Origin of the sequence: Micromonospora sp. C51 (assembly GCF_018070435.1) — a bacterium.
Lineage (GTDB): Bacteria > Actinomycetota > Actinomycetes > Mycobacteriales > Micromonosporaceae > Micromonospora > Micromonospora sediminimaris.
On the sequence record NZ_JAGPXQ010000001.1, the window covers coordinates 513,085 to 570,755 of the forward strand.

Below are 57,671 nucleotides of genomic sequence, written 5' to 3' on the forward strand. Positions count from 1 at the left end.
TCGTGGCCCACTACTGCACCGGCAGCGGGCCCGCGATGTACTCGGGCACCCAGTACGCCCGCCTGGCCGACCAGTACGGCTTCATCGTCATCTACCCGTCGGTGACCCGCAGCAGCCAGTGCTTCGACGTCTACTCGCAGCAGGCGTTGCGTCGCGGCGGCGGCAGCGACCCGGTCGGCATCATGTCGATGGTGGAGCACGTCCGGAACCGCTACTCCGTGGATCCGGCCCGGATCGCCGCGACGGGCACCTCGTCCGGAGCGATGATGACGAACGTCCTGCTCGGGCTCTACCCCGACGTGTTCCGCGCCGGCGCGGCCTTCGCCGGGGTGCCCTTCGGCTGCTTCGCCACCACCGGCGGCTCGGAGTGGAACAGCGAGTGCGCCAACGGGCAGATCATCCGCACCCCGCAGCAGTGGGGAGACCTGGTCCGCAACGCCTATCCCGGGTACACCGGCCCACGGCCACGGATGCAGATCTGGCACGGCACCAACGACGAGATCCTGCGCTACCCGAACTTCGGCGAGCAGATCAAGCAGTGGACCAACCTGCACGGGCTGAGCCAGACCCCGACCTTCACCGACAGCCCGCAGTCCGGCTACACCAGGACCCGGTACGGCGGTTCCGGCGGTAACGCACCGGTCGAGGCGATCAGCATGCAGGGCGTGTCGCACAACCTGCCGGTCGACGCCGCGCAGGCGATCCGCTTCTTCGGGCTCGACGCCGGGCCCCCCACCCCGACGCCGACCAGCCCCACGCCCAGCCCCACGCCCACCCCCACCCCGACGCCGACGCCGACGCCGACGCCGACGGTGACTCCCACGCCGACGCCCACCACGCCGCCGCCGGGCACGGGCTGCCGGGTCGGCTACGCGGTGAACGCCTGGAACACCGGGCTGACCGCGTCGGCGACCATCACCAACACCGGTGCCACAGCGGTCAACGGATGGAACCTGGCGTTCACCCTGCCCGCCGGGCAGACCATCACGAACGGCTGGAACGCGACCTACTCGCCGACCTCCGGGGCGGTGACCGCCCGCAACGTCTCCTACAACGGCACCATCGCCCCCAACGGCTCGGTCACCATCGGATTCCAGGCCACCCACAGCGGCAACACCGCCAGCCCGTCCTCGTTCACCCTCAACGGCACTGCCTGCACGGTCAGCTGACCGTAGCCCTCGCCCGGATCGGCCCGGTGTCCGTACGGCTACCGCCGTACGGACACCGGCGTCGCCACTGCTCACTTGGTTTAGGCCAGACCGGAAGATATATTGCTGTCGATGCCAGGAAAGCGCTTGCTCTGCGTCGTTCACCACTCCGGCACGCGCTCCACCACCGCACTCGCACCCGGAGGAACCCGCATGCTGCTCAGGACAGGAAGACGAACGGCTCGGCGCTGGCTGGTCGCCGTCAGCACGTTGGCGCTGGTCGGCGCCGGCGTGACGGTGGCCTCGCCGAGCGCCCAGGCCGCGACGGTCGATCCCAACGCCACCTACGTGTTCGTCAACCGGCACAGCGGCAAGGCGATGGATGTGTGGAACTGGTCCACCGCCGACAATGCCCCGATCAACCAGTACGCCCGCAACGACGCCGCCGTGCAGCAGTGGCGGTTCGTCGACGTGGGAAGCGGCTACTACCAGGTCCGCTCCGTGCACAGCGGCAAGGTCCTCGAACTGCCGAACGCCAACGACGGTGTCCAACTCGTGCAGAACGCCGCGGCCAGCGGCAACACCCGCCAGCACTTCCGACTCGCCGACTCCGCCGGTGGGTACGTCCGGTTCGTCAACCGGCACTCCAACAAGGTTCTCGACGTGTGGGGCTGGTCCACCGCCGACGGCGGCATGATCTCGCAGTACCAGGACCACGACGGCGCCAACCAGCAGTGGCAGCTGGTCACCCTGGGAGGTGGCAACGGCAACGGCTGCGGCAGCGGCTCGTTCCAGGCCGAGGCGGTGCTCAACGGCGGCACCTGGACCGCCCGCAACGGCGGCAGCACGGTCTACACCGGCAGCGACATGCGGTCCGCCGTGCAGGCCGCGGTGAACAGCCTCAGCGCCGGCCGGACCAGCAAGCAACGGGTCGTGGTACGCGGTTCCGGCTCGATCAGCGCCGGCTCGCGCATCTCCCTGCCGAGCTACACGACGATCGACGTCTGCGGCACGATCAACGTGACCGGTTCCGGCTCCGGTGACCAGGCACCGATCTACTCGCGCGGCACCACTCAGGTCGAGGTGCAGAATCTCACCGTCACCGGCGCGCCCCTCTACGGCATCTTCATGCGCAACGTCACGAACGTGATCCTCGGCCAGATCGACCTGCGCCTGTCCAGCGGCCTGGGCGTACGCATCGACAACCGGGGCGACACCAGCCAGTGGACGCGCAACGTCCGCATCGACAACGTTTACGTCTCCGGCACCAGCACCCACGGCGTCGAGACGTACGGCGTGGACGGCCTCACCGTGGGCACGGTGACCGCCCGCAACGTCGGCGGTTCCGGCCTGCTGCTCAACGAGACCATCAACGCGACCGTGACCACCGTCGACGCGGAGAACGCCGGCACCGGCACCGGCTACGCGGCGTTCCGCACCGCCAACCGCGCCGGGCGGATCGGCTCCGGTTACCCGATCAACATTCGGGTCGACACCGTACGGGCACGCGGCGGCGGCCGGGGCGTCTTCTGCGTCTCCGAGTCCGGCGGCGTGGCGGTCAACCGGGTCGACATCGCCAACACCGGCAACAACGCGATCCTGATCGAGAACTGCTACGGCGTGGACATCGCGGCCGGCGGCGGCACCATCAGCGGGGGCGGGGAGGTTCGACTGGCGGCGCGGACGGAGTTCCCCGGCAACCGCGACATCACCCTGCGCAACTTCACCCTGGTCAACAGTCGGATCCTGGAGAGCCCCTGCACGACCAACCTGACCATCAGCAACATCACCCTCAACAATTCGAGCATCAACCGCTGCTGACCGTGCCCAGGTCGCCCGCACCCGTCCCGGCGGTCCGTCAACGGACCGCCGGGCTCGCGGGGCGCGTCGGGCAGGTAAGGCGACCGAACGGCCGCACGCTCGGAGTTGGTTGACAGATCATGGGGGTGATCCCAGACTGGCTCGCGTCGATGCCGTCGGCCACCGGTGAGGAGCCTGGATGAAGATCGCCGATGCCCGGGTCATCGTCACCTGTCCCGGCCGGAACTTCGTGACGTTGAAGCTCGTGACGGACGACGGGGTGACCGGGGTCGGCGATGCCACCCTCACCGGCCGGGAGATCGCGGTCGCGAGTTACCTGACCGAGCACGTCGTACCGCTGTTGATCGGTCGGGAGGCCGACCGGATCGAGGACACCTGGCAGTACCTGTACCGGGGCGCGTACTGGCGGCGCGGCCCGGTGACGATGAGCGCCATCGCGGCGGTGGACACCGCGCTGTGGGACATCAAGGGCAAGGTGGCCGGGCTGCCGGTGTACCAACTGCTGGGCGGTCGCAGCCGCGACGGGGTCACCGTCTACGGCCACGCGAACGCGCCCACGGTGGACGGCCTGCTCGCCGAGATGGCCCGCCACCTCGATCTCGGGTACCGCGCGATCCGGGTGCAGTGCGGCGTGCCCGGGCTGGCCGACACCTACGGCGTGGCCCAGGACGGCGCGGCCTATCAGCCGACGGGCGCGGCCGTCCCGGCCGAGACCGTGTGGAACAGCGAACGCTACCTCACCCATGTGCCGTCGGTCTTCGCCCAGGTACGCAGCGAGTTCGGGCCGGAGGTGAAGCTGCTGCACGACGTGCACCACCGGCTCACCCCGATCGAGGCCGCCCGGCTGGGCAAAGCCCTGGAGCCGTACGCGCTGACCTGGCTGGAGGACCCGGTGCCGGCGGAGTTGCAGGAGGGCTTCCGGCTGATCCGCCAGCACACCACCACGCCGATCGCCGTCGGCGAGGTCTTCAACAGCATCTGGGACTGCCAGCAGCTCATCACCGAGCAGCTCATCGACTACGTGCGGGCCACCGTCGTGCACGCGGGGGGCATCACCCATCTACGTCGGATCTTCGACCTCGCCCACCTGTACCACGTACGCAGCGGGTCGCACGGCACCACCACGCTGTCCCCGGTGTGCCTGGCCGCGGCTTTGCATCTCGACATCAGCATCCCCAACTTCGGTCTACAGGAGTATCTGCCGCACACCGAGGCGACCGACGCGGTCTTCCCGCACTCGTACCGCTTCGCCGACGGTTGCCTGCACCCGTCGGAGGAGCCGGGGCTCGGCGTCGACATCGACGAGGAGTTGGCGGCGCGGCACCCGTACCGCCCGGCTTCGCTGCCGGTGAACCGGTTGGAGGACGGCACCCTACACAACTGGTGACGTGGCGCTCGGCCTGAACCGCTGAGCCAGGTGGCACCTGGTGCGCCAAAGGCCCGGCGCGGACATGTCCGCGCCGGGCCCGATGTGGTGCTGACGGATCAGCTCCCGGAGCAGGCGAGGCTACCGGATGGCCCGGTACCGGTGCCCTGGAAGCCGAAGCTGGCGGTGCCGCCGGCGGCGACACTACCGTTGTAGCTGACGTTGCGGAACGTCACATTGCCACTGGTACCGCTGGGGTTGGCGTTCCACGTGTTGGTCAACGAGCTACCGCCCGGAAGCCCGATGGTCACCGCCCAGCCGTTCAAACTGCTGGAACCTGCGGTGACCCGGATCTGAGCGACGAAGCCACCGTTCCACTGGTCCAGCGACGCCACCGATGCGGTGCATCCGGATCCACCGGGCGGCGGGGTGCTCGGCGGCGGAGTCGTGGGCGGCGGGGTGCTCGGCGGCGGGCTCGTCGGCGGCGGGGTGGTGGGCGGCGGGGTGGTCCCGCCCGCGTTCAGGGCTTCAAGCGTCGCGTTGTACGCCTGCTTCTTGTTGCCGTTGTTGTCGAACAGCAGCGGGGTGCCGTACGAGCGCCACGAGTCGCTGTCCCGGATGCCCCACACAGTGATGCCGTTGCACCGCGGGACCGCGAGGCAGTCCTGGACCACCCGACGGTACGTGTCCGCCTGCTGGGTGCCGGAGCCTTCGATGTCCAGCTCGGTGATCTGCACGTCCACGCCGAGGGCGGCGAAGCTGGACAGCGTGGTGCGGTAGTTGCTGTTGTACGCCGACTGGGCGTTGAAGTGCGACTGGAACCCGACGCAGTCGATCGGCACGCCACGCTGCTTGAAGTCCTGCACCATCCGGTACACGGCCTGGGTCTTGGCCCAGGTCCAGTTGTCGGTGTTGTAGTCGTTGTAGCAGAGCTTGGCGCCCGGGTCGGCGGCCCGGGCGGCCCGGAACGCGGCCTCGATCCAGTCGTTGCCGGTGCGCTGCAGGTTCGAGTCCCGCCGCGCGCCGTTGTTGCCGTCGTCGAACGCCTCGTTCACCACGTCCCACGAGTCGATCTTGCCGCGGTAGTAGGTCGCGACCTGGGTGACGTGGTTGAGCATCGCGTTTCGCAACGCGGTGCCCGACATGTTCCGCATCCACTCGGGCTGCTGCGAGTGCCAGGCCAGGGTGTGACCCCGGACCTTCCAGCCCCGGGACAGGGCGTGGTTGACGATCCGGTCCGCGTTCGTGTAGGTGAACCGCCCCTGCTGCGGCTCGAGTGCGTCGATCTTCATCTCGTTCTCGGCCGTGACCGAGTTGAACTCACGGTTGAGGATGCCGACGTAGGTGGAGTCGGAGAGCTTGTTCGCCGCCACCGCGGCGCCGAAGTACCGGCCGGACTGGGCCGCGGCCGCACCGAGGGTGGACTCGGCAGCCTGGGCGCTGGAGGTCACCACCATGCTGGTGGCGACGAGGGCGAGACCGACTGCGGCCGAGACCAGCGCGGCGCGCGATCGCAGTCGGGTAGCCGGCCGCCCGCTGGCGCGGGCGTGGGCGTTGTTCATGGCATGAGCCTTTCGACGAAGCCGTGCTGATGAGAAGCCGGCCCCGACTACTGCCCAACACGATGGCCCTCCGTCGCCGACGCGGTCGCCCGGATGCCGCGTCGGCCGGTGCACTCAGCCGGCCATCATGAGTAGATCGAGGCTGTTGTATCGAAAACCTTATCGAAACAGGTCCGAAAGCTCAACGCGCCGCCGCACTCTTTGACCGTTCGTCCCCGTCCCGATCCGACTCCGCTGTCGTCGGCGCGCCACCGGGAATGTGGTCATGCCGGTGAGATCAGAGCCCTCGAAAGTTTCGGGCCGACCGACCGATCCGTGGTGTCCTCGCCGAGCACGTCAGCCAGCCAGCGCAGCTGGCGCCGCACCTGGGTGGCGTCGCCGTGTTCGTGGCCGTTGAACGGATAGACGTGCATCGTGCGCTCGGGTGGCGGACCACCGGCGGCGGCACCGTAGTGGTTGTAGGCGGCGAACCCGGTGCTCGGCGGGCACACCATGTCCCGCAGCCCGATGCCGAAGTGGACCGGCGCATTGGCCCGACGGGCGAAGCTGACCCCGTCGACGTATGACAGCGTGCGGCGTACGGCCGGCTCCGCGTCGCGGTTGACCGCGAGGTAGTTGACGATCTCGCCGTACACGCCGACCTCGGTGATTTCCAGGGCCCGCTGCGGGTGGCAGAGGAACGGCGCGGTGGTGAGCACGGCGGCGAGGTCACCGACCAGCCCGGCGACCGCGAGGGACAACCCACCGCCCTGGCTGTTGCCGGCTGCCACCACCCGGTGCGGGTCGACTCCCGGCAGAGCACGGGCCGCCTGGACCGCCCGCACCGCGTCGGTGATGAGCCGACGGTAGTAGTAGCCCTCCGGGGTCATGATGCCGCGGGTCACCGGCGAGGGCCCACCGGCCGCCTCACCGTGCGGGTCCGGCGTGTCCCCCGCGCCGTACTGGCCGGACTGTCCCCTGGCGTCCATCAGCAGGTGGGCGTAGCCGGCAACCGGCCAGGTCAAACGTTCGTGTGGCAGGCCCCGGCCACGGCCGTAGCCGACGTACTCCACGATCACCGGCAGCGCCTCGTCGACCCCGGCCGGGCGGTTGTACCAGGCCCGGACCGGGTCGCCGGCGAAGCCGGCGAAGGTGACGTCCCAGCTGTCCACCAGGCGCAGGTCGGTCGGTTCGGGCCGGAGGTCGAGCAGCACCGGCGACTGGGTCGACGCGTCCAGGGTGGACTGCCAGAACGTGTCGAAGTCGGCGGGCTCGGCCACGGGCGGCGTGTACTGGCGCAACTGGTCCAGCGGGAGGTCGAACAGGGGCATGGCTCCTCGCAGCGGGCTCGGTCATGAATGTGAGGGCGGCGCGGTGCTCTCCCGGATCACCAGCTCGGCGACCAGGTCTATCCGGCTGGTGGGCAGGGCGTTGCCGCGCGCGAGGTCGAGCAGCATCTGGGTGGCGGTGCCGGCCATGTCGCGCAGCGGCTGATTGACCGTGGTCAGGGCCGGACCGACCCAGGCCGAGAGTGGCAGGTTGTCGTAGCCGACCACCGACACGTCGCCGGGAACGTCGAGGCCGAGCTGCCGGGCCGCCCGCAACACCCCCAACGCCTGCAGGTCGGAGCCGGCGAAGATCGCCGACGGCCGGTCGGGCCGACTGAGCAGCTCGATGCCGTGGGTGTAGCCGGCGTCGAGGTGGAAGTTGCCATGGCGGACCAGCGTGGCATCGATCGGGACGCCGAGCTCCTCATGGGCACAACGGAAGCCGGCCGTGCGGGCCCGGGCACAGAGCACGTCCCGTGGGCCGGAGATGACCGCGATCCGGCGGTGCCCGAGATCCAACAGGTGCCGGGTGGCGATCAGCCCGCCGTTCCAGTTGTTCGAGCCGACGGTGGGCACGGAGGCCACGCTGGCGCTGTCGGTGTCGATGACGACCACGGGGATCGACTGGCGCTGCAACTGTTGCCGCTGCGGTTCGGTGAGGTTGCACATGACCAGCAACACCCCGAGGGGGCGCCGGGCGACCGCCGCGTCGACCCAGGACTGCGGTGGCCTACGAGCGGCACTGAGCTGCGACAGCATCACGTTCACCCCGGTGAGGGCGGCGACCGCCTCGACACCCCTGATGATCTCCAGGGCCCAGTCGGAACCGAACTCGTGGAACACCAGGTCGATCTGGCCCTCTCCGGGGGCCCGACGGGAGCGCCGACGGTAGCGGTGCCGTTGCAAGCTGGCCTCGACGCGCGCCCGGGTCACGGCGGCCACGTCCGACCGTCCGTTGAGGACCTTCGAGACGGTGGCCGAGGAGACGCCGACCTCCCGCGCGATGGTCGCGATGGTCGCGGAGCCGAGCGCTGCCGGAGAACGCTTCTCTGCCATCGGATCCTCTGCAACGATTCCGAAAATTTCGGAGACTGTAGCACGCATCGAACCGGCGGAAGGTGACCCAAGTCGATGCTGCCCACTCGCGGCGATGAATACGGGCAATCGCTTACCAGCACGGCAAGTAGGGCCTGAACAGTCTTTCCACGGCTCTTGACATGCCCTGTCGACGCGCTTAGGTTCCCCGACACAGGTGTCCGACTGGTTTCCGAAAATTTCGATAATCGCCGTGCTGCACGGCGGTCGGCGTGGCCTGCCGGGAGACCTCCCGGCCCCGGCCGGAGGGGTTCGCATGACAAGTCAGCTGCCCGTCGACGACCGATTGGCGTCCGAGCGCGCCGATCGTTGGCGTGATCCGAAGCTGCGACCCGACGAACGGGCCGATGCGCTCATCCCGCTGATGTCGCTGGAAGAGAAGCTCGCTCAGCTGGTCGGCCTCTGGGTCGGTGCGGACGCCTCCGGTGAGGGCGTCGCTCCCCATCAGACCGACATGGTCGAGCACACCCCGCCGTGGTCGGAGGCGATCCGGCACGGCCTGGGGCAGTTGACGCGGCCGTTCGGAACCGCGCCGGTCGATCCGGTCCTCGGCGTGCGTTCCCTGGCCGCGTCGCAGGCGCAGATCGTTGCGGCAAACCGGTTCGGCATCCCGGCGCAGGTGCACGAGGAGTGCCTCACCGGCTTCGCCGCCTGGCGGGCGACCGTCTACCCGACGCCGCTGAGCTGGGGCGCGGCCTTCGACCCGGAGCTGGTCGAGGAGATGGCCACGCTGATCGGCCGGTCGATGCGGGCCGCCGGTGTCCATCAGGGACTCGCACCGGTGCTGGACGTCACTCGCGACTACCGCTGGGGGCGCACCGAGGAGACGATCGCCGAGGATCCGTACCTGGTCGGCACGGTCGGCGCGGCGTACGTGCGCGGGTTGGAGCGGGCCGGCGTGGTGGCGACGTTGAAGCACTTCGCCGGCTACTCGGCGTCGCGCGGCGGCCGGAACCTGGCACCGACTGCGATGGGGCGCCGGGAACTGGCCGACGTGATCCTGCCGCCCTTCGAGATGGCCCTGCGCCTCGGTGGGGCGCGGTCGGTGATGAACTCGTACGCCGAAATCGACGGTGTGCCGGCGGCGGCCGACGAGGATCTGCTCACCCGGACGCTGCGGGAGCAGTGGGGCTTCGACGGGGTGCTGGTCGCCGACTACTTCGCCGTCCGGTTCCTGGAGACCCTGCACGGTGTCGCCGCCGACGCGGCGGCGGCGGCGCGGCTGGCGCTACGGGCCGGCATCGACGTCGAGCTGCCCACCGTGGATGCCTACGGCGCGCCCCTGGCGGCGGCGGTACGCTCCGGCGAGGTCAGCGAGGGCCTGGTCGACCGGGCGCTGCGGCGGGTGCTGATTCAGAAGATCGAGCTGGGGCTGCTCGACGAGGACTGGCAGGAGTTGCCGGCGGATGTCGAGGCGCTGCGCTTCGACGACGAGGCCAATCAGGCCGTCGCCCTGCGGCTGGCCCGCCAGTCCGTCGTTCTGCTCCGCAACCGGGACGGGCTGCTGCCCCTCGCCGATCACCAGCGGGTCGCCCTGGTCGGCCCGGTCGCGGACGACGCGATGGCGATGCTCGGCTGCTACACGTTCCCGCTGCACGTCGGGGTGCACCACCCCGAACACGGCATCGGGGTCGAGATCCCCTCCCTGCGCGAGGCGCTTGCACGGCGGCATCCGCAGCTGACCCACGTACCGGGTACCGACATCACCGGCGACGACACCTCGGGCATCGCGGCGGCGGTTCAGGCGGCCGCCGACGCTGACGTCTGCGTCCTGGCCGTCGGCGACCGGGCCGGCATGTTCGGCCGGGGCACGTCCGGCGAGGGCTGCGACGCGGTCGATCTTGAGCTGCCCGGAGTGCAGGCGGAACTGGTACGCGCGGTGCTGGCCACCGGGACGCCGGTCGTCCTGGTGGTCCTCTCCGGCCGCCCGTACGCCTTGGGCGACGCGGCGGACAGCGCGAGCGCCATCGTGCAGGCGTTCTTCCCCGGCCAGCTCGGCGGTCAGGCGTTGGCCGAGATCCTCACCGGCGCGGTCGATCCGTCGGGGAGGCTGCCGGTCAGCGTGCCCCGGCACGCCGGTGGGCTGCCCGGCACCTACCTCACCCCCATCCTGGGCCAGCGGTCGACGGTGTCCTCGGTGGACCCGACGCCGGCGTTCCCGTTCGGCCACGGTCTCAGCTACACCACCTTCGAGTGGAACGACGCCGAGGTCAGCGACGCGCCGGGTGGCGGCACCGGGGAGCCGACGGCCTGGCCGGTCGACGGGGAGGTGACCGTCGGCGTCACGGTCCGCAACACCGGCGCCCGGGCCGGCACCGAGGTGGTTCAGCTCTACCTGCACGATCCGGTGGCGCAGACCACGCGCCCGGTGGTGCGCCTGATCGGTTACGCGCGGGTCCCGGTGGAGCCCGGCGGAATGGCTCGGGTCAGCTTCACGGTCCCTGCCGACGTCACCTCGTTCACCGGGCTGCACGGCCGGCGGGTGGTCGAGCCCGGCGAGGTACAGCTGCGGCTCAGCCGCTCCAGCGGTGACGTGGTGGCGGGCCTGGCTCTGCGGCTGGAGGGCGGCGAGCGCGAGGTCGGTCACCACCGCGAACTACTGTCCCGGGTACGCGTCGAACCAGTCGCCGGGCCCGCGCCGGAGGGCCGGCCATGAGTAGCGTGACCACCCTGACCTCGTCGGCGTCCAGCCCCGACACGGCGACGCCGAGCCCACGGCCACGCGCCGCCCGGCAGCCCTGGCGGCGCGCGCTGCGGCGCGACTGGCAGCTGTACTCGCTGGCGGTCCTGCCGCTGCTGTTCTTCCTGATCTTCCGGTACCTGCCGATGCTGGGCAACATCATCGCCTTCCGCCGGTTTCAGCCCGGCGGCAACATCTTCGGCGAGTACTGGGTCGGGCTGCGGTACTTCAAGATGTTCCTCAACGATCCGACGTTCTGGAACGTCTTCACCAACACGCTGGTGCTGGGTGCGCTGACCCTGCTGTTCTGCTTCCCGCTGCCGATCGTGCTGGCACTGCTGCTCAACGAGGTACGGGCCCGCAAGCTCAAGCGCTTCGTGCAGTCGGTGTCCTACCTGCCGCACTTCCTGTCCATCGTGATCGTGGCAGCCATCGTCATGCAGCTGCTGCAGGTGGACGGCACGGTCAACCAGCTCGTCCGCGCCAGTGGCGGCGAGGCCATCCCGTTCCTGCAACGGCCGGAGTGGTTCCGCACCATCTACGTCTCCTCGGAGGTCTGGCAGACCGTCGGCTGGGGCACGATCCTCTACCTGGCAGCACTCACCACCATCGACGAGGACCTCTACGAGGCGGCCCGCATCGATGGCGCCAACCGTTGGCGGCAGACCTGGCACGTCACGCTGCCGGGCATCCGCCCCACGATGGTGACGTTGCTGATCCTCAACATCGGCGCCTTCATGGCGGTCGGCTTCGAGAAGATCCTGCTGCTGTACAACCCGCTGACCTATCCGACCGCGGACGTGATCTCCACCTACCTGTTCCGGATGGGCTTCCAGTCCAGCAACTTCAGCTACGCCGCCGCGATCGGGCTGTTCGAGGCGGTGATCGGGTTGATCCTGGTCGTCTCGGCGAACCTGATCGCCCGCCGCACGGTGGGGACGAGCCTGTGGTGACCGTCGACACCGCCGAGCGGCCCACCGAGTCCACGCCCCGCCCCCGTCGCCGGGGCATCAAGGAGACCCGGGGCTACCGGGTGTTCCAGGTGGTCAACGGGATCATCCTGACCCTCGTGGTGGTGGTGACGCTCTACCCGTTCGTCAACATCGTGGCTCGTTCGATGAGCGACGAGGCGTACATCATCGCCGGCCAGGTGAATCTCGTACCGCGTGGGTTCACCTTGGAGACGTACCAGCTGCTGATGTCCGACTCGCTGTTCTGGACGAACTATCGCAACACCGTGTTCTATACGGTCACCGCCACGGTCATCTCGATCGTGATGACCACCTGCTACGCGTACGTGCTGTCGAAGAAACAGCTCAAGGGACGCGGGGTGCTGATCGGCATCGCGGTCTTCACCATGTTCTTCACCGGCGGCCTCATTCCCAACTACGTCCTGGTCACCAGCCTGGGCCTGAAGAACAGCGTCTGGGCCATCGCGCTCCCCAACGCCATCAACGTGTTCAACCTGTTGGTCATGAAGGCGTTCTTCGAGAGCCTGCCGACGGAGCTGGAGGAGGCCGCCGCGGTCGACGGGCTCAACACGTACGGCATCCTGCTGCGGATCGTGCTGCCGCTGTCGAAGGCCATCGTCGCCACGATGGTGCTCTTCTACGCGGTGGCCTTCTGGAACTCCTGGTTCGCGGCCTTCCTCTACATGGACCGGCAGGAACTCTGGCCGGTCACCGTGTACCTGCGAAACCTGATCGCCGGTGCCACCGGCGCGGAGAACGTCGGGGCGATCACCGAGGCCAACGAGGTACAGGCCGAGGCGACGCTCAAGGCCGTGACCATCGTGCTCACCACTCTGCCGATCCTCCTGGTCTATCCCTTCGTCCAGCGGTATTTCGTCCGGGGCATCATGCTCGGCGCGGTCAAGGGCTGACCAGAAGAAACACCCCTCTCACCACCGAGTTGAAAGGATCCCGCCATGTTCCGCAGATCGTGGCGTCACGCGGCGGCGGCTGCTGCCGTGCTGCTAGCCCTCAGCAGCGTCACCGCCTGTGGCGACGACTCGTCCGACAGCGAGGACCTGTCGGAGAACCGGGTCGGCGCGATGGAGAACTACGCCGCCGGTACCCAGTTCAAGGCCACCGAGCCGCTCTCCTTCTCCGTCCTCTACAACAACCACCCGAACTATCCGCTCAACGAGGACTGGCTGTTCTGGACGGAGTTGAAGTCCCGGACGAACGTCAGCCTCGAAAAGGTAGCGGTCCCGCTGAGCGACTACAACCAGAAGCGCAGCCTGCTCATCGGTGCCGGCGACGCGCCGCTGCTGATCCCGAAGACCTATCCGCCGGACGTGCACGCGTACGTCTCCTCGGGGGCGATCCTGCCGGTCAGCGACTACCTCGATCTGATGCCGAACCTCAAGGACAAGATCGAGAAGTGGAACCTCAAGCCTGAGATCGACACCCTGCGCCAGCAGGACGGCAAGTTCTACCTGCTGCCGGGTCTGCACGAGAAGCCCTGGCACGACTACTCGCTGGCGGTCCGCACCGACATCCTCGAAGAGCTGAACCTCGAGGTCCCGAAGACCTGGGACGAGGTCTACACGATGCTCAAGGCGATGAAGGCGGCGTACCCGGACGTCTACCCGTTCTCGGACCGGTGGAGCCAGCCCAACCCGGCGGGCAACCTGCTCAACCTGCTGGCCGTGTCGTACGGCCTGGAAGGCGCCGGTTGGAACTTCCAGCACGTCAGCTGGAACGCCCAGGCGCAGCAGTTCGAGTACACCGGCGCCACCGAGCAGTACAAGCAGATGTTGCAGTACCTCAACAAGCTGGTGTCGGAGAAGCTGCTCGACCCGGAGAGCTTCACCCAGACCGATGACCTGGCTCGGCAGAAGCTCGCCAACAGCAAGTCCTTCGTGATCAGCGCCAACGCTCAGGCCGTGGTGAACGACTACCGGCCCGACCTGGCCGCCACCAACCCGAAGGCGAAGATCACCAAGATTCCGCTGCCGATCGGTCCGGCCGGCGAGATCAACCCGGCCAGCCGACTCGAGAACGGCATGATGATCTCTTCCAAGGCCCGCGACAGCGAGAACTTCGTGGCCATGATGCAGTTCGTCGACTGGCTGTGGTATTCGGACGCGGGCCAGGAGTTCGCCAAGTGGGGCGTCGAGGGCACCACCTTCGTCAAGGACGCCTCCGGCAAGCCCAAGCTCGCGCCGGAGGTCGACGTCGTCGGTCTGAACCCCGGTGCGCCCAAGCACCTGCAGAAGGACTTCGGCTTCTACAACGGCGTCTTCGCCTACGGCGGCAAGCCCGAGCTGGTGCAGGCGTTCTTCTCGCCCGAGGAGCAGGAGTTCCAGCAGGTGATGAACGCTCGGGCGCCGAAGTCGCCGCCGCCGCCGTACCCGCTCAACGACGAGGAACGCGAGCAGGTGTCGCTGTGGGAGACCCCGCTGAAGGACCACGTCTACCAGGCCACGCTCCAGTTCGTCCTCGGGCAGCGTGACTTCGCCGAATGGGACGCGTACGTGGCGGAGTTGAAGAGCAAGAACATGGACGCCTACCTGGAGATGGTCAACGGGGCGCACAAGCGCTTCCAGGAGAAGAACTAGAAGACCTGTCCGGTCCGGTCGTGTCGGCGCGACCGGACCGGGCACCTACCACCCGAGCACAGGGACGACGATGCGTATCACCGTTGCGGAGCAACCCGTCGGCCGACTGAGCGACGCGTGGCGCCTCGCCGTCGGCACCGGCCGGCTCGACCTGGCGCTGCGGCGCGACTACCAGGATTCACTGGCCCTGGTGCAACGCGAGATCGGCTTCCGGTACATCCGCGGACACGGCCTGCTCAGCGACGGCGTCGGGGTGCACCGACCGTACGACCACCAGGGCCGACGCCATGTCCGGCACGCCTTCGGCTACCTCGACCAGGTCGTCGACGCCTACCTTGAGCTGGGCATCCGGCCGTTCGTGGAGCTGGGTTTCATGCCCTCCGGGCTGGCCAGCGGCGACCAGACGGTCTTCTGGTGGCGCGGTAACGTCACCCCACCCCGGTCGCACACCGAGTGGGCAGACCTGGTTCGGGCCACCATCGGTCACCTCGTCGACCGGTACGGCCTGGACGAGGTGCGTGGCTGGCCGATCGAGGTGTGGAACGAGCCCGACCTGAAGGACTTCTGGCAGGACGCGGACGCCGACGCCTACCACCGCCTCTACGAGGTGACCGCACACGCGGTGAAGGACGTCGACGCCGCCCTTCAGGTCGGCGGCCCGGCGCTCTCCCCCGGTGCCGACGACGGGTGGCTGCCCCGGTTCGCCGAGTTCGTCACCGACCGTTCGGTGCCGATCGACTTCGTGAGCCGGCATGCCTACACCTCGGGCCCGGCCCAACACGTGCCCTTCGGCGTACACCAGACCCTGGCACCTCCGCAGCGGCTGCTGGAGCAGTTCGCCAGCCCCCGCCAGCTGCTCGCCGGCAGCGCGCTGGCCGACCTGCCGGTGCACATCACCGAGTTCAACAGCTCGTACCGGCCGGACAACCCCATCCACGACACCGCCTTCCACGCCGCCTACCTCGCCCCGGTGCTGGCCGGCGGTGGCGACCTGGTCGACTCCTTCGCGTACTGGACCTTCAGCGACGTGTTCGAGGAGGTGGGCATCCCGACCTCGCTGTTCCACGGCGGTTTCGGCCTGCTCACCCACCGTCAGATCCGCAAACCCACGTTCCACCTGTACGCCTTCATGAACCGGCTGGGTCCGCAGATCCTGGCTCGTGGCGCGGACCACCTGGTCACCCGCGACGACACCGGCCGCATCGCGGTGCTGGCCTGGGCGCCGATCGACGTCACCGGCGGTGAACCGCTGGACGGCCACACCGTACGGTTGTCGCTGCCGGTAGCCGGCCCGGCCGCCCGCACCGCATTTCTGCTGCGCTCCTCGGTCAGTGAGGAGTCCGGCAACGCCTGGCGGGCCTGGAGTGAACTGGGCCGGCCGCTCTCCCCCACCGCCCGCCAACTGGACGTCCTGCGGCAGGCCGCCGAGCCGGGCCGGCAGCACGGCTCGCTGCCGGTGGTGGGCGGTCGCGTCGAACTGGATCTGCACCTGGCCCGGCACGAGGTGACCCTGGCCGAGGTGAGCCCGGTGACCGACGAGACTCCGCCCTGGTGGGACGAGAGGCGACTGCTGGGCGGTGAGCCGTCGTGAGCACCGCCGCCCGTCGGGAGTTCGGTGCCGGACCGCTGTCCCGAGGGGCGGCGCTGATCTACACCCTGCTGGTGGTGGAGTTGCTGCTGCTGGTCTGCGCGGCACCCGGCCTGGTGGCGCTCTTCGCGTTGGAGCGGCACGTGAGCAACCTGCCGCTGGTCGCGGTCTGTGCGGTACCGCTCGGCCCGGCCTTCTCCGCCGCGCTGTACGCCCTGCACCGGCAGCGTCTCGACCTGACCGAGCTGCACCCGTGGCGGTTGTTCTGGCGCGGATACCGGGCCAACCTGACCGGCTCGCTGCTGGTCTGGGTGCCGACGCTGGTGTGGCTGACCGTCATCGCGGTCAATCTGGTCAACCTGCCGGCGGCGGGGGTGCCCGGCTGGTGGGCGGTGCCGCTGGCGCTGGTCGGTGCCGGGGTGTCGGTCGTGGGGGTCAACGCGCTGGTGATCACGTCGCTGTTCACGTTCCGGCTGCGCGACGTGTTCCGGCTGGCCGGGTACTTCGTGCTGCGTACCCCGGTGGTCGCTGTCGGCACGGCGTTGCTGCTGGTGGCGGCGACGGCGCTCACCATGGTCGCCTCGGAGGCGGCGCTCGCCGCCCTCGGCTCGGTGCTGGCGCTGGTGCTGGTCCGGGGCAGCACACCGATGACCGACATCATCACCGAGGAATTCGTCGAGTGAGTCGGCCCGCCACGCCCAAGGTGCCGTTCGGTGGCGACTACAACCCCGAGCAGTGGCCCGAGCCGGTATGGGACGACGACGACCGGCTGTTCACCCTGGCCGGGATCGACACCGTCACGCTCGGCGTCTTCGACTGGGCACTGACCCAGCCCGCCCCCGACAGGTACGACTTCAGCCTGCTGGACCGGATCGTGGACCGGGCCGCCAGAGGTGGCCGGATGATCTGCCTGGCCACCGGCACCGGCGCGCATCCGGCGTGGCTGGCCCGCGCCCACCCGGAGGTGACCCGCGTCGACTTCGACGGACGCCGACACCGGTTCGGCCAGCGGCACAACTCCTGCCCCAACTCGCCGGTGTTTCGTCGACTCTCGACGGAGTTGGCCCGCCGGGTGGCCCACCGGTACGCCGACAATCCGGCGGTGGTGGCCTGGCACGTCGGCAACGAGTACGGCGGTGCCTGCTACTGCGATCTCTGCACGGCCGGCTTCCGCCGGTGGCTACGGGAGCGCTACGGCACCCTGGACGCGCTGAACGCGGCCTGGTACACCACGTTCTGGTCGCACACCTTCACCGACTGGGACGAGATCGAGGCGCCGTCGGCACTGACCGAGCACTGGCGTGGGCCGGACCACACCGCCTTCCAGGGCATCACCCTGGACTACCGGCGCTTCATGTCGGAGGCGATGCTGGCCAACTTCCGCGACGAGAAGACCGCCATCCGCGAGTCCAGCGACCTGCCGGTGACCACCAACTTCATGGGCATGTACCGACCGATCGACTACCACCGCTGGGCCGCGGACCTGGACTTCGCCTCCTGGGACAACTACCCGCCGGAGGGCAGCTCGCCGGCCTGGATGGCACTCAGCCACGACCTGATCCGCGGCCTCAAGGATGGACAGCCGTTCTGGCTGATGGAACAGACACCCAGCATGACGGCCTGCCGCGACGTCAACCCGCTCAAGCCGCCCGGAGTGATGCGGCTGTGGAGCTGGCAGGCGGTGGCGCACGGCGCGGACGCGGTGCTCTTCTTCCAGCTACGCGCGTCACGCGGAGCGTGCGAGAAGTACCACGGCGCGGTCATCGGCCATGCCGGTCGCGCCGACACCCGGGTCTTCCGGGAGGTGGCCGAGCTGGGTGCCGAGTTGCGTCGGCTCGGCGACGCCACGCTCGGCGCGCGTACCCCGGCGCGGGTGGCGCTGCTGTTCGACTGGGACAGCTGGTGGGCGCTGGAGATGTCCGACGGACCATCCCGACTGGTCCGCTACCAGCAGGTGGTGCTCGCCTACTACCAGGCGTTGTGGGACGCCGGGGTGGACGTCGACGTGCTCGCGGTCACCGCCGACCTGTCCAGCTACACCGTGGTCGTCGCCCCGGCGCTGCACCTGGTCTCCGGTGACCTGGCCGAGCGGTTGGCGCAGGTGGCGCAACGGGGCGGCTCGGTGCTGACCACGTTCCTGTCCGGCCGGGTGGACGTCGACGGCAACGCGTTCCTGGCCGACGTGCCGGGCCCGCTGGTGCCACTGACGGGGGTACGGGTCGACGAGTGGGACGCCCGGGGCGCGGAGGTGGTCAACCCGGTCCGGCTGGGCACCGGGACCGAAGAACTGGAGGTCGACGCCCGGCTGGTGTTCGAGCTGATCATTCCCGAGGGCGCCGACGTGGTGGGCAGCTACCGCGCCGACTGGTACGCCGGCACCCCGGCGGTCACCCGCAACACCTACGGTGCCGGCCACGGTTGGTACGTCGGCACGGCGCTGGACCAGCGCGGCGTCTCCTGGGTGGTGCGGCAGGTGCTGGACCGGCACGGCCTGGCCGGCCCCTACCCGGACGTGCCGGGCCTGGAGACGGCGGCACGTGTGACCGGCGACGGCGCCCGGCTGCTGTTCCTGCTCAACCACGGCACCGATGCCGTCGAGGTGACCGCCACCGTGTCCGGCGTGGACCTGCTCACCGGCGCTCGGGTCGAGGTGGGTGACCCGCTGCGACTCGACCCCACCGCCGTTCTCGTGCTCCGTGACTCCGGCAGGGTCGGGACCTCGTCCTGACCGCGCTCCGGCCGGTCCGCGTGCGGCGGCAGGTCTCGTCTCCGCTCAGCGGGGTGCATCGCGGGGTGTCCGGTTGGTGCCGAGCCAGTCGACGGCGAAGTCGACGAGCTCGCGCTGGCGCATCAGCCGGCACTCGGCCGCGCCCACCCGCCCGATCCGTGCGCCCCCGGTGCTCTCGAAAGCGTCGCCGACCTGGTCGAAGTCACTCTCGTCGGTGTCGACATCCGGCCAGCGGGTCCAGGTCCGGCCGCCATTGCTGCGCACTGCCGACCCCTCCCACCTGCGCGGCGGGTTCGGCAATCGGTACTCGGCCAGGTGCAGCGAGGTGTTGCTGTCGTGTCCCGCGCCCAGCAGCAGGACGTCACCGTCCAGCCGGTAGACGGCACCCAGGGGCGAGCGCTCCCCCAGCATCTCGTCGAGCTGGTGCCCGGTCACCACCGTCTCGGCAGCCGGGCCCACGGCCGCGAACGACACCTGCGGGTGGTCGCTGCGTCGCGCGCAAGGCCAGGTGCGTACCGTCTCCGCGACCACGCCCATCCACCGGCTCGGCGTCAGCGCCGGGTCGAACCCGGGCATGTTCGCGCGGATCACCGGCCACCAAGACTCCGGCACGGGCGGGTGCCGCCAGCCGGCGGGGTCGGTGTTGTCCGGGGTGTGCGTCGGCACCACCAGCGTGCCGTCCGGGCCCAGCGCGTCGAGCAGCGCCTGGACCACCGCGACCGGGCCGCCGCAGACCCAGCCGAGCGCCTTGAACGACGAATGCACCAACAGCACCGACCCGCTCCGCACCCCGAGCGCCACCAGGTCCTCGGCGAGGGTGCTGCGCGTGTACGGCATATCGGCGTCGATCGAAAGATCCTACCTGGCGGCGTTCCGAGCGAACCTCGGTGCGCCGCCCATCGTGGGCATCCGGACGAGCGGTGCGCTCACTCGGTCTCCGCGGTGAGGGTGCGGAGGTTTCCGCGTACCTTTTCGAGCAGTTCGACGAACGCGGCTCGTTGGTCGGTCGCCATGCCGGCGGTGGCGGTCTCGGCGAGTGTGCGCCAGGCCGCCTCGATCTTCGGGATGACGGCGCGCCCCTTGGAGGTCAACTGGATGCGGGTGGCGCGCCGATCGCCCGGTACGGGCTCCCTGATGAACCAACCACCCTGATCGAGGCGGCTGAGGCTACGGGTCACCGTGGGCTGTTCCACGCCGAGCCGGGCGGCGATCTCAGAGATCGTCATACCGTCGGATTCCTGGCCGAGCAGCCACAGCAGGACATCCTGCCCCGGGTGCAGGGCGAGCGCGTCGAGTACGTCGGCCTGCGCGCTGCGGTACAGCTTCGCCACCTTGACCAGGGCTTTGTTGGTGGCCAGGACATCCGTCAGTTCCACCCGGGCAGTGTACGAGTTGACGGGCCGGCATCAACTGATCCATAGTCGGCTAACCTATAGCCGACTATGGAGTTGCCATGGAAACCGGTCTGTCGAACAAGGTCGCCCTCGTCACCGGGGCCTCCGGGGCCATCGGCCGCGCCACCGCCCTGCACCTGGCGGCCGAGGGCGCCTCCGTCGCCGCGTCCTGGTACACCAACCACGACGGTGCCCTCGACGTGGTCGATGCCATCACGCGAGCCGGCGGCCGGGCCTGCGCCATCCACCTGGATCACCACGGTCCCACCACCATGCCCGGCGTCATCGAGGAGATCACCGAACGACTCGGACCGGTCTCCGCCCTGATCGCCAACGCCGTGCAATGGCCCTCCTTCGACACCGACGAGATCGGTGGGCTCACCACGTCGCTGGCCGTCAACACCGTCGGTCCGCTGGCACTGATCGATGCGGCCCTGCCAGCCATGCGCGCCGCCGGCTGGGGACGCATCGTCGTCGTGTCGACCGACATCGTCGCGCAACCCATGGCGGGGCCACTCGCCTACGCCACCACGAAGGGCGCGCTGGAGACCGCCGCGCGGGTGCTCGCCGTCCGGGAAGCCCGCCACGGCATTCTGACAAACATCGTGCGCCCCGGCTTCACCCTCACCGACAAGGCACTGACCGCTCCGTTCCTGGGGCCGGAAGCGGTCGCCGCCGAGTCGGCGAAGACCCCCACCGGCCGCATCTGCACCCCCGAGGACGTCGCCACCGCCGTCACCTACCTGGCTTCGACGGCGAACGGTCATGTCAACGGCCAGACGGTGTCGCTGGCCGGTGGTCGGGAACTCGTCCGCGGGTGACGGCGGCACGAACCACCGATGTCCGAACGTGTCGATGATTTCCACTTCCCGCAACCCGCCGGTCGAATCGGCGGCAATCTCCGTGCCGAAGGGTCCGGCACATGACGCACACATTGAGCGCCGCGGTGACGGTAGGCGTCGTCGCCGCTGCGCTGCTCGCCCCGGTGCAGGTGACCGCTGCCGCCACCGCCCGGCCGCCGGTCGTGACCACCAACAACGAAACCCCCGTGTTGTACGACGACGAGGCGGGTGGGAACGCCTCCGGTGACGATCCGGCGATCTGGGTCCATCCGGCGGACTCGCGGAAATCCGTGGTGATCGTGACCGCCAAGGAGGGCGGCCTCCGCGTCTACGACATGGGCTCTCGTGAGCTCCAGTCGTTGCCCGCCACGAAGGCGCCACGGAGCGATGCTGTCCCGGGCCGCTACAACAACGTCGACATCGCCTACGGCCTCCGCCTGGCCGGTCGCCGGGTCGACGTCGCCGTCGTCTCGGACCGCTACAACGACCAACTCCGGTTCTTCGCCATCGACCCGGCGGGCGCGGCGGCACGTACCCCGCTGACGGAGGTCACCGCAGCGGACCAGAGCTTCCTGTTCAACCCCGACCGGGAGGCGGTCGAGCAGGAGCAGACCGCCTACGGCCTCGCCGTCTGGCAGCCGAGCTCCGGCGAGACGTACGCCGTCGTCACCCAGGAGGGCACGACGACCATCGCCACCGTCCGCATCGCGGCCATCGGTGGCAAGCTCGGTTACACGGACATCCGGCGACGTGCGATGCCGAGCCACTTCCGGCTGCCGGACGGCACGACCTGGGTGCCCTGCGAGGAGCCAGGCGTACTGCCACAGCTCGAAGGCGTCGCGGTGGACCAGGCATCGGGTGTGCTCTACGCCGCGCAGGAGGACGTCGGCCTGTGGCGGCTGCAACTGCCGCTCGGGCCACGGAGCCGACCCACGCTCATCGACCGGGTCACCGACTTCGGCGTCCACGATGTCTACGACAGCGAGACCGAGGAGTGCCAGCCGATCGACCCGGATGCGCAGGGCTTTGGCGGGAACCTACTCGCGGCGGATGCCGAAGGTGTCGACATCTACTACGGGCGTGGCTCCACCGGGTATGTCATCGTGTCCAGCCAGGGCGACGACTCATTCGCGGTCTACCAGCGCCGAGGCACGAACCGGGCGGTGGGAAGCTTCCGGGTCACCGGCGTCGGTGGCGCCGACGACATCAACGGCTCCGACGGCCTGGCCGTGACCAACCGCCCCGTCGGCACGTACCGGCAGGGTCTGCTCGTCACCCACGACGAGCCCGAGACCGGACCCGACGTGGACGACGAGCGCGACGCCACCAACTTCTCGTACGTCTCCTTCGGCGACGTCGCGCGGGCACTGTCGCTGACCGTGGACACCCGGGCCGGAAACGACCCTCGCCTGCGGTGACACCCCCGAAGCCGGCCCGACCCGCTCGCGGCAGCGTCGCGCCGGCGGGGACGGGCCGCAGAGATCGGACAACATGATCGGCTTCCGCAAGCTACGACGGCAGCCAGGCGAAGCGAATGTCCGGTGCCTTCTCCTCGTTACCCGACCCGTCGGTCGCCTCAACCGGAACGAAGCCGTGCCGACGGTAGAACCGCTGCGCGCCGACGTTGGCCGCGAACGTCCACAGCTGAAGGCCCTCCGGCCGACGGGACTTGGCAAGCTCGATCAGTTGAGAGCCCAACCCACGACCGGTCCAGGCGGGATCGACATAGAGCTGGTCGATCCAGTGGCCGTCCAGCACCAGCACGGCCAACGGCAGTTGGTGGCCATCCTCCGTCAGCCACACTTCCCGTTCAGCGACGACGACGCCCCTGACCCACTCCCGGATCTCCGCCTCCGAATGCACGGCCGTGGGAATCGCGCCGACCGCGGCACGGCGGGCAGCGATGAGCAGGTCGGCGACTGCCCGCGCATCCTCGGCACCAGCACGACGAGATGCTGCCGAGCCCAGCGACGGGGCATCAGACGGACCCATCGGCTGTTCGCCTCCCACATCGTCGTCGCCGTTCCAGCGGTGTCATGAGTAAACGCGGGTGCGGGCAGACCGGCAAGAGCAGTAGCGTCCCGGCGCATGACCTCGGACGCTTTCGTACCAGCCGGCTTCACCCCGCCGACATCGCTGATCACCGACCGGTTCCGCCTCGAACCGCTGGGCCCGCAGCACAACGTGGCGGACCACGCCGCCTGGATGTCGAGCATCGAGCACATCCGCACCACGCCTGGATACCCGGACGGCAACTGGCCACCTGTCAGCGGCATGTCGCTGGAGAAGAACCTCTCCGATCTGCGCCGTCACGCTGACGACTTCACCAGGGGCGCCGGGTTCACCTTCACCGTCCTCGACCCGCTCGACCGCGACGTCATCGGCTGTGTCTACCTCTACCCGTCAGCCTCCGAGGAGTACGACGTCACCGTCCAGTCCTGGGTGCGGGCCGACCGGGCAGACCTCGACGTGCCGCTCGCCACCGCCGTCGCCAACTGGATCGCCACCGACTGGCCCTGGAAGCGCCTGGACCGGTGCGGCCGCTGACCACGTGGCTGCCCGTCCAGGTGGGCGGTAGCGCCTCAGTCGTTGCTCGGGGTCACTCCCGTGACGCGTAGCAGGTCCAACTTGTCGGCGGCCGACGAACCGGCGGGCGCGGTGTACACCACGATGCGCAGGTCGGAACCGTGCGCGGTCAGCACGTCGCAGTCCAGGGTCACCGGGCCGACGACCGGGTGCGTGATCGTCTTGCGGTCACTCTCGTGCGCGGCGACCGCACCCGAGTCCCAGTGGGCGGCGAACTCTGGGCTGGTGGCGTACAACGAGGTGACCAGCGCCGCCAGCCGACGATCGTGCGGATGGGCGGCGACAGTGGTGCGCAGGTCGGCGACGAGGGCGGCCGGCAGGGTCGCGGGGACACCGGCGCTGGTGACGCGCGGCCACACGGACGGCGCGCCCGGCGTGAACAGGACACGCAGGAGGTTGCGCTCGTCCGGTGCCACGGCCGCCGGGTCGCCGAGCAGGGACGCCCACAGCGGCGTCCAGGTGAGCAGCGTCCAGTCGGCCGAGAACACGGCCAGGGGAACATCGCCCAGGCGGGCGGCGATGCGGGCCACGCCAGGCGGAATGTGGGTACTCACGTCACCGCTGGCGGGCGGGAGGAGACCCGCGGTGCGATACAGGTGGTCGCGCTCGGCGCCGTTGAGTTGGAGGGCCCGGGCCAGTGCCGCGACAACCTGCGGGGACGGGTTGCGGGCACGGCCCTGCTCCAGCCGCACCACATAGTCCACCGACAGGCCGGCGAGGGACGCCAACTCCTCGCGGCGCAGACCGGCCGCCCGCCGACGTGCCGTCACGGGCAGGCCCGTGTCAGCGACGGAGAGCCGGTCCCGCCACGCTCGCACGGCGGCGCCGAAGGCACTGGTCACCCCATCAGTATCCCGACCGGCCCGGGCTGGTCCTGGTACTGCGGGTCCTACCGCCGCCCCGGGCGCTGGTTGGGCATCGCCGCGGCGGCCACAGTCGAGGCATGGACGAGACGATGCTGATGACCGGTGCCAGTCGGGGAATCGGCTGGCACGCGGCGGTCGCGATGCTCGCGGCCAACCCGGGGCTGCGGATGTTCGTGACCGACCGCACCGGCGGGCTGGCCGAGGCACTGCGCGACAAGAGCGGAAACCAGCAGGTGTACGGCGTGCGCGCCGACCTGGCATCCCTGGACTCGGTACGCGCCGCGGCCGACCACGTGATACGACGGGCCCGCGTGACGTCGTTCGTCGGCAACGCGGGACTTCAGGTGACCAGCGGGGCCCGGCGCAGCGCCGACGGATACGAGCTGACGTTCGCCGTGAACGTGCTCGCCAACCACCTCCTGCTGCGGCTCGTCGGCGAACAGCTGCAACGAGCGGTGATCACGGCATCGGACACCCACTTCGGCGACTTCCGGCACAACCTCGGACTCGCCCCCGCGCCGGTGTGGCGACCCCCGACGGAACTGGCCCGCCCCGACGGGCCGGACACCTCGGTCGCCGGGCGGACCGCGTACTCGACCAGCAAGCTCGCCGTCATCTACCTGGTACACGAGTGGGCACGGCGGCTGGGCAGCACTGAGCTGTACAGCTGGAATCCGGGTTTTGTCCCCGGCACCGGACTGACCCGCGACGCGGGTCCGATCGTGCGGTTCGCTGCCGCCCGGGTGCTGCCGCTGCTCACCCTCACACCGTTGTCGGTGAGCCCCCGCGCCGCCGGCCATCACCTGGCCCGGGTGGCGACCGGTCCGGCCGTGGCACCGAGCGGGTCATACGTGCACCTTGGCCGGGCCGAACGCTCCTCGGCCGCATCCTACGATCAGCAGCGGGAGCGTGAACTCTTCGAGACCGCGCAGGCCCTCACGCAGACGTGACGGCGACCAGGCCCACGGAAAGGAGCACCATGGAGGACAACGGTCAGCGGGGCCGCCGCCCTGAGCGAGGGACGATTCAACGGTTGGACAACGTTGCCGTCGTCGTCGACGACCTCGCCGCCGCCAAGGCGTTCTTCGCCGAACTCGGCCTGGAGTTGGAAGGCGAGGCGACAGTCGAGGGCAGCGCGGTGGATCGGCTTGTCGGGCTTGAGGGAGTCCGGTCGGACATCGCGATGATGCGCACCCCGGACGGCCACGGGCGGCTTGAGCTGACCAAGTACCACAGCCCGACGAGCCGGGTCGGTGACCCATCCGCCCCGGCGAACACGTTGGGCGCACATCGCGTCATGTTCGCCGTCGACGACGTCGAGGAGATCCTCGACCGCTTGCGGCCACACGGAGCCGAACTCGTCGGCGAGCTGGTGCAGTACGAGGACAGCTACCGGCTCTGTTACCTGCGCGGTCCGGCGGGCATCATGGTCGCGCTCGCCGAACAGATCAGGTAACCGGCCTCCAGTTCCGGCTACGGCCGGTGAGCCCGAGTACCCGGTCGAGCAATGGAGCGTCGGCGGGCTGGGTGATCGACGGGCCGAACAGGCCGGGGGTGCCGTCGCTGCTGGCCTGTTGGGACACCAGGCGGTGGACCGTGTCGAGGGTCTGGTCGTCGATGTCGTACGGCTGCCCGGTCGCGCGGGCGAGATCCCATCCGTGAACGACCAGTTCGTCCAGCGCGACGACGCCCATGACCTCGGCCGGCAGCCTCACCCCGCCGACCGCGGTCTCGCCCGTCCAGGCGGCCGGCTCGCGCCAGGCGGCAACCAGCTCGTCGAGCTGGACCGGTAGCCGGCTGCGCCACTGCGGATCGAGCTTGTCGCCGGCGGGGTCACCCGGACCGTTCGGTGCGGGATCCGGCCCCTTCTCGACGGCCGCCCGGAACGCGATCGTCAGCCCCAAGAGATGGTCGAGCAGGTCGCCGACCGTCCAGCCCTCGCACGGAGTGGGACCGGAGAGCCGGTCATCGGTCACCCTGGGCAGCAGTGTCTTCAGCGCGCGGGCTGCGGGCTCGAGATCCGGGCTGCCGTTACCGTCGATCATCTCTGCTCCTTCGTCGCGGACGCCTCCGCACGCTACGCCCCGGGACCGACAGGCAGCCCGTCACGGCGGCCGGCACGGGATGCCGGGGTGGCTTCAGCGCACCCTCGGCGTCGCCGCAATCCGGCTCAGTGCAGGGGCCGGCCGTGCGCGTCGGGTACGCCGGACTTGCGGTGGAAGTAGGCGTTGATCTGGTCCCGCCACTCCCGCGCGCAGCGCAGCTGCTCGTCGAGCCGCTCGGTCACCCGGGCGTGCACCGCCGCGTCCACCAGGCCAACCAGCGACTTCCACCGCAGGCAGGCCGCCTCCACCTCGGCCACCCCGTCGAAGTGGGTGTCGTAGATGTGCTGGATGACGGTGCGACCACTGTGCAGCACGTGCTCGTACGGCACGTGGTGGAAGAAGAGCAGCACCTCGTCGGGGCAGGTCTCCGGGGATTCGTACACCCGGGACCAGGGCCGGGGGTACTGGCCGGTGAAGCCGGTGCCGGTGGCCCGGGTACGGTCCACACCCACACCGTCACGGTCGGCGAAATGGTACGTGCCCCACCGGCTGTACTCGTATCCGTCGACGTCGGGGCCGTAGTGCAGACCCGGCCGCACCATGAAGCCCACGCCCAGCGGGGCGGTGTAGCGCTCGTAGGTGCGCCACGAGTCGTCCATGATCTCGTGCAGCGTGCGGCGGAGCAGGTCCGGGTCGGCGCTGGTCTCCGGGTGGAAGGTCAGCTCGATCCACTCGTCGAGCACCTCCGCCGGTCGCAGCCGCGGATCCCAGGCCAGCCGGCCGAAGGCGTACAGATTGGCCTGGGCCAGCGGATGACCGGTCCAGAACGGGTCGTCACCCACGTTGGAGACGGCGACCAGGCCACCGCCGTCGGCGGCCACAGCGGCAACGGTGCGTCCGTCGTCGCCCCAGCCGAACCGCAGCACCTCGCTCCACCACGGAGCCAGGTAGCACACGTGCCGCTGCTGGCCGGTGTACTCCTGCGTCACCTGGAACTCCACCGCCATCCGGGTGCTGGGCATCGCGGTGATCACCGGGGAGACGGGTTCCCGGGTCTGGAAATCCATCGGGCCGTGCTTGACCTGGACGATGACGTTGTCCCGGAAGCGGCCGTCGAGCGGGGCGAAGTGATCGAAGGCGGCCCGGGCCCGGTCGGTGGAGCGGTCCCGCCAGTCCTGCCGGTGGTTGTAGACGAAGGCCCGCCAGTGCACCACGCCGCCGTGCGGGGCCAACGCCTCGGCGAGCAGGTTCGCTCCGTCGGCGTGGTCACGGCCGTAGCTGAACGGGCCCGGTTGACCCTCCGAGTCCGCCTTGACCACGTAGCCGCCGAAGTCGGGGATGCGGGCGTACACCGCCGCCGTGGTCTCGGCCCACCAGGCCCGCACCGCGTCATCGAGGGGATCCGCGCTGGGCAGGCCGGCGAGGACGACGGGCGCGGCGAAGGTGACCGACAGGTGCACCCGGATGCCGTACGGGCGAAGCTCGTCGGCGATCTCGGCGACGTCGTCGAGCCGCTCGGTGAGCAGCCGCGCCTCGGTGGCGTGGACGTTTACGTTGTTCACCGTCACCGCGTTGATCCCCGCGGCGGCCAGCAGGCGCGCGTACGCCCGCACCCGGCCGCGGTCCCGCCGGGGTTGGCCGGCCTGCCAGAAGATCGAGCCGCCCGCGTAGCCGCGTTCCACCTGACCCATCACCGGGTGCACGTCGACGTTGTCCCAGTGGTCGAGCATGCGACGGCGCATCGCGGGGCGATGCGGCTGGGCCGGGTACGGTGGCCCGAACGCCGATTCGCCGAGGCGGGCCAGGTGGAACAGCCCGTAGAGCAGCCCGGCCGGCTGGTCGGCGAGCAGCATCGTCACCTCGCCGCGGCGGGCCAGGGCGTAACCTTCCGTGCCGAGCGGCCCGCCGTCGGCCGTTCTCAGGTCGGCCAGGGCGGCGTCGAGTTCGGCCGGGCCGCCGTCGCCGACGGCCGGGACCAGGGCGAGCACCAGGCTCGCCGGTGGCCCCTCGGCCGCACGTCGGACGCTGCCGCCGTGTTCGGCGCAGGCCCGCTCGACCTCGGTGACGACCGTGTCGACGAGCCCTCCGGCACCGAGTACGAGACAGTGCCGGGAGCCGATCGCGCGGAACACCTCAGACGGCAACCAGGAGGGGTGGACGTCGGTCAGGGTGGGGCCGGTCATTGCGCAGATCGTAACGATCCCACCAAACGCGTCAAGATACTTCCGGAAGGTCCGGTACCGGTGGGCACCCCGCACGGGGGCACCCACCAGCTCGTCACCAGGGGCGCGCCCGTACCCGTCAGCCCGGTTCGACGGGCAGCCACAGCTCACAGGTGGCGGTGCTGAAATCGGCCGCCCGGTCGAGGATCGCCACGATCGACGGGCCCGGCCGTAGCCGCCACGGGTTCGACGGGAACCATTCCGACGCGGTCGCGGCCCAGGTTTGTTGCAGCTCCTGCGGGTACGGTCCGGCGGTACGGAAGACGGCCCACGTACCGGCCGGCGCCTCGACGCTTTCAAGGTCGTGCGGGACCTGGGTGTCGCGGGCGACGGCGACCCCGTGCAGGTAGGTCAGCTCGGTGCCCTCGCTGGCGTCGGGGGCGACGTCGTCGGTGACCTGGAGCAGACCGCCCGGTTCGGTGTCGGCGAGTTCCTTGAGCCGCTGGTGCTCCTCGGCCGGCAGCGCGGCGACGTACCGCTGGACGTGCGGGTTGACGCCGTGGTGGATGAGCGGAACCCGGGTGGCGTGTCCGATGAGCCGGAACGCGGGTCGGTCGACGATGCGGGTGTCCACAGGGACGCTCCCTTCGACGGTCAGGCGGAACCTGAGCTGTGGTTGGCTACGCAGGGGGCCTCCGTCGCGGCGTACCTCACCGGGGCCGACGCCGTGGACGGCCCGGAACGCCCGTCCGAACGCCTCCGTGGAGCCGTACCCGTACCGCACCGCGATGCTGAGCAGGTCGACCTCGCCCCGGACGACGTCGGCGGCGGCGACGGTCATGCGTCGCCGACGGACGTACTCCGACAGCGGCATGCCGGCCAGTGACGAGAACATCCGGCGCAGGTGGTACTCGGTCGTGCCGAGCGTCCGGGCCGCCCCGGTGACGTCGAGTTCCTCGGTGAGGTGCTCCTCGACGAGGTCGACAAGCCGGTTGAGTGCCGAGATCATGAGGCCTCCTTCCGCCGTCAAGGCTGGCCCGCGCGCCCCTCGTCGCGCCCGATCGTCCTGGCCCGATCCGATCATGCGGGAGCGGTCAGTGGCACCGGACGCCTTCGTTTGGGACGTCGGTGGGCGGGTAGACGCCGGATCCGCGGCGAAAGGGGTACGGCGAGGTGGACGACGAGCAGTTCATCGACTCCGTGGCGAAGCGCACCGGGACCTCGGCCGAGCAGGCGACCGCCATCGCCCGAGCAACGCTTACCACCCTGGCGGAGCGGATCGACGGCGGCGAGGCACGCGATCTCGCCGGTCACCTGCCGGAGGGGCTGCGGGCATACGCGTTCGGCCCGCGTGAGGACGCCGAGCGTTTCGGCCTCGACGTGTTCGTACAGCGGGTCGGTGGGCGGGCGGACGTCGACCCCGACCTGGCGACCGCCGGCATCCGCGCGGTCCTCGACACGATCCGCGAGGCCGTCGAAGCCGGTCAGTACGACGACGTCATCGCGTTCCTGCCCGCCGAGTTCTGGCAGGTGGCGAACCCGGCACCGCAGTACGACGCACACCGCGACCGGGGCTGACCGCGGCGCCGGACGTCACCGCAGCGCGACGCGTTCCACCACCGGCTCCAGGTACACCGGAAGGTGGTCGCCGGCCTGGGCGACGAACATGGCCACCTCGTACGCCATGTCGCCGACCTCCGCGTTGCCGTCGATACCGACGGCGAGGACGGCGCCGTTGCCGGTGGTGGCGTGGAACAGGAACGCCCGGGACATCTGCACCACCACCTGGTGCAGTTCGCCGTCCCCGCAGATGCGTGCGGCGGCCAGGCCCAGCGCCTGAAGACCGCAGACCATGCTGGACAGTTGGCTGGCGAGTTCGTCGTCGATGCCCCGCGAGGCGCCCAGCAGGAGGCCGTCCGGGGAGAGCACCACCGCGAACTGGGCACCCGGCACACGGTCGACGATGTTGTCGAGCGCGCGGCCGAGGTTGTCGGCGGTGGCCACCGCAGTAGTCATGGCAGATCCTCTCGTTGGCGGAGCCGGCGGATGAGGGCCGGTCCGAGGCTCAGTTCGCGGCCCGTCGGGGCCACGGCTGTCCGTTCGTGGTGTACGACGGGTCAGCCAGAATGGTTCGAAGCAGGGCCAACAGGTCGGTGCGGTTGGCGCAGTTGAGCCGCGAGCGCATCCGGGCCACGTGGTGCTCCACAGTCTTGGCGGAGATGAACAACCGATCTCCGATCTCCCGATAGGTGAGACCGGCGACGACGAGTTCGGCCACTTCCCGCTCCCGGTCGCTGAGCCGGGGCGAGACGGTGCCGGCCGCCGGCTTGCGGTCCTCGGCGGCGGACCGGCCCTGAAGCGCCCGTGCGCAGTCGAGCAACGCCGTCATCGCCCGCCGGTCGGCGGTGCGGATGGCAGCCTGCCCGGCCAGCCGGGCACCGTCCCAGCACAGGCCGGTGTCGTGCAGACCCCTTGCGGCAGCCTCCACCCGGACCGGATCGACGGTGCCGCGCAGCACCTCCAGCCAGCACTCGGCCGCGGCGGCCACCACGGCGGCGTACCGGCTGTGGCTGGCGGCGGCGAGCAGGGCGCTGACGTGCTCGTCGGCGGCGACCGGGTCGTCGGTGAGGATCGCCGCATGCAGTCCGCTCCAGTGCAGCGGCGTACGCCACAGCGGCGGATCGGCCAGGCGGCCGAGCAACTCGTGGGCGGCCCGCAGGTAGGGCTGGAGGCGACCCAGGTCGCCCAGGCGGGCACCGGCGATGGCCAACTCGCCCAGCGGCAGCAGCGTGAACAGGTCGACCGGGTGGCGGACCACCGCCTCCAGCGCCGGCACCCAGCCACGCTGCAACGCGCCGAGGTCGCTCGCGCGCCGGGCGATGCCCATGGTCAGCCCGGCGGCGAAGAGCAGATCGCGGGACTCCAGCTCGGCACCGGCGGTCGCCTCGGCGAGTTGCTCACCGGCGGCGGCGATCCGCCCCCGCGCCATCAGGATCCAGGCACGCAACAGCCGGTGCCGACCGGTCAGCAGCGGCCCGCCGATGCCGCTGGCCAGCGCACGGTCGAGGACCCGCTCGGCGATGTCCAGCTCACCACAGTGCACGGCGGTCAGCGCCGCCAGCGCGGCGGGGCTGTCCGGCAGCAGCACCGCCCGCCCGTCGGGTTCGAGCAGGGCCGCCGCCTGCACGAGGGTGGACAAAGCTGCCGACGGGGTGCCGTGGACACTTTCGCGCACCCCGTCGGCCATCAGCCGGGCGGCACCGGCCTGCAACGTCGGCGGGCTGTCCGGGACCGGCTCGGGATGGTCGGTGGAACGTGCGGTGGCGAGCGCGCCGACCGTGGCGAAGGCGTGCGCGCTGACCCCACCGGACCAGCGGTACAGCTCCACGCTGCGGTCGGTCTGTCCGCGGTGGGCCAGTGCGGTGGCGGCGACGAGAGCGGCCTCCGAGCGGGCGTCCGGCGGCGCGGTGGTGAGCAGCCGGTCAGCCAGTCGCAGCGCGAGGTCGAGGTCACCGGCGAGGGTGGCGGCGACCGCTTGCCGGACGCCGGTGGGGCGGCCGGCGGTGCCCGCCGCGGCGAACAGGTGGGCCGCCAGCGCCGGTTCGCCACCGAGGGCCTCCTCCGCCGCCGCCTCCAGGGTGGCGGCCGGGCACTCACCGGCGACACCGGCCGCCAACAGCGAGCGCACCAGTGGCAACACCGGTGCGCCGCGGCTGAGCGCGAGTTCGCTGAGCAGGTGCCAGACGGCGGTGCGGTCGGCGGCCGGGCTCAGCGCGGTCACCGCCCGCCGGACCAGCGGGGTGGGTCGGCCGTCGGCGCCGAGCAGCCCGGCGGCGCGGGCTTCGGCGACGAGGTCGTCGATCTCCGCCGGTTCGCGGTTCAGCAGTGGGCGCAGCGCCTCGGCCGGCAGCGGAACACCGGCGGCCAACGCGATCAGCAGCCGTCGCACGTCGGAGGAGAGGTGGTCCAGGTCGGGACCGAGGTGCAGGACCACCTGGCGGGGCGGTTCGGTCGGAACGACGCTGGCCGTCTCCTGCTCGCGCAGCCCGTCGACCAGCCATCCCACGTGCCGAGGCACCCCGCCGGTCTGGCTGTGCACGAAGTCGACCAGGTCCGGGCGGCGGCCGAGGCGGGGCACGGCGGCGAGATACGCGGCGGTGCGCGCCCGGGTGAACGGGGTGAGCAGCAGTTGGCGGCCCTCCCGACGCAGCGTGTCGGTCAGCTCGATCAGGACCGGCGGGCGGGGCCACGGTCGGTAGCTGATCGCGATGCGGTGCCGGCGGTCGGACACCAGCCGCCGCAGCGTACCCAGCCGGGCCTCGTCGAGCAGATGCGCATCGTCGATCAGCAGCACCGTGTCGGGGACGTACGCGTCGTCGGTGGCCGGCACCTCGGTGTGGACGGTGACGCCGGCCCGGGCGTACCGACCGGCCAGCTCCTGAAGGTAGGTGGTGCGGCCGTGGCCACCCGGGCCGGTCACCCCGAGAGCGAGCGGCGCGGCCGGGTCCGCGGTGATCGCGTCGAGCAGGTCGGTCGGTTCGGCGTCGAGGACCAGCGGGCTGTCCGCCACGGCGCTCGTCATCATGGCGGTCATCCTTCGTGTCCCCGGTTGCGGGTCAGCTTTCGGCGGGATCGCTTCGGCAGGTCCAGGGGTGGGTAGCGGATCGGCGGGCGGGGCGGTGGCTCGTCGCGGGGGGTCAGGTCGGCGGCCGGACCCACGGGCGGGCCGGCGGTGCGCGCCATCGACCCGACGGACGCGGTCGCGAGGGCCGCGGCGGTGCCGACCGTCGCGGGTGGACCGGCCGGCGGCGGCGGGCCGGCCGGCAACGGACGTGGGGACAGGATCCGGGTGCCGGCGGCAGCGGCGCCGGCCGCCGCCGTGTTCTGCGGATCGGGCGCGGTCTCGACCGGAAAACCGGCCGTGGCGAGCAGCTCGGCGACCAGCGGCACCCGGCTGGCGCCGCCGCTCAGCAGCACGCCGTCGAGCTGCGCGGGTGCCAGGTCGGCGGCGCGGACGGCCTGCGACAGCACTTCCACTGTGGCCTGAACCGTCGGCCGGATCAGTTCCTCGAACTCCAGCCTGGTCACCGGCACCCGGACGGGCCCGGTCGGCAGCGACAACGCCACGTCGGTCTGCGACCCGACGGTCAGCTCCCGTTTGGCCCGTTCGCACTCGACGGGCAGCTGACGCAGAGCGGTACGGGCACCGGGGCCGGCGGTGGCCAGATCCCGGGCGAGCACGGACCGTACGTGCCCGGCCAGCGCCTCGTCGAAGTCGGCGCCGCCGAGCCGGGTGAGTGTCGCGGGAACGCCGACGGTCTCGTACCGGTCCCGGGCGTTGCGCCGGACCAGTGCGGTCTCGAAGGTACCGCCGCCCAGTGCGTACATGGCGGCGACTCCGCCGGCGAAGCCCCGGGCGGCGTGACCCTCCGCCACGGTGACCGTGCGGGGTAGCAGCGTCACCGCACCCAGGCCGTAGTCCCACAACGCGTTGTGCAGCAGGTCGCAGCGGTACCGCCCCCAGGACGCGGGGTGACTGAGCACGATCATCTCGGCCGGCGCGCCCCGGGCACCGTGGACCTGATCGACCACGTGCGCGGCGAGCAACGCGACGAGGGTCTCCGGACGGTACCGCTCACCGGCGAGCAGCAGCGGCACGTCGTCGCCGACCCGGCTCAGCAACCCCCGGGCGGTACGCTCCGATTCGTCGCCCTCACCGAGGGTGAACGTGCCGTCGGTGGACAGCAGCAGCGTCGACGGCAGCGGCCCCGGTCCGGGGTGCAGGGCGACCGGCTCGGGGTGGCCCCAGTGCCCGTCACGGTGCCGGGCGACCGCGGCGACGGTGTTGGTGTTGCCGATGTCGATCCCGAGCACGTAGGCCATCTGCTTTCTTCCTTGACCGCGTCGGCCGTGGGGGTGGGCCGGACAGGCCCACCGTTGCGGGCCGCCCCGGGGGACCCCGTGGGCTCCTACGTTCGTACCAGAGATCACTCCGGCATCAGGAGCCCCAACTTCGGCGGGCGCCGGTCCCCCACTCCCCCTAACGTACGAGAGCCCGGATGCCCCTAATCGGACGGGTCGGATTGCGGGATCGTCCCCGATGTCCGGACCCGGGCACCGCCCGTAGCGTCATCGGCGATCACCGGTCGTTGACGTTTCGCCGAGGAGAGAACCCCCAACATGGACCAGACCCTGCACGACTTCGTGCTCAACCTGCTGACCGACGCGGACGCCCGGTCGGCGTTCGACCTCGACCCGGAGGGCGCGCTGCGGGCCGCCGGCCTCGGTGACATCACGGCCGCCGACGTCCAGGACGTGGTGCCGCTGGTGGTGGACTACGCCCCGGTGCAGGGGCTCGCCCCGGTCGCCCCGGTGACCGGGCAGCTCGGCCTCGACCCGCTGGTCGGTGACGCCACCGACGCGATCAGCCAGTTGCAGAGCGTGGCGCAGCAGATCAGCGTCGGCAGCTCCCACTCCGGGGTGGACGTCAAGGCCGGCGTGCTCGGCACGATCGCCGTCGACCCGTCGACGGTGACCGCGGGGGCGACCGTCTTCCCGGGAGTCGGCGTCGGCGTGACCCCCACCGGCGTGGGCGTGGATCTGTCCGGTGTGAACGATGTGGCCGACACCCTCGACGCGGACGTGGTGGCCCCGCTCGACCGCACCACCGAGCCGGCGCTCGGTGACGTCACCGGCGCGGTGGGTGACCCTGTGTCCGCGGTGAACGGGACCACTTCCGGGCTGCTGGACACCACGTCCGGTCTGCTTCCCGGCACCACCAGTCAGGTCGGCGATCTGGTCGGTTCGCTCGGTGTCGGTGACACCCTGGGCGGGCTCGGCCTGACCGGCGACACCGGCGGCGTGGTGCCGTCGCTGGACCTCGACTCCACTGTGGGCGGTGTGACCGGGCAGGTCGACGGCCTGTTGGGCGGCGTCACCGGGACCGTCACCGGCGGTACGAAGGGGTTGTTGGACGGCGGGGTCAGTGGTTCGGTGAGCGGGGACACGGCAACCCACGGCGAGGCCTCCACCTCGACCGGCGGGGTGCTGGGCCTCACCGACGGTCTGCTCTGACACCCGTCAGCGGGCGGGGTCGACACCATCCGGTGCCGGCCCCGCCCGCTTCTCGCACTTGATAATTGAGCCGAATTCAGCACACTTGGTGCGGTGATGGCGGGAATCTGGCTCGACGCGCTCGACGACATCGCCCGCACGTGCCAGGAACACGGTCGGGGCGATCTGCTTCAGGCGGTCCGCCTCAAACGCGCCCACCTGCTCGATCCGACGCTGACCGTGCTGGTGGTCGGCGAGCCGAACCAGGGCAAGAGCCAACTGGTCAACGCGATCGTCAACGCACCGGTCTGCCCGGTCGGCGACGGGACCACCACCGTCCTGCCGACCGTGCTGCGGCACGCCGAGGTCGCCTCGGCGACGGTGGTGCAAACACCACTGACGAGGCCGGGGACGCCGCCGGCCGCCGACCCGCCGGCCGTGCAGCGGACGCCGGTGCCGACCGACCAGATCGCCGCCGGGGTCGGTGGCAGCACCGGCCGGCTGCCCGGCGGCGGCCCCGCGTACATCGAGATCGGCCTGCCGCGAGCGCTGCTCGGCGCCGGCGTGGTGCTGGTCGACATGCCGGGCGGCGGTGACGTCGCCGCCACGGGCGCCGGCGCCCCGGTCGCCGCCCTGGCCCGCGCGGACACCGTGCTGCTGGTCACCGACTCCACCCGGGACCTGTCGGTAAACGAGCTGAACATGCTGCTGCACCTCACCCGGTCGCACTCCAATGTGGCCGTGGTACAGACCAAGACGGACCTGGTTCCGGACTGGCGGGCCGTGGCCGACCGCAACCGGCGGCACCTGGCCGACGCCGGGGTGCCGGCCCCCTTGATCCCGGTGTCCGCCGCGCTGCGCCTGCACGCCGCCGCCACCAGCGACCACGCGCTCAACGCGGAGTCCGGCTTCCCGGCGCTGATCGCCCTGCTCCGGCGACACCTGGCCGCCAAGCCCGACACCCTGGCCCGGGCTGCCGTGGTGCTGACCGCGCGCAGCGTGGTGGAGCAGCTCGCCGCCCCACTGCGGGCGGAACTGACCGACCAACGCTCGGCTGAGGAGTCCGCGCCGATGGCCCGGCTGCACGCGGCGCAGCGGGAGGTCGACGAGCTGCGGCGGTGCGCCACCCGCTGGCAGAACACGTTGACCGACGAGATGGCCGATCTGATCTCCGACATCGAGCACGACCTGCGCGACCGCACCCGGCAGATCCTGCGGATGGTCGACGAGGCGTTCGAGACCGCCGACCCACTTGTGGCATGGGACGCCGTCGCGCAGTGGCTGGAGGAGAGCCTGGTCGAGGCGGCCGCGGCGAACCGGCGGTGGCTGGTGCAGCGGTGCGACTGGATCGCCCGGCGGGTCGCCGAGTCGTTCGCCCGGTACGGCCACGGGTCGCTGCCACCGTGGCCGCTGACCGCCGCGGCGGAGTACGGCGCACCGGTGCCGGAGCTGGAACGTCCCAACGTCGACCGGTTCACCGTCGGCCAGAAGGTGTTCACCGGCATGAAGGGCTCCTACGGTGGGCTGCTGATGTTCGGCCTGGCCCTGACCCTGGCCGGCATGCCGATGATCAACCCGATCTCGATCGGCGCCGGTGCCCTGTTCGGCGGCAAGAGCATCCGCGACGAGGGCAAACAGTTGCTGCGCCGGCGGCAGGCGACGGTCAAGGCGGCGGTACAGCGGCACGTCGACGACTTCTTCATCCAGGTCAGCAAGGACAGCCGGGACGCGGCCCGCCGGGCGCAGCGGGTGCTGCGGGATCACTTCGCCGCCCTGACCGACGAGTTGCAGACCGCCATCATCGAGTCGCTGCGCAGCGCCAAGGAGGCGGCCGACACCGACGCGGCAACACGCGAGCGACGCCAGCGGGAGATCCAGCAGCGGATGATCCGGCTGGCCGAGCTGTATGAGCAGGCACAGCAGGTGACCGCCGCCCGCCCGGCGCCACTGGCGCCGCTGGCATGACCGGCGCGCGGCTGGACGCGGGGGTCCGGGACCTGCTGCACCGGGCGCTGCACGGCTACCGCGACAACCCCCGGGCCACCGAGCTGCTGCGGCACCAGTTGGCCCGCTACGACCAGCCGCTGCGGGTCGCCGTCGTCGGCGGGTGGCGCAGCGGCAAGTCGACCCTGCTCAACGCCCTGATGGGCGAGGAGGTGGCCCCCGTCGACGGGAGCGCCTTCACCTGGTACGAGGACGGGCCGCAGCCGGACGCCACCGGGTACTCCACCAGTCACCCCCCGCAGCGGCTGGCAGTGCTGCGCTCCGGCACCGGCATGCGGGTCGACCTCACCGGTTGGCGCGCCGGGGAACTGCGCGACATCGTGGTGCGGTGGCCGGCACGCTCGCTGCGGCAGGTGACGTTGCTGGACACACCGGCGATCGGCGCCGCCGACGAGCAGGCGACGGACCCGGTGCTGGCGCGGGTGCTGCGGGAGGCCGACGCGTTGCTGTACCTGACCCGCGACGCCCGCGGGGCCGACCTGCGGACCCTGGGGGCGACCCGGGAGGGCGTCGTCGGGCAGGCCACCCCGGTCCACACGATCATGGTGCTCTCCCGGGTGGACGAATCCGGTGGTGGCCGGGTCGACGCGCTGCTCGGTGCCCGTCAGCTCGCCCGACGGGCGCTACGGGACCCGCACGTGGACTCGCTGTGCGTGACGGTGGTGCCGTGCAGCGGGCTGCTCGGCCTGGCCGGCCGGGTGCTCGGCGAGACCGAGTTCACCGCGCTGGCGGCCCTGGCCCGGGTACCGCGCGCCGAGCTTGAGCCGTACCTCCTCTCCGCCGAGCGGTTCGCCCGCGGCGAGCCACCGGCCGGGTTGGACGCGGCCACCCGTAACGCGCTGCTGGAGCGGCTCGGCGTGGTCGGGATCCGCCTGGCGACCACTCTCGTCCGCACCGGCTGCGACAACCGGGTGGCTCTGGCCGCCGAGCTGGTCCGCCGCAGCGGGCTCGGTGAGCTACGCGAGTCGCTCAACCGTCTCTTCGTCGACCGCCGGCACGTGCTCAAGGCGCGGTCGGCGCTGACGGCGGTGGAGGCGCTGCTGCGGGACGAGCCGGGTCCGGTCACCGGCGACCTGCTCGCCGCGCTGGAGCAGCTGCTCGCCGGTGCGCACGAGTTCGCCGAGTCGCGGCTGCTGGCCGCGCTGCGCGACGGCCGGCTCGGATTCGACGCCGAGCTGGCCGCCGAGGCGCGGCGGCTGGTCGGCGGGGACGGTGACGAACCGGCCGCCCGGCTGGGCATCGCGCCCGACGCGACACTGGCGTGGCTGTGGGAGAGCGCCGCCGAGGCGCGCTGGCGGTGGCGGGAACATGCCGAAGATCCCGGAATCCCGCTGCCACAGCGGCGGGGCGCGCAGGTGGTGGCCCGCAGCTGCGAGGGTCTGCTCGCCGACCTGGCCGCCACCCACGCCCGCTAGCGCGATGGCCTGCGGCGGTCCTCGGCGACGACCGGCCGCGGCCGGGATCGACGATGCCTGATCTCAGGCGGGCCGCGCGGGAGCGTGCAGGCCCACCAGACCGGGCACGGCGGCGCGGCCGAGTTCCGCGCCGGTCACCGGATCCAGCCAGCACACCGCTGCCCGCTGGCCCAGGTAGAGGCGAGTGTCGTCCGGGCTGAGCAGGACGCCGGTGACCGGGTCGGCGGTGGCCCGCTCGGCGGTGACGGCGAGACCGGCCTGCTCCACGGCCCGTACGGCGGTGCCGGCACCGAGGAACAGCCGGTCGGCGGAGGCCGCCGCGAACGCCGGACCACTGCCAGCGCCGAGGGCGGCGACGCGGCGTACGGTCAGCTCCTCGGTGGAGATCTCCGCGACGGCGCCGGAGCCGACGTCGGCGACGTAGAGCCGGGCGCCGTCCGGCGTGATCGCCATGGTGTGGCCGTCGGCGCGGCCCTCCCCGAACGGGTGCGGCAGATCCACGCAGTACGCCCACCGCTGTTCCAGGTGCAGCGTGTGCACGAAGGCGTGCACGTCGCTGCCTGGCCGGCCGCTGATCCGGTCGCGGGTGTGCTGATGGTCGGGCTGGTGGGTGTAGAGCGTGTAGAGCACGGCGCGGTTCGGGGCCAGCACCGCCTGCCGTCCGTCACCACGCATCTCCTCCTCCGCGCCCTCCGGCACAGGTGTCTTGGCCCGGGTGAGCAGCGGCCCGGTGACTCCGGTCGCGAGGTCGACCAGGCGCACCCGGTAGCGGTCCGGCGCGGCCGGCGGCAGCCACTCCAGCACGAACAGCCCGGCCAGGTCGTGGGTGAACGCCTCCGGCACCACGTTGCCCGGCAGCCGCAGCCGTTGCCGCACACCGGCGGTGTCGGCGATCAGCACAGGCGTCTCGGCGCGTCCGGCGGGCCGGTCCCCGGTGGCGCTGAGGCGTTCGGTGGTCAGCGCCAGCCGGGTGCCGTCGGTGGAGGCGGTCTGCGGCACCCACCGGCCCGGCAGCCGTACCCGCTCGGAAACGTTGCCCCGGCTGGCGTCGACGCGCCACAGGTCGGTGTCGGCGTCGTTGGCGGCGGCCGTCCACACCAGCCGCCCATCGGCGGTGGCCACTCCGGCGCCGATCCTCTGCCGGTCGGCACCACGCAGCACGGTCAGCCCGCCGTCGAGGGTGACGAGCAGTGGGTCCGGTAGCGGGTCGGCGGCGGCCGGGGTCGGCTCGCAGCCGACCAGGGTGGCGGCGCCGGCCCCGGCCAGGGCGGTCAGCAGGGTACGCCGCGAGAACGTCGTGTTCGCCATCATGACCGGGTGACACCGGCGGGCCGTTTCGGGTTCCCACTCGGCGCGATGGAACCTCATCGGCACGGGCGGTGTCAGTAGGGGTGATCCCACCGGAGGTAGCCCTGGACGACGAGCAGTTCGTCACCCGCGCGCAGGCAGGTGACCTGGCGGCGTACGAGTCCCTGGTCGCTCGGCACACTGCGGCCGCGTACCGGACCGCGGTGCTGCTCGGCGCGGGCTCCGATGCCGAGGACGTCATCCAGGAGGCGTTCGTGAAGGGGTACCGCAAGCTCGACCGTTACCGAGGCGACTCGTCGTTCCGCTCCTGGTTGCTGGCCATCGTGGCGAACGAGACACGCAACCTGCACCGCACCCGGGAGCGGCGCAACGGCCTGGTGCTGCGTGCGGCGCGGGTGGCGTCGGGCTCGGAGATCGTCGAGGACGACGCCGTCGGCGCGGTCCTCGCCGGGGAGCGCCGAGCCGCCCTCGTGCGGGCCCTGCGGTCGCTGCCGTCGCGGGACCGCGAGGTGATCGTCTGTCGGTTTCTGCTGGACCTGACCGAGGACGAGACGGTCACCATGCTGGGCTGGCCCCGGGGCACCGTGAAGTCGCGTACTTCACGGGCACTTGTGAAACTGCGCGGCCTGCTCGCCGTCGAGGAGGTCAGCCATGGATGACCTGGAGCGGGAGCTGCGTGACCTGTCCGGCTGGTTGGCGACCCCCGAACCACCGGACGTCACGGCCCGGGTCCGTGCCCGGCTGAGCGCCGCACCAGCCGCCCGCCGCGACACGGGCCGCCGACGCTGGCGGTACGCGCTGGCGGCGGCCCTGGCCGCGCTACTGGTGGCGGCGCTGCCGCCGGGGCGGGCCGCGCTCGCCGACGCGATGGCGGGCCTGCTGCGCTTCGCCGGCGTCACCATCAGCACCTCGCCCGACCGGACGCCGCCGACCGGCGTTCCGTCGCCGCCGCCGGGGCAGCGCACCACCACCCTCGACGAGGCGCGCCGGTTGGTGCGCTTCCCGATCCGGACACCGACCGTGCTGGGTCCACCCGAGCAGACCCTGCTGGCCGACCCGGACGGCACCGGCGGGTACCGGGTGGCGAGCCTGCTCTACCGGGCCGGCACCCTACGCCTGGACACCTTCGACGGCCGCCTCGATCCGGTCTTCTTCAAGCAGGCCGGCGGGTCGGACGCCGAGTGGACGCAGGTGGGTGCCGGCGAGGCGATCTGGCTCCGTGGCCCGCACCCGGTCTCCTACGTCGACCGCGACGGGGTCGTCCGCCAGGCGAGCGCCCGCCTCGCCGCCGCGACCCTGATCTGGGCGGACTCCGGGGTGACGTATCGATTGGAAGGCGATCTGACCATGGCCGAGGCGGTCGCCATCGCCACCACCCTGGGGTGACACCGCAGTACCAATTCTCCGCATTCGGTCACGGTCGTACGGTGTCGGTGACAATTCCGGGCGATCACGCCTGTAAGCGTGATCAACCAGCGCCGCCGGAGTCGCCCGGTTCCTCCGCCCGCCCGTGGTTCGGTATCGCCTTCGTAACGGGCCCACAACGATTCCTCCCGGACGAGCCGGATGAACGCCGCCCTGAGTCCTACCGGGATTTTTCCGGGACCGGGATGCGAGCGATCAGGTCGCCGAAGCGACGCGGCGGAACTCCCGGTCCAGCTTCCGGACGATTCGGACCTCATTACAGACCAGCGCTTGTTAGCGCAAACACCCTGTCACGTAGAGCCACGTTCGCAGCCGCCCTGCTACCGCCACCGATAAGCCCGGCTGACCAGCGACGTCCTCACCCTCGACTCCAGGTCACGGAAGTTTCGGAAACGTGTCTTGTTTTTTTCGGACAAGTCTGCGACCGTTTGGCCGTCGGTGGCCTGGGTCACTCCGAGGTTGATCGCGATGTGACCGCGAGGCGAGCCCGGACCAGCGCCTGTCGACAGGAGACAACCCTTCGGCGCCGCCACGGTGCACGTGCTGGCCTTCGGCTCGTTCGCAGGGGTGTTTCAGGTTGGCGGACTTGGCAGAGAGGAAAGATTGATGAGGGCGAGAAAACTACTGGCTGTGTCGGTAGCCCTGGCAACGGGCGTCCTGGCGACGGCGGCCTGCGGCGGCGACGACTCGGACGGCCGTAACAGCGACGGCTCGGTCACGATGAGCTTCTGGCACAACGCCAGCACGGGGCCGGGTCAGGCCTTCTGGGAGAAGACCGTCGCCGACTTCGAGGCCGCCAACCAGAACGTGAAGATCGAGATTCAGTCGATCCAGAACGAGGACCTGGACGGCAAGCTCCAGACCGCCCTGAACTCCGGCGACGCCCCCGACGTGTTCATGCAGCGCGGCGGCGGCAAGATGGCCGCGATGGTCAAGGCCGGCCAGCTGATGGACATCACGGACTCGATCACCGACGACACCAAGAAGGTGATCTCCGAGGGGTCGTTCACGGCGCAGACGATCGAGGGCAAGGTCTACGCGATGCCGGTGGCCGTCCTGCCCGGCGGCTTCTTCTACAGCAAGGACCTGTTCACCAAGGCGGGCATCGCCCAGCCCCCGGCCACCGTCACCGAGCTTCAGGACGCCGTGACCAAGCTGAAGGCGGCGGACGTCCAGCCGATCGCCCTCGGCGCGAAGGACGCCTGGCCGGCCGCCTTCTACTACTACTTCTTCGCGCTGCGTGAGTGCAGCTCGGAGACCATCACCCAGGCCGGTCAGACGATGACCTTCGACGACCCCTGCTGGCTCAAGGCCGGTCAGGACGTGCAGAACTTCGCCGCGTCCGAGCCTTTCAACAACGGCTTCCTGACCACCTCCGCCCAGCAGGGCGCCGGCAGCTCGGCCGGTCTGCTCGCCAACAAGAAGGCGGCGATGGAGCTGATGGGCGCCTGGAACCCCGGCGTCATCGCCTCCCTGACCCCGGACCAGAAGCCGCTGCCCGACCTGGGCTGGTTCCCCTTCCCCAGCATCGAGGGCGGCGCCGGTCAACCCGGCGCGATCCTCGGTGGTGTCGACGGCTACTCCTGCTCGGCCCAGGCCCCCAAGGCCGAGTGCACCGCCTTCCTGAACTACATGGCGAAGACCGAGGTGCAGAAGGCCTACTACGAGGCGTTCAACGCGCCGCCGGTGAACAGCGAGGCGCAGGCCGCGGTCACCGAGCCGCACCTGCAGTCCATCCTCGCCGCCTACAACCAGGCGCCGTTCGTCTCACAGTGGCTCGACACGGTCTACGGGCAGAACGTCGGCAACGCCCTGAACACCGCCGTGGTGAACATGCTGGCCGGCAAGGGGGATCCGCAGGCCATCGTCGACGCGGTCAAGGCCGCCGCCAAGAGGGCGCAGTAGTCCGAACGCCATGTCTGAAACGCAACACGAGAGCGTACGGCTCGCGCCGGACCCGGCACCGGGTCTGACGAAGGTCGGGGGTGACACGCCGGTCGTGTCGCCCCCGGCCCCGCGCCGCCGACCCAAGGGCATCGGCTGGGCGGCCCGGCTGGAAATCGCGCTGATGACGGGGCCGACACTTATCGTCTTCCTGTCGTTCGTCATCCTGCCCGTGGCCATGGCCGCCTACTACGGCTTCTTCAGCTGGCAGGGTTACGGGCCAGCTGAGGACTTCATCGGTTTCCGCAACTATCTGCTGATCTTCGAAGACGGCACCTTCATCGACGCCCTGCGCCACAACGGCATCATCGTGGTGCTGTCCCTGCTGTTCCAGGGGCCGGCGGCCATCCTGCTCGCCCTGCTGCTGAACCGGCAGATGTGGGGGCAGACGCTGATCCGGGTGCTGGTCTTCATTCCGTACGTCATCGCCGAGGTGGTCGTCGGCACCGGCTGGAGCCTGATGCTGCACGGGGAGGGCGTGGTCAACGCCGTCCTCGAGCGGATCGGGCTCGGCTGGCTGCAGAACGACTGGCTCTCCGATCCGAAGATCGCCATGTGGACGCTGATGGGCATCCTCACCTGGAAGTACATCGGCTTCGCCGTCATCCTCTTCCTCGCCGGGCTACAGGGCATCCCGGAGGAGCTGACGGAGGCCGCCGCGATCGACGGCGCGTCGTACTGGCAGATCCAGCGACGCATCACACTGCCGCTGCTCGGACCGACCATCCGCATCTGGGCCTTCCTGTCGATGATCGGCGCCCTGCAACTGTTCGACCTGGTCTACATCATCTGGGGCCAGTACGTGGCGGCGACGGCGGGGACGTCGACGATGGCCACCTACATGGTGGCCAACGGACGAAACGCGGGAGAGTACGGGTACGGCAACGCGGTCGCCGTGGTCCTGTTCTTCATCTCGCTCTTCGCGGCCCTGCTGTACCAGCGGTTCATCCTGCGCCGGGACACCGAGGGCGCGATCACCGGAGGGAGGCGCTGATGGCCGTGACCGCCGTAGCGGGGCGCCGGGCGCCGCGCAGGTCATCCCGGTCCAGGAAGCCGTTCAGCTGGACGGACCCGTCGGTGTACTTCATCGCGCTGCTGCTCATCGCGACGATGCTGGCCCCGGTCGTCTACATCATCCTGGGCGGCTTCCGGACCAACGCGGAGATCACCACCGACCCCGCCGGGCTGCCCACCACCTGGCAGACCCAGAACTACCTCGACGTGCTGACCGGCAGCACCTTCTGGCAGCAGGTGTTCAACTCCACCATCGTGGCCCTGGCCACCACGGCCGGGGTGGTGACGCTCGGTCTGATGACCAGTTTCATCATCGCGCGCTACCGATTCTGGGGACGGGGGGCGATGTACGCGCTGTTCGCCGCCGGCCTGATGTTCCCGCTGACGGTGGCGATCACCCCGCTGTACATCCTGGTCAAGAACCTCGGGCTGATGAACACGCTGCCGGGGGTGATCCTGCCGCAGATCGGGTTCGGCATCCCGCTGACCATCATCATCCTGGTCCCGTTCGTACGGGCGATCCCCGACGAGATCCAGGAGGCCGCGTCGATCGACGGTTGCAGCCGACTGGGCTTCTTCTGGCGGATGGTGCTCCCGCTGGCCATGCCGGGCGTCATCACCGTGGCCATCCTGACCTTCATCCAGAGTTGGAACGGATACCTCCTGCCGCTGTTCATCCTGAACCGGGAGGAGACCTTCACGCTGCCCCTCGGTGTGCAGGCGTTCGCCTCGGAGTACTCGGTCGACACGGCCAAGGTCCTGGCGTTCACCTCGCTGTCGATGATCCCGGCGCTGGTCTTCTTCAGCCTGTTCCAACGCCGGATCGTCGGCGGGCTGACCGGAGCCGTGAAGGGCTGATCCGTCAGCGGAAGCGGCGACAGTTCCTCGACGCGCCCGGCTCACCCGGTCCAGACTCAGGTCTGACCGGGCGAGCCGGGCGCGTCGGCGCGTCGGCGCGTCAGGCGGTAGCGCCACCCCGGGCGACGGCTGCTACACCCGGCCTTGCAGGACCGTGCCCATCCGCAATGCGACGTCCTTGCGCCGGTCCGAGTCACCGATGTTGGCCTTGATGCCGCAGAACTCACCGCTGCCGCACGGGAACCACAGCTCGCCATGGATCTCGTCGTAGACGGCCCCGTCGGCAGATCCGCTCACCGGCTCCCCGATCTCGGCCACCGCCTCGTACTCGTCCTTGGACAGCACCGACGCGTGGATCGCCTCCCCACCGGAGGTCGCCGTCCACACGCAACCGCCGAGTTGGTAGTCGTGCTGCCCACCGTCGTGCGCCCCGATCGCGTCCGCGACCTCGTCCGTGGTGAGGCGTTCGCACTCCTCGCCCTTCGGCTCGGTCAGCGACCCGGCGGCGTCGTCCGGCGCCGCTCCGTCGACGCTCTCCGCCGCGCCCGGAGCCTCCCCCGGCGTCGAAGAACCTGAGCCCGCATCGCTCCCACACGCCACGAGCATGGCGAGCACCCCACCGACGACCGCAGCCTGGGCCAGCCTTCTGAGGATCTCCATAGGTCATCCCTCCGCCACGGCACCGCTTGCCGCTGATGACCAACTCCAGCACGACCAGCCGAAACTTGAATCGGTAGATTCCCCCGGCTTTGCCGGTTACGAGTGGGAGTCGAACGGCTGCCGGTACGGTCAGGCGGCGGGTGGGACGGCCAACATCGCCAGCGGCACATGGTGCTGGCCAGCGTGGATGTCGTGGTCGCGCAGGCTGCCCTGCACCACCGGCCGCGGGAACGAGATCTTCACGACGTTCAGCGAGGGAATCCGGTAGAACTGGACGTCCTGTGCCGTGACACCGTAGAGGCGGGCGATCACCGAGGCGTCCAGGAACGTTGGATCAGCGACCACCGCATAGGCATCGGCGTCGCGGGCGAACACCTCCATGGTCACCCAGAACGGACCGGCGTTCTTGGACCGGACCTCCAGCGCGAGATCGGCGACCACGGTCATCGGTTGTCCTCCAGACAGACGCGGAACAGGGCGCTCGGCGACGACACCTCGACGACGTGGTTCAGCACGAACTCGTACACCGCTCCGCGTTCCGTCTCGGCCGGTGACGTGGCGAAGGCGAGGCTGGGCAGGTAGTCCATGTCCGGCGTGGGCAGGTGCAGCATCAGTGGGTTGGCGACCTTCGCGACCGCGGTCGCGGTCGCCTGGTCCGCCGCACGCACCAGGAGCATCACGCCCACCTCGCGGGGCGGGCCGGTGGCCGGGTCGAGGTCGCCGAGGATCGCGTCGTACCCGTAGCGGCGGATGTCGAAGCTGTAGTCGCCCTCGCCCAGCCCGATGGTCCCGGCCACCCACTCGATGATCATCTTGCGGAGCAGGGCGGTCCAGGTGTCGATCTGGCCGAGGATGTGCGGGTCACGGATGGCGGTGAACGACATCGTCTCGTACCCGGTGATCCGGGCACCCTCCAGCTTGATGGTGTGCTGCGCGGCGGGCTCGAACCGGGAACCCTCGACACGGACGCGCCGTTCGTCCAGGGCCCGGTAGACCGCGTCGCCGACCTCGATGGTGCCGGCCGGCTCGCGCATGGTGAACGGGTTGACCGTCTCGTAGAGCATGTGCGCCGCGACCGAGGTGGGAGTGCAGGCATTGCTCGGATCGAGCGGCTCGATGGTGAAACCGGTCGCGTCGACGGTGGCCAGCACACCACCCGCACGCGGGTTCGTGGTGCACTGTCCGCCACACTCGACGATCTTCGCGGCGTGCCACACGGGCCCGGCCGGCATTCCCTTGAGCAAGGGATAGGCGGCGGCCACCGCGGTGTCGGTGGCCCGTCCGGCGAGGACCACGTCGGCGCCGGCAGTCAGAGCCGCGGCGATCGGTTCGTGGCCCATCATCCCGACGATGTTGGTGCAGCTCTCCAACGTCGCCAGGTCCAGGTCGCCGGCTGGCGGCAGGGGGCGGATCCGGTCCAGATCGAGGTCGGCGGCCTGCTGTGAGCTGTAGATCGTGGCCAGCCGCAGGTCCAGGCCCTCGGTGGCGAGGATCTCCCGGGTGATGCCGGCAACCCAGTCGACCCCGGCATCGGTGCCGCTGGTGCCACACGAGCCGATGATCAGCGGGATGCCAGCCGTGGCCGCCGACCGCAGCAGCAGGCGCAGGTCGCGGGCGACCGCGGCGCGGGCGGTCTTGGCGGTGCCGGTGCCCAGGTAGTAGGGCCCGGAGTCGGTCGAGCCGCCGTCCACGGCGACCACGTCGGCGCCGAGGGCCAGTCCACGTTCGACGGTCTCGGGCGGGAAGCCGGCGCCGAGCATACCGACCGGCACGAGAATACGTACGGAGTCAGGGTTGGTGGCCATCGTTCCTCAATTCTTGGCGATCGCTCGGCCGGCCTGCCGGCCGGAGAAGAGACAGCCGCCCAGGAAGGTGCCCTCCAGGGCGCGGTAGCCGTGCATGCCACCGCCACCGAAGCCGCTGGCCTCACCGGCGGCGTAGAGGCCGGGTACCGGCTGCCCGGTGGCGTCCAGGACCCGCCCGTCGAGGTCGGTGTGCAGGCCGCCGAGGGTCTTGCGGGTGAGCACGTGCAGGCGCACGGCGATCAGCGGTCCGGCCTCCGCATCGAGGATCCGGTGCGGTGGGGCGGTCCGCATCAGCCGATCCCCCCGGTAGTTCCGGAAGTTCCGGATCGCGGCGAGTTGCAGGTCCTTGGTGAACGGGTTGTCCAGTTGCCGGTCGCGTGCCTCGACCACCCGCCGCACGTCGGCCGGGTCCAGCAGCGGCGTCTCCGTGAGCGCGTTCATCCCGTTCACCAGGTCGTCCAGGTCGGACGCGACCACAAAGTCCGCGCCGTGGTTCTTGAACGCCTCCACCGGCGCCGGCGCACCGGCCCGGATCCGGCCGAGCACCTGGCGGACGCTACGGGCGGTCAGGTCCGGGTTCTGTTCCGAGCCGGAGAGCGCGAACTCCTTCTCGATGATCTTCTGGGTCAGCACGAACCAGCTGTGGTCGTACCCGGTGGACCGCAGGTGAGCCAGGGTGCCGAGGGTGTCGAACCCGGGCGAGAGCTCCGCCGGCAGCCGGCGCCCGAGGGCATCCAGCCAGATCGAGGAGGGTCCGGGCAGGATACGGATGCCGTGCGCGTCCCAGATCGGGTTCCAGTTCTGCACGCCCTCCACGTAGTGCCACATCCGATCCGGGTTGATCACTGCGCCGCCGGCCGCCGCCGCGATGTCGATCATCCGGCCGTCCACGTGGGCCGGCACCCCGGAGATCATCTGCGTGGGCGGCGTGCCGAGCCGCTCCGGCCAGTTGCGGCGGACCAGGTCGTGGTTGCCGCCGATGCCGCCGGAGGTCACCACCACCACCGGCGCGGACAGTTCGAAATCCGCGACTACCGTCCGGCTGGTGGCGGTGCCGCGTTCCGCGCCGCTCGGTTCGAGGACCTTTCCGCGTACGCCGGACACCGTGCCGTTGCTGCGCACGATCTCGTCGACCCGGTGCCGGAACTTGACCGTCACCTTCCCGGCGCGCATCTTGGCGACGAACGGCGCCAGCAGCCCCGGCCCGGTACCCCAGGTGATGTGGAAGCGGGGCACCGAGTTGTTGGCACGCTCCGCCCAACCGACGATCGGGAACAGTTTGACGCCGAGCTGGCGTAGCCAGGCCCGTTTCTCGCCGGCGGCGAAGTCGACGTACGCCTCGGCCCAGCGCCGGGGCCAGTCGTCCTCCGGCCGGTCGAACCCGGCGTTGCCCAGCCAGTCCTGCCAGGCCAGCTCACGCGAGTCGCGGATGCCCATCCGGCGCTGCTCGGGCGAATCGACCAGGAACAGGCCGCCGAACGACCAGAACGCCTGGCCGCCGAGGCTCTGCTCGGGTTCCTGGTCGAGGAGGAGGACGTGGTGCCCGGCGTCCACGAGTTCGGCGGTGGCGACGAGCCCGGCCAGGCCGGCCCCGACAACGATCACGTCAGCGGTCATCTTCTCTGCTCCGGGTCGATCAGGTGGGCGTTGACGGAGGTCTGCGGGTTACCGGCCAGGGCGGCGACCAGTTCGCTCGCGCCGCACCGACCCGAGTCGCGGCGGGCCTCGATGGTTTGGCCAGCCATGTGCGAGTAGACGGTGATGCCGTCGACGCCGCGCAGCAAGCTCTCGGCGGGCAGCGGTTCGACGTCGACCACGTCGAGGGCCGCCCCGGCGATCCGGCCGGACCGGACCGCCTCGGCCAACGCGGCGACGTCGACGATCGGCCCGCGTGCCGTGTTGATCAGATGGGCGGTCGGCTTCATCCGGGCCAGCGCCGCAGCATCGATCAGGTGCCGGGTGCGCGGGGTCAGCGCGGTGTGGATCGAGACGTAGTCGGCGGCGCGGAGCAGGTGTTCCAGCGGGACCTCGTGCCCCAGCACCGTCATACCGAACGCCTCGGCGAGTGGTCGTACCCGCTGGGCCACCGCGCCACGACCGATCAGGCCGAGGGTCTTGCCGCGCAGTTCGTGCCCGTCCCGCCGCGGCCAGTCGCCGGCCGCGACCCCGACCGCCATCGGGACCAGATGCCGCGCCTGGGCCAGCAGCAACGCGAGGGTGTACTCGGCGACCGCGTTGGCGTTGATCCCGGGCAGGTTGCTGACGCTGATGCCGAGCCGGGTGGCGGCCGGTACGTCCACCGAGTCGTATCCGACACCGGTGCGCACGATCGCCCGCAGCCCGGGCGAGGCCGCCAGCACCTGCTCGGTCATCGGCTCGTTGGCGATCAGCGCGCCGTCGGCACCGGCCAACGCGGCGATCAGGTCCGCCGGTCGGCGCGGCCCACGCATCGGGTCGTGCCGGGTGGTGAAGCCCTGGCCGGTGAGGTAGGTGTCCACCTCGTCCCCGGGGCGCAGGTAGTCGGTGGTGATCAGAATGGTCGACATCGGCTCTCTCTCAACGTGACAGGGCGGGAGTCGTCTCGCGGAACCGTTCCAGGCGGGCCAGCCGGATCACCACCACACCGGCGAGGGTGGCCAGCACGGCGATGTCGAGCAGCATCCAGTTCCAACCGACGAGGTCGACCGCCGCGCCGACCAGCGCCGGCCCGGCGAAGCCGCCCAGGTACCAGGTGACCGCGTAGAGCCCGGTGTAGGCGCCGAGCATCCGGCTGGACGGGGCCAGGTTCCACAACGCGACCGCCGCGTTGATCAGGAATCCGGCGGCGCCCATGGCGGCGACGCAGAACAGCACGACAGTGCCGGTGGGGGTCCGCACGACGGCGCCGGCCGCGAGCGCCGCGGCGAAGACGGCGATGCCGATCAGGATCACCCGCAGCCTGCCGAAGCGCTCGGCCGCCAGCGCGGCCGGATAGGCCGCGATCAGGTACGCGACGCCGCTGGGCAGGGTGAGCCCGCCCGCTTCACCGCGGGTCAGGCCCAGCACCTCCATGCCGTACGGGGTCATCAGTGACCGGGACGCGAACCAGGCGCCGCCGAAGAGGAAGACGGTGAGCAGTAGCAGTACCCGCCGCCGGTCCCGGCTGGTGACCAGTTCGGTGACGACCCGCCACAGTGGTGATTTCGTCTCGCCGGGTCCGGCGGTCGCGTCCTCGGCCACCGCGGCCCGATAGGCCGGGGATCGGCTGTCGCGCACCTTCGTGATGATCACGGCGGTGACGACAAGCATGATCGCCGCCGGGATGACGAAGGCCGCCCGGGGGTGGTCGTCCACCACCAGGAGGCTGATCAGTGACGCCACGATGATGGTCAGCGAAGTGGCGATCTTGACGATGGCGTTGGTTCGGCCGCGTCGCTGCGGCGGTACGAAGTCCGGGGTCAGCGCCTCGGCGAGCGGTCGCATGGTGTTCGCGACCAGCGCGTAGCAGACCATCACCGCGACCAGCGTGACCAGCGAGGTGGTCCAGGGCAGGAGCAGGAAGAACAACGCGCCGAGGGGCATGCCCACCGCCAGGTACGGGATGCGCCGACCCCACCGGGTCCGGGTGTTGTCGGACCGGTTGCCGATCCAGGGCTGGATGAAGATCCCCAGCAGGTTGTCCATGCCCATCAGCACGCCGACGAGCGCGGCGCTCGTGACGTGCTCGCGCAGCAGAACGGGCACCTGGTTGTCGTAGAAGTTCCAGGTCGACTCCTGCGCGAACAGCGCGAGAGCGATGAAGAACGTGATCTTCCGGTATGACACCTCGTCGCGAGTCTTCATGTCGGCCATGTCACCTCCACGTAACGTGTGCCGCGTCACGCTAGTTTGCTATAGCAAACTCGTCAACAGTTGCATGCAATTTAGGCAATGGCATGAGTTAGGGTGTGGCCATGACAGTCACGGAGACGCTCGCCGATCAGGCGTACCGTCAGGTCCGCGCCGCCATCGCCGCCGGTGAACTCGCAGCAGGAGAGAAGGTGACCGAGCGCGGCCTGGCCGAACGCCTGGCGATCAGTCCCACCCCGGCCCGCGAGGCGCTGCGACGGCTGGAGTCCGACGGGCTGATCGAGCGGATCGGGCCGCGTACCGTGCTGGTCGCCGAGATCCGTGACGCCGCCATCGACGACCTCGCCGAGGTCGAGGTCGGCCTGCGCGGCCTGGTCGCCCGGTTCGCCGCCCGGCACGCCACGGCCGACCAGCTCGACGCCCTCGACGAGATCCTGGACCGGGCCGACGACCTCCTGATCCTGCTCAAGGAGCGCCGCACCCAGGGCCTGCCGACCGAGCGGCACCTCACCGCCCTGCTCGACACCATGGTGGAGTTCAACGAGACGGTGAACGCCTGCGCCCACAACCCGGTCCTCGTCCGGATGCTCGACCAGAGCCGGGTGTTCACCCGCCCGCAGCGGCGGGAACTGCTGTTGCAGCGGGTGGCCGAGGACGACACCTTCGGCATGGAGCGTTACACCAGCCACCGCGCACTGGTCCGGGCACTGCGTGCCGGCGACTCCACCGCCGCCGAACGCATCGCCATCGCGGACGCCCAGGGCGGCCTCGACGCACTGCGGAGGGCCCGATGAACCACCGGATCGCCGTCATCCCCGGCGACGGGATCGGCAAAGAGGTCGTACCGGCCGGGATCGAAACCCTGGAGGCGACCGCCGGGCGCTTCGGCCTGCGGCTGGAGTTCACCGACTTCGGTTTCGCCAGTGCTGAGTACTGGCAGCGGCACCAGAGGATGCTCCCGGCCGACTGGGAAGAGACGCTGCGCGCCTTCGACGCCATCTACTTCGGCGCGGTCGGCTGGCCCACCGTGGTGCCCGACCACATCTCGCTCTGGGGCAGCCTGCTCCAGTTCCGGCGCACCTTCGACCAGTTCGTGAACCTGCGCCCCTGCCGGCTCATGCCCGGCGTCCGGAGCCCCCTCGCCGACCGCGAGCCCGGCGACATCGACTTCCTGGTGGTACGCGAGAACACCGAGGGGGAATACTCCAGCGTCGGCGGGCGCATCTTCGAGGGCACCGACCGGGAAACCGTGCTCCAGGAGACGGTGATGACCCGGATCGGCGTCGATCGGGTGCTGCGCTTCGCCTTCGAGCAGGCACAGAACCGCCCGCGACGACACCTGACCTCAGCCACCAAGAGCAACGGCATCGCCATCTCGATGCCGTACTGGGACGAGCGGGTGGCCGCGATGGGCGAGCAGTTTCCCCGCGTACGGGTCGACAAGTTCCACATCGACGCCCTCGCCGCCCAGTTCGTACTGCACCCCGAATGGTTTGACGTGGTCGTCGCCAGCAACCTCTTCGGTGACATCCTCTCCGACCTCGGCCCGGCCTGCACCGGCACGCTCGGCATCGCGCCGAGCGCCAACATCAACCCCGACCGCCACCACCCGAGCCTCTTCGAACCGGTGCACGGCTCCGCACCGGACATCGCCGGCCAGGGCATCGCCAACCCGATCGGCCAGATCTGGTGCGGCTCGATGATGCTGGACCACCTCGGCCATCCCGAGGCCGCCGCCCATCTCCTCGGTGCCATCGAGGACGTCCTGGCGCTCGGGCCGAAGCAGGCGCCCCTCACCCCCGACCTGCACGGCACCGGCACCACCGCCGAACTCGGCCACGCGATCGCCGAACGCGTCCGGGAGCGTTGAATCCCTTCCGCGCCCGCCGGAGATCCCCGGCTGCGGGGCAGTACCGCTTGGAGTCAGTGCTGGACGAGCCCACCGACCGGGACCGGCGGGACGTGCCCGGTCGCCGGACGCGTCCGCGCCAGGGCGAGGCCGACGTCCACGAGGGAGGATCGGCACAGGTGAACCACATCCGGTACCGGGGTCCAGACCGATTCCGCGGTCGCGCCGTTCGGCTCCGGCCGGAAAACGCCTCCCGTGATGCGGACCTGGTAGAAGATGCCCACATTCTGGTGCACGCGTCCTGACCGTGCCTCGGCGGCGGGAATCACCCGGGAGTCCACCCCCAGCAGGCGTTCGACCACCCCGTCGCAGCCGGTCTCCTCGGCAACCTCCCGAAGCACCGCGTCGAACGGATCCTCCGCGTGCTCGACCCGGCCGCCCGGAAGGGACCAGTTCGTCTCGCCCGACGGCCACACGCAACGGACGAGCAACACCCGCTCATCGTCGATGCACACGGCGTAGGCGGCCAGCCGGAAACTCATCCCAGCAGTGGTCCCCGTGCGCGGACCCGGAACGGCGGGAACCCCGCCACGCTGGTCATATGTTGGCGAGCAGCACGTCGAGTGGCTGGGGCACGGTGTCCCGGGCGACAGCGGCCTCGACGAGCAGGCGGGCGTAGCGCAGGTTGCGGCGCGAACTGCTGCGCAGGAACCGCCACAGCTGCGCGTCGGGATCCCGACCGCGCCAGGCGGGCTGGCTCTGGAACCCACGGAACAGCCGCAGCTCGCCCTGGGCCTCGAAGAGGGCTTCGACATCCGCGCTGCCGACGGCACGGATCAGCTCGTCCTCCAGGTCGTCGACGCAGACCTGGAACCCGAGTTGCGCCATTTCAGCTCGACTGCGAGGCGTACCGACACCCGCCTCGGTCAGCCCACGCCGGAAGATCTCCTCCTCCCGCAGGTCGCAGAGGCCGGCGAGGCGCAAACCGGTCCCGGGTGGGCCCAGCCTGGACAGGAAGCGACCGATCGCGTGGGCCCCGCCGATCGGAACGATGACGATCCGTTCGGCGGCGAGATCGCGGCCACGACCGGCCGCCAGCGTCTCCAGGGCGATCTGGTCGCTGATGCCCTCCACGAGCACCGCGGCCACGGCCGACTCGGCCTGCGCCAGGGCCCGGGCGGTGGCCTGCATCGATGCGGCATTGCCGCCCAACGGCCCGTCCAGACCGATCCGGGCCGGCTCGCGGCGCGAGGTGACATCCATGGTGGGCCTCCCCCGTCCGGTCGGCGGTGGAGCCCCGCGACGGGCGACAAAGACAAAGGCAGAGAGTCACCTCCCTGCCACTCCTAACGTATAGCGCACCGGGGGGCTTGTGGCAAGACCCGGGTTCTGCCGCAGAATCCTCGGCCGGACAACCTACCGACGAAGAGACGGGGGCACATCGTGCGGGAGCTGTCGACGTACGAGACGACCGGGCAGTACGTGTTGGGCCTGCACGACATCGACGAGACACAGCTCGGAGTCGTGGGCGGTAAGGGGGCCCACCTGGGCGTGCTGACGCGGATCCACGGCCTGGGGGTGCCGGCCGGCTGCTGCGTGACCACGGCAGCGTTCCGACGGGTCATGGCCGAGGTGCCGTCGATCGACGATCGGCTCGACCAGCTGGCGCGGCTGGACCCAGACGACCGGGACGAGATCCGGACGCGCAGCGCCGAGATCCGGCACGCCATCGAGGCCGTCCCCGTGCCGGTCGAGCTGGCGGCGGCGATCACCGGCGCCGTCGACGAACTCGACGGGCAGGCCGCGTACGCCGTCCGGTCCAGCGCGACCGCCGAGGATCTGCCGACGGCCTCCTTCGCCGGTCAGCACGACACGTACCTGAACGTGCTGGGCGCGGCCGCGGTCGTCCAGCACGTCCGCCGGTGCTGGGCGTCGCTGTTCAGCGAGCGTGCGGTGACCTACCGCCAGCGCAACGGCGTCGACCACCGTACGGTCCGGATGGCTGTTGTCGTGCAGCGCATGGTCTTCCCGGACGCGGCCGGCGTCCTGTTCACCGCCGACCCGGTCACCGGCAACCGGAAGGTCTCCTCCGTGGATGCCAGCTACGGCCTCGGCGAGGCTCTGGTCTCCGGCCTGGTGAACCCGGACGTGTTCACGGTGCGCGACGGCGAGATCGTCGGCCGGGCGGTCGCCACCAAACAGCGGGCCCTCCACGCCCTCCCCGACGGCGGTACGCGGGAACAGGCGATCGACCCGCAGCGGCGGGAGCAACCGACCCTGACGGACACCCAGGTCGTACGGCTCGCGCAGCTCGGGCGGCGGATCGAGGCACACTTCGGCTGCCCGCAGGACATCGAGTGGTGCTTGGTCGGCGACGCCTTCCAGATCGTGCAGAGCCGGCCCATCACGACGCTGTTCCCCGTCCCGGCAACCGGCGACCAGGACAACCACGTCTACGTCTCGGTCGGCCATCAGCAGATGATGACCGATGCCATGAAGCCGCTGGGGCTGTCGATGTGGCAGTTGACGGCCATGGCGCCCATGCAGGCGGCCGGCGGCAGGCTCTTCGTCGACGTCACCCAGCGGCTGGCCTCCCCCGCGACCCGCGCTGCCCTGTTGAAGATCATGGGTAAGGGCGATCCGCTGGTCAGGGATGCGTTGGAGACCATCCTCGCCCGCCCCGACTTCATTCCGACGGGGCCGGACCCAGACGCCCCGACGCGGCCCGACGCGAAGACCGGTGGCGCACCGGCCGCCGCCCCAGCGGTCACTGCGATCGACACGGACCCAGCCATCGTCGCCGGACTGGTCGAGCGCAGCCAAGCCTCCATCGCCGCCCTGCGGCGCGACATCCGGACGCAGACCGGCACGGCGTTGTTCGACTTCCTGACAACCGCGTTCCAGGAGCACAAACGAGTCCTCGGTGACCCGCTGAGCATGCAGGCGATCATGGCGGGGATGGAGGCCACCTGGTGGCTCAACGACCACCTCTGGACGTGGCTGGGCGAGAAGAACGCGGCCGACACGCTGACCCTCTCCGCCCCCGGCAACGTGACGTCGGAGATGGGGCTGGCGCTGCTCGACGTCGCCGATGTGATCCGCCCGTACCCCGAGGTGGTGGCGTTCCTGCATGACGTCGAGGACGAGAGCTTCCTCGACGAGTTGCCCGAGCTGCCCGGCGGCACCGATGCGCGCCACGCCATCGAGGCGTACCTCGACCGGTACGGCATGCGCTGCGTCGGCGAGATCGACATCACCAGGCCACGGTGGCGCGAGCGTCCCACCACGCTGCTGCCGGTGCTGCTGGAACACCTCCGGCACGCCGAGCCGGGTGCCGCCGAGCGTCGTTTCGAGCAGGGCCGGCAGGCTGCGGAGCAGAAGACACGGGAGGTGCTGTCCCGGCTGCGGGCCCTGGCGGACGGGGAGCGCAAGGCCACCGAGACCAAGCGGATGATCGACCGGGTCCGCACCTTCGCCGGCTATCGGGAGTACCCGAAGTACGACATCATCAGCCGCTACTTCCTTTACAAGCAGGCTCTACTGGCCGAGGCCGAACGTCTCGTCGAGGCACGGGTGATCCGCGACAAGGAGGACGTCTTCTTCCTCACCTTCGGTGAGTTCCACGACGCCGTACGCACCAACCACGTCGACGACCGGCTCGTCCGGCAGCGCCGGGAGGAGTTCCGGTCGTACCAGGCGCTCCGGCCACCCCGGGTGCTCACCTCCGAGGGTGAGGCCGTCACCGGGTCGTAC

Annotated in this window: 49 protein-coding genes (2 of these 49 only partly in view); 27 read left to right on the plus strand and 22 right to left on the minus strand. The window is 70.6% G+C overall.

Going from position 1 to position 57,671, the window contains the following annotated elements; all coding sequences use genetic code 11:
* The 3 genes from KBX50_RS02365 to manD all read left to right on the plus strand — a co-directional run.
* Positions 1-1,169 carry the 3' portion of a PHB depolymerase family esterase gene (locus KBX50_RS02365; RefSeq protein ID WP_210934177.1) on the plus strand. Its footprint begins 193 nt before the window's first position, so only the last 1,169 of its 1,362 coding nucleotides appear in the window; the start codon falls outside the window, past its left edge; its stop codon occupies positions 1,167-1,169.
* Between the two features lie 192 nt (positions 1,170-1,361).
* Positions 1,362-2,969, plus strand: coding sequence for an RICIN domain-containing protein (locus KBX50_RS02370; protein ID WP_247672891.1), 1,608 nt, complete (start codon positions 1,362-1,364; stop codon positions 2,967-2,969).
* Positions 2,970-3,147: 178 nt separating this feature from the next.
* Positions 3,148-4,356, plus strand: a complete 1,209-nt coding sequence (manD, locus tag KBX50_RS02375; protein ID WP_210934179.1) for a D-mannonate dehydratase ManD — start codon at positions 3,148-3,150, stop codon at positions 4,354-4,356.
* 98 nt (positions 4,357-4,454) lie between these two features.
* Here the strand turns inward: manD and KBX50_RS02380 are convergent, their stop codons facing one another.
* The 3 genes from KBX50_RS02380 to KBX50_RS02390 form a co-directional block, all read right to left on the minus strand.
* Positions 4,455-5,897, minus strand: a complete 1,443-nt coding sequence (locus KBX50_RS02380; protein ID WP_210934181.1) for an endo-1,4-beta-xylanase — start codon at positions 5,895-5,897, stop codon at positions 4,455-4,457.
* Between the two features lie 263 nt (positions 5,898-6,160).
* Positions 6,161-7,207, minus strand: a complete 1,047-nt coding sequence (locus tag KBX50_RS02385; RefSeq protein WP_210934183.1) for an acetylxylan esterase — start codon at positions 7,205-7,207, stop codon at positions 6,161-6,163.
* A gap of 21 nt (positions 7,208-7,228) precedes the next feature.
* Entirely contained in the window at positions 7,229-8,260 is a 1,032-nt protein-coding gene (locus KBX50_RS02390) for a LacI family DNA-binding transcriptional regulator (protein WP_210934185.1), read from the minus strand.
* Between the two features lie 295 nt (positions 8,261-8,555).
* Here KBX50_RS02390 and KBX50_RS02395 point away from each other — a divergent pair, with 295 nt between their 5' ends.
* The 7 genes from KBX50_RS02395 (at position 8,556) to KBX50_RS33505 (ending at position 18,860) form a co-directional block, all read left to right on the plus strand.
* A complete protein-coding gene (locus tag KBX50_RS02395) occupies positions 8,556-10,955 on the plus strand; it encodes a glycoside hydrolase family 3 N-terminal domain-containing protein (protein WP_247672892.1) in 2,400 nt (799 codons plus the stop codon).
* Positions 10,952-11,932 (plus strand): sugar ABC transporter permease, encoded by a 981-nt coding sequence (locus KBX50_RS02400; protein WP_210934186.1) that lies wholly within the window; start codon positions 10,952-10,954, stop codon positions 11,930-11,932. Before KBX50_RS02395 ends, KBX50_RS02400 begins: the two co-directional genes overlap by 4 nt.
* Entirely contained in the window at positions 11,929-12,861 is a 933-nt protein-coding gene (locus tag KBX50_RS32600; RefSeq protein WP_307870808.1) for a carbohydrate ABC transporter permease, read from the plus strand. The genes KBX50_RS02400 and KBX50_RS32600 overlap by 4 nt, the downstream gene beginning before the upstream one ends.
* Positions 12,862-12,906: 45 nt before the next feature.
* Positions 12,907-14,544 (plus strand): extracellular solute-binding protein, encoded by a 1,638-nt coding sequence (locus tag KBX50_RS02410; protein ID WP_210934188.1) that lies wholly within the window; start codon positions 12,907-12,909, stop codon positions 14,542-14,544.
* Between the two features lie 70 nt (positions 14,545-14,614).
* Positions 14,615-16,135 carry a xylan 1,4-beta-xylosidase gene (locus tag KBX50_RS02415; RefSeq protein WP_210934189.1) on the plus strand — a complete coding sequence of 507 codons (1,521 nt, stop codon included), beginning with the start codon at positions 14,615-14,617 and terminating at the stop codon, positions 16,133-16,135.
* On the plus strand, positions 16,132-16,815 hold the full coding sequence (locus tag KBX50_RS02420; protein WP_210934190.1) for a DUF624 domain-containing protein: 684 nt from the start codon (positions 16,132-16,134) through the stop codon (positions 16,813-16,815). Before KBX50_RS02415 ends, KBX50_RS02420 begins: the two co-directional genes overlap by 4 nt.
* Complete coding sequence (locus tag KBX50_RS33505) at positions 16,812-18,860, plus strand: beta-galactosidase (protein ID WP_210934192.1); 2,049 nt, start codon at positions 16,812-16,814, stop codon at positions 18,858-18,860. The genes KBX50_RS02420 and KBX50_RS33505 overlap by 4 nt, the downstream gene beginning before the upstream one ends.
* Before the next feature lie 45 nt (positions 18,861-18,905).
* On the opposite strand, the gene KBX50_RS02430 is transcribed toward KBX50_RS33505, so the two are convergent.
* The gene (locus KBX50_RS02430) at positions 18,906-19,697 is read right to left on the minus strand and encodes an aminoglycoside N(3)-acetyltransferase (protein ID WP_210934194.1); all 792 of its coding nucleotides are present in this window, start codon (positions 19,695-19,697) and stop codon (positions 18,906-18,908) included.
* An 89-nt stretch (positions 19,698-19,786) separates the two neighbouring features.
* Positions 19,787-20,236: a MarR family winged helix-turn-helix transcriptional regulator gene (locus tag KBX50_RS02435; RefSeq protein ID WP_210934196.1), complete on the minus strand. Its 450-nt coding sequence runs from the start codon at positions 20,234-20,236 to the stop codon at positions 19,787-19,789.
* Between the two features lie 77 nt (positions 20,237-20,313).
* On the opposite strand from KBX50_RS02435, the gene KBX50_RS02440 reads away from it, so the two are divergent.
* Positions 20,314-21,075, plus strand: coding sequence for an SDR family NAD(P)-dependent oxidoreductase (locus KBX50_RS02440; RefSeq protein ID WP_210934198.1), 762 nt, complete (start codon positions 20,314-20,316; stop codon positions 21,073-21,075).
* Positions 21,076-21,176: 101 nt separating this feature from the next.
* On the plus strand, positions 21,177-22,514 hold the full coding sequence (locus KBX50_RS02445; protein ID WP_210934200.1) for a phytase: 1,338 nt from the start codon (positions 21,177-21,179) through the stop codon (positions 22,512-22,514).
* Positions 22,515-22,605: 91 nt separating this feature from the next.
* Here the strand turns inward: KBX50_RS02445 and KBX50_RS02450 are convergent, their stop codons facing one another.
* Positions 22,606-23,088: a GNAT family N-acetyltransferase gene (locus tag KBX50_RS02450; RefSeq protein WP_210934202.1), complete on the minus strand. Its 483-nt coding sequence runs from the start codon at positions 23,086-23,088 to the stop codon at positions 22,606-22,608.
* A 96-nt stretch (positions 23,089-23,184) separates the two neighbouring features.
* Here KBX50_RS02450 and KBX50_RS02455 point away from each other — a divergent pair, with 96 nt between their 5' ends.
* Positions 23,185-23,643 carry a GNAT family N-acetyltransferase gene (locus KBX50_RS02455; RefSeq protein WP_210934205.1) on the plus strand — a complete coding sequence of 153 codons (459 nt, stop codon included), beginning with the start codon at positions 23,185-23,187 and terminating at the stop codon, positions 23,641-23,643.
* Between the two features lie 35 nt (positions 23,644-23,678).
* Here KBX50_RS02455 and KBX50_RS02460 read toward each other — a convergent pair whose 3' ends face one another.
* The gene (locus tag KBX50_RS02460; RefSeq protein ID WP_210934206.1) at positions 23,679-24,524 is read right to left on the minus strand and encodes a helix-turn-helix transcriptional regulator; all 846 of its coding nucleotides are present in this window, start codon (positions 24,522-24,524) and stop codon (positions 23,679-23,681) included.
* A gap of 101 nt (positions 24,525-24,625) precedes the next feature.
* Between KBX50_RS02460 and KBX50_RS02465 the strand changes: the two genes are divergently transcribed.
* Positions 24,626-25,498 (plus strand): SDR family NAD(P)-dependent oxidoreductase, encoded by an 873-nt coding sequence (locus KBX50_RS02465; protein WP_210934207.1) that lies wholly within the window; start codon positions 24,626-24,628, stop codon positions 25,496-25,498.
* An 83-nt stretch (positions 25,499-25,581) separates the two neighbouring features.
* Positions 25,582-26,004 (plus strand): VOC family protein, encoded by a 423-nt coding sequence (locus KBX50_RS02470; protein ID WP_247672893.1) that lies wholly within the window; start codon positions 25,582-25,584, stop codon positions 26,002-26,004.
* Here KBX50_RS02470 and KBX50_RS02475 read toward each other — a convergent pair.
* The 3 genes from KBX50_RS02475 to KBX50_RS02485 all read right to left on the minus strand — a co-directional run bounded on the left by KBX50_RS02475 (position 25,997) and on the right by KBX50_RS02485 (position 29,764).
* The gene (locus KBX50_RS02475; RefSeq protein ID WP_210934209.1) at positions 25,997-26,593 is read right to left on the minus strand and encodes a TIGR03086 family metal-binding protein; all 597 of its coding nucleotides are present in this window, start codon (positions 26,591-26,593) and stop codon (positions 25,997-25,999) included. The genes KBX50_RS02470 and KBX50_RS02475 overlap by 8 nt on opposite strands.
* 125 nt (positions 26,594-26,718) lie before the next feature.
* On the minus strand, positions 26,719-28,776 hold the full coding sequence (locus KBX50_RS02480) for an alpha-glucuronidase (protein WP_210934210.1): 2,058 nt from the start codon (positions 28,774-28,776) through the stop codon (positions 26,719-26,721).
* A gap of 118 nt (positions 28,777-28,894) precedes the next feature.
* On the minus strand, positions 28,895-29,764 hold the full coding sequence (locus tag KBX50_RS02485; RefSeq protein WP_210934211.1) for an AraC family transcriptional regulator: 870 nt from the start codon (positions 29,762-29,764) through the stop codon (positions 28,895-28,897).
* 164 nt (positions 29,765-29,928) lie between these two features.
* Here KBX50_RS02485 and KBX50_RS02490 point away from each other — a divergent pair, with 164 nt between their 5' ends.
* The gene (locus KBX50_RS02490) at positions 29,929-30,333 is read left to right on the plus strand and encodes a DUF2267 domain-containing protein (RefSeq protein ID WP_210934213.1); all 405 of its coding nucleotides are present in this window, start codon (positions 29,929-29,931) and stop codon (positions 30,331-30,333) included.
* A 15-nt stretch (positions 30,334-30,348) separates the two neighbouring features.
* Here KBX50_RS02490 and KBX50_RS02495 read toward each other — a convergent pair whose 3' ends face one another.
* From KBX50_RS02495 to KBX50_RS02505, 3 genes are read right to left on the minus strand one after another with little or no spacing between them, the layout of a single operon-like run.
* Positions 30,349-30,771, minus strand: coding sequence for a roadblock/LC7 domain-containing protein (locus KBX50_RS02495; RefSeq protein ID WP_210934216.1), 423 nt, complete (start codon positions 30,769-30,771; stop codon positions 30,349-30,351).
* 49 nt (positions 30,772-30,820) lie between these two features.
* Positions 30,821-33,340 (minus strand): helix-turn-helix transcriptional regulator, encoded by a 2,520-nt coding sequence (locus KBX50_RS02500; protein ID WP_210934218.1) that lies wholly within the window; start codon positions 33,338-33,340, stop codon positions 30,821-30,823.
* A 5-nt stretch (positions 33,341-33,345) separates the two neighbouring features.
* Entirely contained in the window at positions 33,346-34,638 is a 1,293-nt protein-coding gene (locus KBX50_RS02505; protein WP_210934220.1) for an Hsp70 family protein, read from the minus strand.
* A gap of 297 nt (positions 34,639-34,935) precedes the next feature.
* On the opposite strand from KBX50_RS02505, the gene KBX50_RS02510 reads away from it, so the two are divergent.
* The 3 genes from KBX50_RS02510 (at position 34,936) to KBX50_RS02520 (ending at position 39,227) form a co-directional block, all read left to right on the plus strand.
* Entirely contained in the window at positions 34,936-35,829 is an 894-nt protein-coding gene (locus KBX50_RS02510; protein WP_210934222.1) for an IniB N-terminal domain-containing protein, read from the plus strand.
* Between the two features lie 96 nt (positions 35,830-35,925).
* The gene (locus KBX50_RS02515; RefSeq protein ID WP_210934224.1) at positions 35,926-37,773 is read left to right on the plus strand and encodes a dynamin family protein; all 1,848 of its coding nucleotides are present in this window, start codon (positions 35,926-35,928) and stop codon (positions 37,771-37,773) included.
* Positions 37,770-39,227, plus strand: a complete 1,458-nt coding sequence (locus tag KBX50_RS02520) for a hypothetical protein (RefSeq protein ID WP_210934226.1) — start codon at positions 37,770-37,772, stop codon at positions 39,225-39,227. Before KBX50_RS02515 ends, KBX50_RS02520 begins: the two co-directional genes overlap by 4 nt.
* 63 nt (positions 39,228-39,290) lie before the next feature.
* On the opposite strand, the gene KBX50_RS02525 is transcribed toward KBX50_RS02520, so the two are convergent.
* Complete coding sequence (locus tag KBX50_RS02525) at positions 39,291-40,535, minus strand: YncE family protein (protein ID WP_210934228.1); 1,245 nt, start codon at positions 40,533-40,535, stop codon at positions 39,291-39,293.
* A gap of 83 nt (positions 40,536-40,618) precedes the next feature.
* Between KBX50_RS02525 and KBX50_RS02530 the strand changes: the two genes are divergently transcribed.
* The 5 genes from KBX50_RS02530 to KBX50_RS02550 all read left to right on the plus strand — a co-directional run bounded on the left by KBX50_RS02530 (position 40,619) and on the right by KBX50_RS02550 (position 45,776).
* Positions 40,619-41,194: an RNA polymerase sigma factor gene (locus KBX50_RS02530; RefSeq protein WP_374224559.1), complete on the plus strand. Its 576-nt coding sequence runs from the start codon at positions 40,619-40,621 to the stop codon at positions 41,192-41,194.
* On the plus strand, positions 41,187-41,921 hold the full coding sequence (locus tag KBX50_RS02535; RefSeq protein ID WP_210934230.1) for a hypothetical protein: 735 nt from the start codon (positions 41,187-41,189) through the stop codon (positions 41,919-41,921). Before KBX50_RS02530 ends, KBX50_RS02535 begins: the two co-directional genes overlap by 8 nt.
* A gap of 645 nt (positions 41,922-42,566) precedes the next feature.
* Positions 42,567-43,865: an extracellular solute-binding protein gene (locus tag KBX50_RS02540; RefSeq protein ID WP_210934232.1), complete on the plus strand. Its 1,299-nt coding sequence runs from the start codon at positions 42,567-42,569 to the stop codon at positions 43,863-43,865.
* Positions 43,866-43,875: 10 nt separating this feature from the next.
* Positions 43,876-44,898, plus strand: coding sequence for a carbohydrate ABC transporter permease (locus KBX50_RS02545; protein WP_210934233.1), 1,023 nt, complete (start codon positions 43,876-43,878; stop codon positions 44,896-44,898).
* A complete protein-coding gene (locus KBX50_RS02550; RefSeq protein ID WP_093406993.1) occupies positions 44,898-45,776 on the plus strand; it encodes a carbohydrate ABC transporter permease in 879 nt (292 codons plus the stop codon). The genes KBX50_RS02545 and KBX50_RS02550 overlap by 1 nt, the downstream gene beginning before the upstream one ends.
* 132 nt (positions 45,777-45,908) lie before the next feature.
* On the opposite strand, the gene KBX50_RS02555 is transcribed toward KBX50_RS02550, so the two are convergent.
* From KBX50_RS02555 to KBX50_RS02580, 6 genes are all read right to left on the minus strand, one after another.
* Positions 45,909-46,436 (minus strand): hypothetical protein, encoded by a 528-nt coding sequence (locus tag KBX50_RS02555; protein WP_210934234.1) that lies wholly within the window; start codon positions 46,434-46,436, stop codon positions 45,909-45,911.
* Between the two features lie 129 nt (positions 46,437-46,565).
* Entirely contained in the window at positions 46,566-46,883 is a 318-nt protein-coding gene (locus KBX50_RS02560; RefSeq protein WP_210934235.1) for a DUF4387 domain-containing protein, read from the minus strand.
* Positions 46,880-48,241 (minus strand): acyclic terpene utilization AtuA family protein, encoded by a 1,362-nt coding sequence (locus KBX50_RS02565; RefSeq protein ID WP_210934236.1) that lies wholly within the window; start codon positions 48,239-48,241, stop codon positions 46,880-46,882. Before KBX50_RS02565 ends, KBX50_RS02560 begins: the two co-directional genes overlap by 4 nt.
* Positions 48,242-48,247: 6 nt before the next feature.
* On the minus strand, positions 48,248-49,858 hold the full coding sequence (locus KBX50_RS02570; protein ID WP_210934237.1) for an FAD-binding dehydrogenase: 1,611 nt from the start codon (positions 49,856-49,858) through the stop codon (positions 48,248-48,250).
* Positions 49,855-50,787: an NAD(P)-dependent oxidoreductase gene (locus KBX50_RS02575; RefSeq protein WP_210934239.1), complete on the minus strand. Its 933-nt coding sequence runs from the start codon at positions 50,785-50,787 to the stop codon at positions 49,855-49,857. The genes KBX50_RS02570 and KBX50_RS02575 overlap by 4 nt, the downstream gene beginning before the upstream one ends.
* Before the next feature lie 10 nt (positions 50,788-50,797).
* On the minus strand, positions 50,798-52,072 hold the full coding sequence (locus tag KBX50_RS02580; RefSeq protein WP_210934240.1) for an MFS transporter: 1,275 nt from the start codon (positions 52,070-52,072) through the stop codon (positions 50,798-50,800).
* A gap of 101 nt (positions 52,073-52,173) precedes the next feature.
* Here KBX50_RS02580 and KBX50_RS02585 point away from each other — a divergent pair, with 101 nt between their 5' ends.
* The gene (locus KBX50_RS02585; RefSeq protein WP_210934241.1) at positions 52,174-52,863 is read left to right on the plus strand and encodes a GntR family transcriptional regulator; all 690 of its coding nucleotides are present in this window, start codon (positions 52,174-52,176) and stop codon (positions 52,861-52,863) included.
* Positions 52,860-53,939: a tartrate dehydrogenase gene (locus KBX50_RS02590; RefSeq protein WP_210934242.1), complete on the plus strand. Its 1,080-nt coding sequence runs from the start codon at positions 52,860-52,862 to the stop codon at positions 53,937-53,939. Before KBX50_RS02585 ends, KBX50_RS02590 begins: the two co-directional genes overlap by 4 nt.
* 53 nt (positions 53,940-53,992) lie before the next feature.
* Here the strand turns inward: KBX50_RS02590 and KBX50_RS02595 are convergent, their stop codons facing one another.
* Both KBX50_RS02595 and KBX50_RS02600 read right to left on the minus strand, forming a co-directional pair.
* Positions 53,993-54,460: an NUDIX hydrolase gene (locus KBX50_RS02595; RefSeq protein ID WP_210934243.1), complete on the minus strand. Its 468-nt coding sequence runs from the start codon at positions 54,458-54,460 to the stop codon at positions 53,993-53,995.
* A gap of 55 nt (positions 54,461-54,515) precedes the next feature.
* On the minus strand, positions 54,516-55,181 hold the full coding sequence (locus KBX50_RS02600; protein WP_247672894.1) for a TOPRIM nucleotidyl transferase/hydrolase domain-containing protein: 666 nt from the start codon (positions 55,179-55,181) through the stop codon (positions 54,516-54,518).
* Positions 55,182-55,361: 180 nt separating this feature from the next.
* On the opposite strand from KBX50_RS02600, the gene rph reads away from it, so the two are divergent.
* Positions 55,362-57,671: the 5' portion of a rifamycin-inactivating phosphotransferase gene (gene rph / locus KBX50_RS02605; protein WP_307870809.1), read on the plus strand. It continues 342 nt past the right edge of the window; 2,310 of the gene's 2,652 nt are visible here — the first part of the coding sequence; its start codon is at positions 55,362-55,364; its stop codon lies off the right edge, out of view.

Coding starts and splice junctions, on each gene's coding strand:
- KBX50_RS02370 (WP_247672891.1), top strand. CDS start 1,362: ATGCTGCTCAGGACAGGAAGACGAACGGCTCGGCGCTGGCTGGTCGCC.
- manD (WP_210934179.1), top strand. CDS start 3,148: ATGAAGATCGCCGATGCCCGGGTCATCGTCACCTGTCCCGGCCGGAAC.
- KBX50_RS02380 (WP_210934181.1), bottom strand. CDS start 5,897: ATGAACAACGCCCACGCCCGCGCCAGCGGGCGGCCGGCTACCCGACTG.
- KBX50_RS02385 (WP_210934183.1), bottom strand. CDS start 7,207: ATGCCCCTGTTCGACCTCCCGCTGGACCAGTTGCGCCAGTACACGCCG.
- KBX50_RS02390 (WP_210934185.1), bottom strand. CDS start 8,260: ATGGCAGAGAAGCGTTCTCCGGCAGCGCTCGGCTCCGCGACCATCGCG.
- KBX50_RS02395 (WP_247672892.1), top strand. CDS start 8,556: ATGACAAGTCAGCTGCCCGTCGACGACCGATTGGCGTCCGAGCGCGCC.
- KBX50_RS02400 (WP_210934186.1), top strand. CDS start 10,952: ATGAGTAGCGTGACCACCCTGACCTCGTCGGCGTCCAGCCCCGACACG.
- KBX50_RS02410 (WP_210934188.1), top strand. CDS start 12,907: ATGTTCCGCAGATCGTGGCGTCACGCGGCGGCGGCTGCTGCCGTGCTG.
- KBX50_RS02415 (WP_210934189.1), top strand. CDS start 14,615: ATGCGTATCACCGTTGCGGAGCAACCCGTCGGCCGACTGAGCGACGCG.
- KBX50_RS02430 (WP_210934194.1), bottom strand. CDS start 19,697: ATGCCGTACACGCGCAGCACCCTCGCCGAGGACCTGGTGGCGCTCGGG.
- KBX50_RS02440 (WP_210934198.1), top strand. CDS start 20,314: ATGGAAACCGGTCTGTCGAACAAGGTCGCCCTCGTCACCGGGGCCTCC.
- KBX50_RS02445 (WP_210934200.1), top strand. CDS start 21,177: ATGACGCACACATTGAGCGCCGCGGTGACGGTAGGCGTCGTCGCCGCT.
- KBX50_RS02450 (WP_210934202.1), bottom strand. CDS start 23,088: ATGGGTCCGTCTGATGCCCCGTCGCTGGGCTCGGCAGCATCTCGTCGT.
- KBX50_RS02455 (WP_210934205.1), top strand. CDS start 23,185: ATGACCTCGGACGCTTTCGTACCAGCCGGCTTCACCCCGCCGACATCG.
- KBX50_RS02465 (WP_210934207.1), top strand. CDS start 24,626: ATGGACGAGACGATGCTGATGACCGGTGCCAGTCGGGGAATCGGCTGG.
- KBX50_RS02475 (WP_210934209.1), bottom strand. CDS start 26,593: ATGATCGACGGTAACGGCAGCCCGGATCTCGAGCCCGCAGCCCGCGCG.
- KBX50_RS02480 (WP_210934210.1), bottom strand. CDS start 28,776: ATGACCGGCCCCACCCTGACCGACGTCCACCCCTCCTGGTTGCCGTCT.
- KBX50_RS02485 (WP_210934211.1), bottom strand. CDS start 29,764: ATGATCTCGGCACTCAACCGGCTTGTCGACCTCGTCGAGGAGCACCTC.
- KBX50_RS02495 (WP_210934216.1), bottom strand. CDS start 30,771: ATGACTACTGCGGTGGCCACCGCCGACAACCTCGGCCGCGCGCTCGAC.
- KBX50_RS02500 (WP_210934218.1), bottom strand. CDS start 33,340: ATGATGACGAGCGCCGTGGCGGACAGCCCGCTGGTCCTCGACGCCGAA.
- KBX50_RS02505 (WP_210934220.1), bottom strand. CDS start 34,638: ATGGCCTACGTGCTCGGGATCGACATCGGCAACACCAACACCGTCGCC.
- KBX50_RS02510 (WP_210934222.1), top strand. CDS start 34,936: ATGGACCAGACCCTGCACGACTTCGTGCTCAACCTGCTGACCGACGCG.
- KBX50_RS02515 (WP_210934224.1), top strand. CDS start 35,926: ATGGCGGGAATCTGGCTCGACGCGCTCGACGACATCGCCCGCACGTGC.
- KBX50_RS02520 (WP_210934226.1), top strand. CDS start 37,770: ATGACCGGCGCGCGGCTGGACGCGGGGGTCCGGGACCTGCTGCACCGG.
- KBX50_RS02525 (WP_210934228.1), bottom strand. CDS start 40,535: ATGGCGAACACGACGTTCTCGCGGCGTACCCTGCTGACCGCCCTGGCC.
- KBX50_RS02535 (WP_210934230.1), top strand. CDS start 41,187: ATGGATGACCTGGAGCGGGAGCTGCGTGACCTGTCCGGCTGGTTGGCG.
- KBX50_RS02540 (WP_210934232.1), top strand. CDS start 42,567: ATGAGGGCGAGAAAACTACTGGCTGTGTCGGTAGCCCTGGCAACGGGC.
- KBX50_RS02545 (WP_210934233.1), top strand. CDS start 43,876: ATGTCTGAAACGCAACACGAGAGCGTACGGCTCGCGCCGGACCCGGCA.
- KBX50_RS02550 (WP_093406993.1), top strand. CDS start 44,898: ATGGCCGTGACCGCCGTAGCGGGGCGCCGGGCGCCGCGCAGGTCATCC.
- KBX50_RS02555 (WP_210934234.1), bottom strand. CDS start 46,436: ATGGAGATCCTCAGAAGGCTGGCCCAGGCTGCGGTCGTCGGTGGGGTG.
- KBX50_RS02560 (WP_210934235.1), bottom strand. CDS start 46,883: ATGACCGTGGTCGCCGATCTCGCGCTGGAGGTCCGGTCCAAGAACGCC.
- KBX50_RS02565 (WP_210934236.1), bottom strand. CDS start 48,241: ATGGCCACCAACCCTGACTCCGTACGTATTCTCGTGCCGGTCGGTATG.
- KBX50_RS02570 (WP_210934237.1), bottom strand. CDS start 49,858: ATGACCGCTGACGTGATCGTTGTCGGGGCCGGCCTGGCCGGGCTCGTC.
- KBX50_RS02575 (WP_210934239.1), bottom strand. CDS start 50,787: ATGTCGACCATTCTGATCACCACCGACTACCTGCGCCCCGGGGACGAG.
- KBX50_RS02580 (WP_210934240.1), bottom strand. CDS start 52,072: ATGGCCGACATGAAGACTCGCGACGAGGTGTCATACCGGAAGATCACG.
- KBX50_RS02585 (WP_210934241.1), top strand. CDS start 52,174: ATGACAGTCACGGAGACGCTCGCCGATCAGGCGTACCGTCAGGTCCGC.
- KBX50_RS02590 (WP_210934242.1), top strand. CDS start 52,860: ATGAACCACCGGATCGCCGTCATCCCCGGCGACGGGATCGGCAAAGAG.
- KBX50_RS02595 (WP_210934243.1), bottom strand. CDS start 54,460: ATGAGTTTCCGGCTGGCCGCCTACGCCGTGTGCATCGACGATGAGCGG.
- KBX50_RS02600 (WP_247672894.1), bottom strand. CDS start 55,181: ATGGATGTCACCTCGCGCCGCGAGCCGGCCCGGATCGGTCTGGACGGG.